Raw genomic sequence first — 56,527 nt, forward strand, 5'->3', positions numbered from 1 at the left:
TCGTGGGGGCGTTCTCGTTCTTGACGCTCAATCGGGGGGTGGTCCACACCCCGGGGTGGGGGTCAAACCCCCGCCGCTCAACACTTCCCCGGGCCGCCGTCCGAATCCGGACGGCGGCGCTTCATTGTCTGTGGTTCGGTTGCGGGTCAGCTCGCCGCGGAACTCGCCAGCTCGCGTTCGCGCTTGGCGGCCTCGCGGGCCAGCATGCGGTCGCGCTGCTCTTCGAACTTCACGACGTCCTTGCTGAGCTTGTCCAGGAAGTCGGCGAGGCGCTCGCGGGTCTGCTCACCGCGCGCGGTGAAGTCGGTGCGTTCGAAGATGTTCCACTTCTTCAGCACCGGCTGCACCACCTCTTCGAGGTGCTGGCGCAGGTCGTAGATGCCGTGCTTGGCCATCAGCACGCCGTTGCGGCGGAAATTGGGCATTCCGGCGCCGGGCATCTGGAAGTTCTCCAGAATCAGCGCGATGGCGTCGAGCGCCTGGTCGGGCGACAGATCGAGGGCCGCACCACACATGTTGCGGTAGAAGATCATGTGCAGGTTCTCGTCGGCGGCCACGCGTTGCAGCATGCGGTCGGCGATCGGGTCGTCGCAGACTTTGCCGGTATTGCGGTGCGAGACCCGGGTGGCGAGTTCCTGGAAGGTCACGTAGGCGACCGAGTGCAGGAAGCCTGCGTCGGCCTCCGCGGGGGAGGCGAATCCGTTGGTCATATGGACCATCCGCGCCTCTTCGAGCGCGACGGGGTCGACGCCGCGAGTGACGACGAGGTAGTCGCGCATGACGATGCCGTGCCGGTTTTCCTCGGCGGTCCAGCGACCGACCCAGGTGCCCCACGCCCCGTCCTGGGAGAAGTTCTCCGCGATCTCGCGGTGGTACGAGGGCAGGTTGTCCTCGGTAAGCAGGTTGGTGATCATCGCGGCCTTCGCGACCTCACTCAGTTTCGACTGCTCCGGATCCCAGTCGATCCCACCGAGTGCGGCGAAATTGCGGCCGTCGTCCCACGGGACATAGTCGTGCGGATGCCATTCCTTTGCCAGGGAAAGGTGCCGGTTGACGTTCTCTTCGGCAACCGGCTCCAACTCCGTCAGCAGCTCGAGTTGAGTCAGATCCCTTGCCATGTATCAAGCCCTTCATCTATGCGGTCTTGCGGGTCGCCCCCCTCAGGTTTGACCGTTGCCGATGCGGCCATACCTTACGGCACCGTAGGTGTGATGCGAAACGCATCCAGCCACGGATTTGTCGGGGTGGTGGACGTCATACGCCGTCATTGGCGCTCGGCAACTACCAGCGAGTGTATGGCGTCGATGTGTAGCCGGGTGTCTATCGCTTCGGGCCGGGTCGCCGTTAGCGAAACAGCTGATCTTGTGGGATGCCCCGCAGTGGGCAGTGCAATGATCTGCGCACGTATATCGTAAGTTTATGCGTACTAATATGAATCTGAACGGAACCGTCGGATGACCCGCAAGATCACGACCAGCCCCACCGCGTTCTCGGACGGCACGCTGCTGATGCCCTGGCAGGCGGGGCCGCGGCACGACCTCGCCGGCCCGGTGTTCGTGAGTGTGACCGATTTCCTGGCCGCTTCCGAGGGGGACGTGCAGCGCATCTACGAACTCGGGATCGATCTGGGCGGCGCCTGGCCGGTGATGCAAGGCGCAGTCGGCCTCTGGCTCTGGGGCCGCCCATCGCAGCTGCGCGGGGGCTCCATCTCGGTCTGGGAAAGCGAGCAGGACATGCGCCGGTTCGTGCGCTGGCCGAGGCACGTCGCCATCATGGGTGAGTGGCGTGGACGCGTCGGTGTCGCGGCCGACTCCTGGCATGCGCCGCAATTCGACGTCGACGATGTGCTGGCACGCGCAAGCCTCACCATTGATCGGCCCCACCCGAACTCGTGACCGCTTCGGCTCGCCCGGCCGCCGTCCTGTGACCGCGTTCCACCTCTGGAAACACCTCGGGCGCCCGGTGGTGACCGGACGCCCGCGCGGTGCCCCCACCAGGGCTCGAACCTGGGACCTGCGGATTAAAAGTCCGTAGCTCTACCAACTGAGCTATAGGGGCGCGGTTGGCAAGTGTAATGGCCTGGCGCGGTTTCTCGTAACCGGGGCGGGTGGTGAGTCGGAGTGGGGTGGCCGGGGCGGTCACGTGACGGTGCGGGGGCCGGGGCCGGTTGTGCGAGCTGTGGTGGGTGTGACGGATGTCGCGGGGGCGGGCTCGGGTGGCTTTGTCGACATTCGACTGGGCGCGATATCATCCAAATATGTTGCATACCAAGGAGTTCGGATATCCGCCTGCCGTCGGCGGCCGATGTCGGCGGTGGCGGGTGTAGCGATTCCTGGTACGGAACACGGTAACCGAATTCTCCAACGACACTGTGTCGCTTGCCGATTCGGTGTGCGCGAATCCATCCTAGCCGTTGCGCGGAGTTAGCTGCGGCCGCTCCAGGGCGGGCCGGCAACTTCACTCTTACGGTTTGCCGCGTGTCGGGTGACAATTCCGGGTACCGTGGCGAATCTGTGAATTCGGGGCTTCCCATGAGTTGACGCCGCAGGAGGCAAATCGGGGACGACGAAAAGCGCGACGACGATAAGGCCCGGATGCGCACCCCCTGCGGCGCACCCGGGCAGGAAAATTATACCAGTCGGTGTGTTTCGGGTTTCTCGCCTAGTTTTCGTACCAAAAGTTTGTATTCGGGGCGAAAACCCTGTTGTAAGTGTTGATAAAACTCATAACTTCGCGTCTATGGCCTGTTTCCATCCGGATTCGCCATGGCCGCGAAGGAGCCCGCCGGGGTGGAACCCCTTGGGCTCCATAAGGCTTCGGAGGCGTTTCGAAGATGGCACGGCAGCAAGAGCGGGCCCGCCGGACACGTGCGGCGATCATCAGGTCCGCCGCCGTTGAGTTCGGCAAGAGCGGCTACGCCGCCGCATCGCTCAACCGCATACTGGAAGGATCGCGAGCCACCAAGGGCGCCATGTACTTCCATTTCGATTCCAAGGAAGACCTGGCGCGCGCCGTCCTCGATACGGCGCTGGACCGATATCGGTTCTCGGCCGATCGCTGGCTGGCCCGCAGCGACCTCGGTCCGCTCGACGTCATGCACGGCATGCTCGACGAGATCGCGCTGCGGCTCGAGCACGACATCATCGTGCAGGCCGAGTTCCGGCTCATCATCGAGCCCGACTTCTACCGCGACGTCCCCAACGGTGGCGGGCGCATCATCGCCCGGGCCACTCGCGCGCTTGCCGTGCGTGCCATCGAGCAGGGGCAGCTGCGTGCCGATGCCGACCCCGACCGCTTCGCCCGCACCCTCGCGGCCGCATTGGCCGGCCAGCGCTACTTCATCGACCTGTTCGGCAACGGCGTCGATCTGCGCTCGCGGTTCCAGGAGGCGCTGGAGGTCGTGATCGAGTCCATGTCGACCCCGGAATGGGTGGAGCGATTCCGTCGTGACGGCTGGCGTGCGGATGCTCGCCTGGAAGAGCTCGGTTTAGCGCTCTGACCAGCCGGTTTGGGAAACCTCGCAACTCTGTCATAAGCTATGCGAGCTCCCAACGGACACCCGTTGTAAAGCCGGTCCGGAGAAATCCGGGACGAGCCCCCTTCGTCTAGCGGCCTAGGACGCCGCCCTTTCAAGGCGGTAGCGCGGGTTCGAATCCCGTAGGGGGTACGATCTTCGGATCGTAAGAAGTAGAGCAAGGCCCTGTGGCGCAGTTGGTTAGCGCGCCGCCCTGTCACGGCGGAGGTCGCGGGTTCGAGTCCCGTCAGGGTCGCAAGTAAACGCCGGAGAAATCCGGCGTTTCACGTATGGCATTCCGTTCGGGTGCCTGCGGCCAGGTAGCTCAGTTGGTACGAGCGTCCGCCTGAAAAGCGGAAGGTCGCCGGTTCGATCCCGGCCCTGGCCACTCCATCCCCCTGGCTGAGCACCTGGTCAGGGGGATTTTTTGTGTCTGCGCCCGGCGGATGGCCTTCACCAAGCTCACCAGCGACCCCACCTATTCCACGATCGACGAGGATTACGCGGTCCTGGTGACGGACCAGCGGCTCGGAGACCGGTTCGGCACATTGGGTGTGCGGACCTACAACAGCTCATGGGATGACGAAAACGTCTGGTGGAACATCGGGTACGCCGGTGACATACCGGCCGGGGCAACGGCCACGTTTCCCTACTTCCAACGGGACAAGAAGATGGATGAGGACGAGTGGGACTACGCAGCGGCCGGGCGATGACGACCGCCGCAAATTTCAGGCCACGGCAGTCCGGGAGCCCGATGTTCGGATTCTGGGCCGACGGGCCCTACGTCGTAGCCGTTGCGGCGGCTGTCGGCGAGATCGTCTTGTCGGGCGAGGAGAACTGGTGCTCGGGCGTCCACCCTCGTCCCCCGCGGTGAACCTTGGCCGCCATGCTCGCGGAATACGCTCGCATCGGAGCTCTCCCCAAGGGAGCTGCTGATTGTCGCGTAGATCTCTTCGTCCCGCGACGTGGGCAATCCTGGAGATTCCGCACGTTGGACCGTGTCTGCGGCCTCGGAAACCGGCCTGGATGATCGGACCATTTCCGATGTTGTGAGCTGGGCCGGGTGGGAAGCTGGGTATATGGCTGATTCCTGGTATTACTGCCTGAAGCACAAGCGGGCCGAGCAGGGGAAGCGGTGTTGGTTCGCGGATCGGCTCGGGCCGTTTCCGGACCAGGCGACGGCTGAGCGGGCGTTGGAGATCGTGCGCGAACGCAACGCCAGCGAGGACGCGCGGGACCGGCAGTGGCGTGACGGAGGTAACTGAGCGCGGCTGGTGCGCGCGGGGCGGTTGGGGTCGCCGGGGGCGGGCGGTGCGCTGGGCGGCAATCGAATTCAGGTGAACGGTGGTGTTCGTAAGATCACCGGATGTGCGTCCGGCGCCGTGAGATGGCAGAGTGTGGGCCTGGTGCGCTGAAATCGCGGGGAGGCGGATCAGCTACCGTTCACGAGAAATCAGACGATCGCTCGCGGCCTGCGCACGGGTCTCCGGGCGCGACCAGGTGAGCAGGGAGGGCGACCCTTGAGGGTTACCGTTGTTGTGCCGACCTACAACGAGCGCGAAAATCTGCCCGTTGCGGTGGAACGGCTGACCGCGCTACCGGTGGCCGACCTGCACGTGCTCGTCGTCGACGACAACTCGCCGGACGGCACCGGTGAAGTGGCCGACAAGCTCGCCGCCGAACTGCCCAATGTCGTGGGCGTGCTGCATCGCACCGAGAAGGACGGCCTCGGCCGCGCCTACATCGCGGGCATCACCCGTGCCCTCGACGAAGGCGCCGACGTGGTGATCCAGATGGACGCCGACCTGTCGCACCCCGCCGAAGTCATCCCGGCCATGCTGGAGAAGCTGACCGGCACCGACGCAGGCGTCGTCCTCGGCTCGCGCTACGTGCCCGGTGGCTCCACTGCCGCCGAATGGAAGTGGTACCGCAAGGCGCTGTCGGCCTGGGCGAACTTCTACGTGAACCTGATCCTGCGCCTCGGCGTCAAGGACGCCACCGCGGGCTTCAAGGCCTGGAAGGCCGACACCCTGCGCGCCATCGAGGTCGCCTCGATCCGCAGCAACGGATACTCCTTCCAGGTCGAGATGAACTACCGCACCGTCAAGAAGGGCATCTCCATCGCCGAGGTGCCCATCCGCTTCGAGGAGCGCACCCTCGGCGCTTCCAAGATGAGCCTCAAGGTGCAGCTGGAATCGGCGCTCATGCCGTGGAAGCTGCTGTTCGGGCGCGCGGTGTAGCCACCCCGATCACGCTGAACGGCCCGCGGCTACTCCGGCCAGTCCAGCAACGTATCGATGAACAGCTGACGCACCCGCTCGACGTCGTCGTGCATATCCACGGGGTCCCACCCACTCACATCGATGGGATCCAGAATCGCCACATCGACCACCCCCGGCCGGACCACCATCGAATCTCGCCAGGAGATCTCGCCCGCATTGCGGATCACCACCGGGATCACCGGCACACCGGCCTGGATCGCGATGTGGAAGGCGCCCTTCTTGAACGGGCCGACCTCCGGCGTATAGGAGCGGGTACCCTCCGGAGCCACGGCGATGGACAGCCCGTCGCGCAGGGTGTGCACCACCGGCTCCAGCGACGCCTTGGCGCGTGCGGTATCGGCGCGATCGATGAAGGTGACCCCGACGAAGCGCATCAGCGGCCCGAACACCGGGTTCTTGGTGAGCTCCTTCTTCCCGATCCCGGTGACTCCGCCGCCGAGAACCGCGGGGACGATGATGACGTCGTATTGACTCTGATGATTGAAGACGAAGACCGCCGGCCGCGGTGCACGCGCATTGTGGGCGCCGGTGACGCGCAGCCGCACTCTGGTGGTCCGCAGTGTTGCGCCGGTGCCGACCTTCATCAGCGCATCGGCCATCGGCCTGCGTTCCCGGGTGTAGGACTTGCTGAGCACGCCGCTGATCGCTCCGCCGATGAGTCCGGCGAACCCGGCGATGGTTCGTCCGACGTCGGCCGCGCGCGGCGGCTTGCGCGGGCGAAAGGACATGGCAGGCCAATCCTGTTCCGCACAGGTGACCGCCAGCCCGGAATCCGGGTTCACCGCGACCGGGAACCCGACCGACGACAGGGTCGTCAGGTCGGCGGCGCTCGCGATGTAGGCGAAGCTGTTGCGGAGTTCGATCCCGGACGCGGCGGCGAATTCGCGGATCGCGTCGGCCTTGCCCGAGCGCCACAGCGTCCGGCCCTCCGGATATCCGGTCAGCGCACCGTCGTCGGTTGCCATCCGGGTGTAGAGGGTGTGCTCGATGCCGAGCGCCGCCGCCACCGGCTCGAGCGCGAAACGGGTCGCCGAGGAGACCAGGACGACGGTGTGCCCGGCCGCCCGATGGGTCCGGATCAGTCGCCACGCCTCCGGGTGGATGCGCCCGTAGATGGTGCGCTTGAACAGCCGGGTGCCGATCTCGTCGAGTTCGGCTTCGGTCCGTCCGGCGAACACCTGGATCGCTGTCTGTAGCAACCGGCCATAGGAGCCGTCGGACGGATGATCCTGGATGCCGTCGAGCAACAGTGCGGCCGCTTGCTCGTCGCGGTTTCGGCGGCCGGACCGGCGTCGAGGCGCGGGTTCGGAACCGTCGACCACCACACCGCCCAGTTCGAACACCGCCGCGACGGCAGGCCCCTGCGGGCCACACCTGATCGCGGCCACGACCGAGTCGATATCGGAATGCGCGGAGTCCAGTTCCAGCGCACGCATCCGCTCCTCGCCGCCCACTATCGCTCCGCACCGGGGATGTTGGATGGATCGAGGGCGGCGGCACGTGAGATCCGCGCGCCGATGACCCGCAGCCGTTCGGCGAATTCGCCACGGCGCATGGCCAGCTCGGCGGTCTCGGCTTCGGCGGGATCGACCAGGTCGTAGTTGGCGGCCAGTTTGAGTGCGCTGGTGAACAATTCGGTCGACACCGATTCGGGGCTGTGCAGCCTTTGCTGCAGCAGCATCTGCTTGCCCACCGCGACGCATTCGTCGATGAATTGCTTACGGTCGGCGATCGTTTCGCCGCCACGGTCTGCCAGGCGTTCGGCCACCACGAGCTGGGCGTCGAAGAATGAGCGCAGCACGCGATGGGCCATCATGAAGCCGGAGGCGGTGAGCTGGGCCAGGATCTCCACGCTCAGGGTGTCTCTGGTCCGGTGGTTCCAACCGGGGTCGATCAACAGCATCTCGGCGGTCAGCTGTTCGGAGAATTCACTGCGTTCGGGGAAGAAGAACTCGAATTTGAGCAGGTCGCGCAGCCGGTGCGCTTCCTCCCAGCCGGTGCGCAGCGGATCGGTGTCGACGCCGTCGTCCAGGTCTTGGGTCGCCTTGTCCACCGCGGCCAGGATCGACAGCTCCACGATCGCCCGGTTGACGAACCAGTGCACGGCGCTGTTGCGATAGAACGCGGCCTCGAGATGCGCCCCCGACTCGATCGAGTAAACCGGTTCGAGTCCGCCGCGATAGACGGTGACGACCTTGGCCAGCGACAACTGTTCCAGCACCACCGCGAGGCTCTGCTCATCGCGCAGTGCCGCCACCTCACCGCGCGGCAGGTCGCGGCGTTCGATGTAGTCCAGGACCGGGGCCAGCAGATCACAGACCTCGCGCAGGGTGAGCGCGCGTTCGTGGACGCCGAGCAGGGCGAGGGTGGCCAGCGCGTTGACCGTGATCGGGGTGACCTCGTTGATCCCGACCGCCACTTCGAAGGCCAGCCGCTGCACCGCCTTGCGTTCGAGTTCGCCCACTTCGTCTCCGGTATCGACGACCGGTGCAGCGGTTCCGTCGGCGCGATGCAGCGGAATCGACAGCGGCGGCGCGGTCAGCGGATCGCCGTAGGCCGCCAGCCGTTCCCGTGCCGACAGTGGCGCCCCGAATCGTACGTAGACGTGACCGGCAGAATGCTGCTGGCTGCGCACATATCTGGCCATCCAGCCGAGGCCCTCGGGTTTCTTCTTGCCGCCGGACTGTTCGCTGGCGATCGCGCCGAGTTCGTTGAGCCGCTCGTAGGTGATCGATACCGGCACCAGCATCACATCGTCGATCCGGTTCCAGCGCACCGCGGCGGCCAGATAGTTGAGCAGGCCGTAGCGCGGCGGGCGAAGTTTGCCGGTGCGGGTGCGCCCGCCCTCGAAGTACCACTCCAGGTTGAAGCGTTTGGCCAGCAGATAGCCGAAGTACTCCTCGACCACGGCCTTGTAGACCTCGTCGTCGCCGAAGCTGCGCCGGATGAACACGGTGCCGGTGCGCCGGGCGATCGGACCCATCGGCCAGAACCGCAGGTTGGCGCCGCCGATGACGTGGTTGGGTGGGAAGTCGTTGCGGGCGAGTACGTCGCCGAGGACGAAGGCGTCGACGTAGGAGCGGTGCGAGGGCAGGAACACCAGCGGATACCGGCGGTTGAGGTCGCGCAGGGCGTGGAGCCCGGATTCCTCGATGTCGACGTTCCAGGTCGAGGCGTGCACCGGGCGCATGGCTTGGGTGAACAGATCCGAGACCAGCCTGCTCTGTGCGGCGACCAGTTCCTGTAGCGCTTTTTCGGCCCGCCGGTACACCTCGTGCCTGCTCGCGCCGATCCGGTCGGCGATGAGGTCGAGACGGCGCAGGAACTCGGGGGAGTCGAGGATTTCCTCGGCCACCAGACGGGGCACCTTGTAGCGATCGCCGATGACCGAACGTTCGGCGCGTTCGAGCGCGACCACGCCTGCCCGCAGGATCGCCCGCGCGAACGGCTCGGTGGTGCCCGCGATATGCAGTGCCGAGGCCTCCGGATTGTTGGCGCGCAGCTCGCTGAGCCGGGCCGGACGTCCGGTGAGCACGACATGGCGGTCCGGTTCACGCCGCACCAGTCTGCGTTGAGCGAATCGGTGCGGTTTGCGCGGATTGCTCATCATCACCAGATCGGCGAAGGTGGTGCGGCGCACGCCCTCGCGTTCGGGTGGTAGCCACAGCACGCGGACCGGAACCACCAGTGGATCATCGGTGCGCCCGGTCAGCCGGTCGGCGATGGCACCGGCGTCGAGGTCGATCTGGGTGGCGGGAGCGTCGGTGCCGAGCTCCGCGGCGAGACCGCCGTCGGCCAGCCAGGTGCCGATCAGTTCGCGTTCCACCCGCGAGGCCGCCTCTACCAGCGCGACCACCGAGCCGGTGGCCGGCTCACCGGAGCTGCGGGCAGGTGCGCCGCCGCGATCGATCATGAGTGGTCCCTCCGCAAAAACGACGATCCCTCTATTCAAGCCCGCGAAAGGGATCCGCGCAGGAACTCCGGACCGAGAGTCGCTCCCCGGCTGTGGGCTCGGCCACGCCATCGTGCGGCGGAGGTAATGCTAACCTTACCTGGTTTAGTTAGGTCAGCATTACTTGGAGGATCGTTGTCGACCACGGACGAACGCTCGCGCGTTGAGTATGTGACCGATCCGGCGGCAGCGATGTCCCGCCTGGCGGCGGATGAACGGTTCGGCGAGTACGTGATGTACGAACGCCCAGGTGCCTGGGTGTTCGCCGCCGATCCGATCGGTGGCATCGAACTCGACGTGGAGGAACTGCGCGTCACCTGGAACGGTGAGACCACCGCGCGCGCCTGGGAGGGCAGCCCGGCCACCATCGTCGATCGGGCACTCAGCACTCTGCCGCTGGAGGGACGCAACGCCTACGGCTGGATCGGATTCGAATTCTGCGCCTGGTCGCTCGGCGCCACCGATCACCTGTCGCCGCGAACCTCTCTCGTGCACCTGATGATTCCGCGCATCGAGGTCAGCGTCAGCGAGGCCGGTGTACGGATCAGCGGCGCCACCGACGCCGAGATCGACATCATCCACGAGCTGATCGCCGGGTCCCAGGGCCTGGAACTGCCGGTCCCGCATCCGGCCGATATTCGCATCGACCCGACCGGCTACCAGGGCCGGGTGGCCGAGGCGATCTCCGAGATCCGATCCGGGCAGTATCAGAAGGTCATCCTGTCGCGGAAGGTCGATCTGCCGTTCGCGGTCGACATTCCGGCCACCTACCGGCTCGGCCGGGCCAACAACACCCCGGCGCGCTCTTTCCTGCTGCGGCTCGGCGGGCTCGAGGCTGCGGGTTTCAGCCCAGAACTGGTCGCCTCCGTCGACGACGACCGGGTTGTCACCACCGAACCGCTGGCCGGAACCAGGGCGTTCGGCCTCGGTGACGAGATCGATCTGGCCGCACGAGCCGACCTGCTCGCCGACCCCAAGGAGATCGTCGAGCACGCGATCTCGGTGCAGACCTCCTTCGCCGAAATCGCCGCGGTCGCAGATCCGGGAACGTCCGTCGTCTCGGATTTCATGGCGGTGCGCGAACGTGGCAGTGTCCAGCATCTGGCCTCGACGGTGCGCGGCAAACTGGCCGCGGACCGCTCCAGCTGGGATGCGCTCGAGGTGCTGTTCCCGTCGGTGACCGCCTCCGGAATTCCCAAGCGGGCCGGTGTCGACTCGGTCTTCCGGCTCGATCACGATCCGCGCGGCCTGTATTCCGGCGCGGTGGTGACGGTCTCGCCCACCGGCGCGCTGGAAGCCACCCTGGTGTTGCGCGCGGTGTACCAGACCACCGCGGGTGCGTGGCTGCGCGCGGGAGCCGGGGTCGTCGGCCAGTCGCGGCCCGAGCGTGAGTTCGAGGAGACCTGCGAGAAGCTGGGCAGCATCGCGCCCTACGTCGTCAAGGCGTAGGGGCCAGAGTTCGTCGAAGGCCGTGCGGTCGTGCGTGACACGACAGCACGGCCTTCGCTGTTGATCGGTCCGCCCGGACGTGGTGGCAGCACCCGCCACCACCACCTCCGGGTGCTCAGCCCTCGGCGGCCTGCAACGCCTTCTTGTCGATCTTGCCGACGGCGGTGATCGGTAGGCTCTCGGCCTGCCGCAGCACATCGGGGAGCTTGTAGGTGGCAAGGCCGCGTTCGGTGAGGAAGGTCTTGATCTCCACCAGTGTGGGCATCTCGCCGCTGACGACGAGTACCGCGCACACCTTCTCGCCCAGGCTCGGATCGGACAGTCCGACGGCGGCCGCGTGCCGGACGGCGGGATGGGCGAGCAGATGCTCTTCGAGCTCGTCGCAGGAGATGTTCTCGCCGCCGCGATTGATCACGTCCTTGATCCGGCCGGACACCATCAGATGCCCGCTGGGCAGCCTGCGCACCAGGTCACCACTGCGGTAGAAGCCGTCGGGGGTGAAGGCGCGGGCATTGTGTTCGGGCGCGCGGTAGTAGCCGCGAATCGTGTACGGGCCCTTGGTGAGCAGTTCACCCTCGTCGCCCGGCTCGACCTCGTTGCCCTCGGCGTCGACGACCCGCACGATATCGGCGTCCGACAATGGACGGCCCTGGGTGGTGCAGATGAGTTCCTCGGAATCGTCGAGGCGGGTGAAATTCAGCAGCCCCTCGGCCATGCCGAACACCTGCTGCAACTTCACCCCCAGCGCGGGCTCCACCTCACGGGCGTTGACCTCGGCCAGCTTCGCGCCACCGACCTGCAGCAGGCGCAGCGAACTCAGGTCGGCCTCTTCCCATTCGACTGCCGCAGACCACAGCTGGGCCAGCGGGGGCACCACCGCGGTGACCGTCACCCGATGGTTCTCGATGACGGCGAAGGCGTTTTCCGGACTGGGATCGGCGACGAAAGCCACCGTGCCGCCGACGCCGACGGTGCCGAGGATGCCGGGGCAGGCCAGCGGGAAGTTGTGCGCGGCGGGCAATGTCGCCAGATAGACGTCATCGGCGGTGAGTTCGCAGACCTGTGCGCTCGCCGTGGCGTTGTAGACGTAGTCGTCGTGGGTGCGCGCGATCAGCTTGGGCAGACCGGTGGTCCCACCGGAGACCAGCATCAGCGCGATATCGGCCGGGTCGATCTCAGGTAGCGTGGCGCCACTCGCCGCGCGCGTATCGCCGTGCGCCGGAATCGAATCCAGTGCGGTGAACTCGCCGGGATCGCCGAGAACCAGCACGTGCCGCAGGCTCGGTACGTTCTCGCGGACGGTCGCGGCGAGGGTCCGATAGTCGAAATCGCCTGCCTGTGCGGCGATCACGTACGCGACCGCGCCGGACAGGGTGGCCAGATGCTCGATCTCGGCCCGGCGGTGCGCGGGCAGGGTGAGCACCGGAATGATCCCGGCACGCAGCACGCCGAACAGTACGGTGAGGAATTCGGCGACATTGGGTAGCTGGACCACCACCCGATCACCCGGTGTCAGGCCGAGCGCGAGCAGGCCGTGGGCCATTCGATCGGCCTCGGCGTCGAGTTCCGCGTAGGTGAGCGTCCGCTCGCCGATCAGTGCGGTCCTGCCCGGGTGCTGCCGGGCGGTATCGCGAAGCAGATCGTCGAGGGTGCGCCCGGACCAGTAGTCGGCGGCGCGGTACCGCTCAGCTTCGGCATCGGAAAAGGGCACGTAGCCGTCGCGGTGCGTACCGGCTGCGGTGGATGTGGAACTCACGTCTGCCTCACAAACGGAATCGGCGGTGATCAGGAGAAATGTGTGCGCGAATCTGGTTTCAGTTATGTAGGTAAGGCAACCCTATCCCAGTCTCGAGTGGCGGTGGCGGCGGACTCGTGACTTCGCTCGTGTCGACCCCTGCCTCGCGCTGCCGGTGGCAACTAGACTCGCCGCATGAGTGGCTGGAGCGTCTCCGACATTCCCGATCAGCACGGCCGGACCTTCATCGTCACCGGCGCCAACAGCGGACTCGGTGCGGTTGCCGCACGCGCGCTGGCCGGAGCCGGTGCGCAGGTGGTGCTGGCCTGCCGCAATGTCGCCAAGGGGCAGGCGGTCGCCGACGAGATCGGCTCGCTCGCCGAGGTACGCAGGCTCGATCTCGCCGATCTGTCCTCGGTGCGTGAATTCGCCGCCTCCATCGACCGCGCCGACGTGCTCATCAACAATGCGGGCGTGATGGGAGTGCCCTACGGCCGCACCGCTGATGGCTTCGAAATGCAGATCGGGACAAACCATCTCGGCCATTTCGCGCTCACCGGGCTCCTGCTCGGCCGCATCGCCGACCGGATCGTGACGGTGTCCAGCGGCGCGCACGCGATGGGCGCCATCGATCTCGACGACCTCAACTGGCAGCGGCGAAAGTATCAACGCTGGCCGGCCTACGGGCAGGCCAAACTCGCGAACCTGATGTTCGCCTACGAATTGCAGCGCAAGCTGACAGCGGCCGGATGGTCCAAGCTCTCGGTCGCCGCCCATCCCGGCTACGCGGCCACCGAACTCCAGTCGCATACCGAATCCATCCAGGACACCGTGATGGCGCTGGGTAATCGGATATTCGCGCAGAGCGCCGAGATGGGCGCGCTGCCGGAGCTCTACGCCGCCACCGCCGACGTCGAACCGGGCGCCTACTACGGCCCGACCGGCTGGCGTGGACTGCGCGGGTACCCGGGTCGTTCCGGGTCGAGTAAGCGGTCCAAGGATGAGGAAACCGCCCGCAGCCTGTGGGAACTGTCCGAAAAGCTGACCGGAGTCACTTTCGATTTCTCTGTGTGATCCAGCCCACTGACACCTGATGTCACACCTGCCCGTGCCGCGTCGTCGTCTCGATGAAGCCGTCGCACATACCGAAAGGGCAGGAATATGGAACCCCGTCTGAACCTCTACGCCAACTCGATCACCGCGAGCTTCGGCAAGCGTCTGGTGACTGCCAATCGGGTGGTCGAGGACTCCGGACTCGAGCCTGCCACGTTCGAGCTGGTCAAGATTCGCGTGAGCCAGATCAACGGCTGCGCCTTCTGCGTCGACATGCACACCAAAGACGCCGCACACGCAGGCGAGGACCAGGTGCGGATCAATCTGGTCGCCGCCTGGCGTGAGGCCACCGTCTTCACCGAGGAGGAGCGCGCCGCGCTCGCATTGGCCGAGGAGGCCACCCGCATCGCCGACGGCGGCGGCGTCAGCGAAGGAACCTGGGAGCAGGTGCGCAAGTACTACGACGACGATCAGATCGGCGGTCTCATCGCTGCCATCGCCGCCATCAACGCGTGGAACCGGATGAACGTCATCGCCCACACTCCCGCCGGTAGCTACGTCCCGGGTTCCCTCGGCTGACCAGGGGCGAAGCAGCGCTGTGCGCAATCTGACACGGGGCGAGCGGGCACCAGTTGTTCATCGGCTGGTACTGTCTGCTCCGTGCAGCGCGTGTATTTCTGGTTTAGCAAGCCGGCCCTGGGTGGGTCGGTCTGCGGCAACCGCGCGCGCTGACCAGATTCCCACCCCGAGCCGGATGACGACCGGCTCGACGGGGTTCATGTTCCGTGGGTCGGCCTGGAGAAAAGGAACGACACCCACGATGACAACCGCAGTAGACGTCGATTCACGGCATTCCGATCTCGACGATCAGCGCACCCTCAGTGTGAGCCCATTGCGCTCGCCCGCCGAAGTGCGCCTCGTACACGCCATCACCGACGAGCTAGCCGACACCGTGCGCGCAGGCCGCAAGGCCACCGTCGAGGTGCTCAACGGCACCGACGATCGCCTGATGGTGATCGTCGGGCCGTGCTCGGTGCACGACCCGGCCGCCGCCCTCGACTACGCGCGTCGCCTGGCCGCCAAGGCCGCCGAACTCGACGACCGGCTGCATGTGGTGATGCGGGTGTACTTCGAGAAGCCGCGCACCACCCTGGGGTGGAAGGGGCTGATCAACGATCCGCATCTGGACGGCAGCTTCGACGTCAACACCGGCCTCGGCATCGGCCGCAAACTGCTCACCGATATCACGGCGCTCGGTCTGCCGGTGGCGTGTGAGTTCCTCGATCCGATCACCCCGCAGTACATCGCGGACCTGGTCTCCTACGGCGCGATCGGCGCCCGCACCGCGGCCAGCCAGGTGCACCGCCAGCTCAGTAGCGCCCTGTCCATGCCGGTCGGGATCAAGAACGGCACCGACGGTGACGTCCAGGTCGCCGTCGATGGTGTCCGCGCCGCCGCGGCCAGCCATGTGTTCCCCGGCACCGACCTCGACGGTCGTTCGGCGCTGATCCGCACCACCGGCAACCCGGACTGCCACGTCATCCTGCGTGGTGGCAGCACCGGCCCGAACTACGACGCCGCCTCGGTGTCCGAGGCCTGCCTGCGGCTGGAGAAGGCGTCGCTGCCCAAGCGCATCGTCATCGACGCCAGCCACGGCAACAGCAACAAAGACCACAACAAGCAGGTCGACGTGGTCACCGATATCGCCGAACGGCTCGCCGCGGGTGAGCAGGGCGTCGTCGGAGTGATGCTGGAAAGCTTCATCGAAGCCGGTCGCCAGGATCTGACCCTCGGTCACGCCGAGGACCTGACCTACGGCCAGTCCATCACCGATGCTTGCATCGACTGGAACACCACTGCCGCCCAGCTGGATCGGCTGGCCGACGCGGTCGCCCGGCGCCGCGAGCGCTGAAGGTCCGGCGCCCGGCCCGCCGGTGATCGCGCGACGATCTACCGGGGCGTGGCGATGACGCCGAGCAGTTCGCCCGAGGTAACTGTCTCGATGTCGAAGCCCGCCCCGGCCAGGTGGTCGATGAGGTTGCGTGGGGTCGTCGCCGGCCCGATGGAAGTGTGTGTGCTGGGCTCCCCGTAGCCGTAGAACAGGTGCAGCGCGCCGCCAGGGGTGAGGCAGTCACGCAGCACCGAGAGCTCGATGGCGGGGTTGCGGGTCCAAAAGGCATTGACGTTGACGGCCAGAATCTTGTCGAACCCGTCGGGTGCGAGGTCGGTGGCCTGGTCGCGGGTCAGTTCCTCCAGCGCGAGCTTTCGCACCCGAACCTTGCCGGATTCGATCAGCGACGCATGCCGTTTCGCGGCTCGGTCCACGGCGGTCGCGGAGCGATCAATGCCGACGATGTAGCCGGTGTCGAGTGTTTCGGCCATGACCGCGAGCGAGTCGCTGGAACCAGGTCCGATCTCGAGCAGCCGATCTCCCGGCGCCGGGTCGACGATCTGGCGAAACCACTGGAACCGCGCATCGTGGGCCATACCTGGCGAAACTACGCCCTGCCACCGGACTCGTGGCCCTGTTCGACTGCTGGACTGTCGAGGTCAGGGCCTGCGAAGGTATGTGCGGGCCAGTCGGCCACCGGGCCGGGCGGATCAGTCACCAATCGCGCGCCCAGCCAGCTGTCGCGCCGGACCCCGCGCTGAAGGCCACCCAACCTGTCCATGCCCTCGTAGTGGAAACCGTTGCGGCGCACCACCGCGGCCGAGGCGTAATTGCCGACGAAGGCCCGCCAGCTGATCCGGACCAGGCCGAGCCCGTCGGGATCGAACCCGAAATCGCAGACCAATCGCACCGCACGCGACATCACGCCCTTGCCCCGGACATCCGACCCGAGCCAGAAGCCGATCTCGGCTGCGGTCTCGTCGTGCGACCCGAGCCCGATCATGCCGATAACGGGCCCGTCCTCGGCCGGACGGATCGCCCACGTCGGACTACGGTCGGTCCAGCCGGGATCGGAGATGTCGGTAAGGAAGGCTTCCGCGTCACTGCGGCCGTAGGGCAGCGGGATCGTGACCCATTCGCCGATGGACGGCTCCTGACAGCGCGCCACGATCGTGGCGATATCGGCGGGCCGTGGCCGCGACAACCAGAGGTTCCCGTCGGTGAGCATGCGGTCTTCCATCGCCTCATGGTGGCACGGACCCGCCGGTCGGTTCACCGGGTTTTCCTGCGGTGAGGGCGACGCGGGCGGGTCATCCGGGGTCCGTAGACTCCGACTGGTGGTAGCCGCATTGCTCGCTGACTTGTTCGAATCGCATCGGTCGCATCTGCTGTCGGTCGGCTACCGCCTGACCGGAAGCGTGGCCGACGCCGAGGACGCGGTGCAGGAGAGCTGGCTACGTCTGGCCGGGGCCAGGCAGTCCGAGATCGAGGATCTGCGGGCCTGGCTGACCACCGTGGTGAGCCGCATCTGCCTGGATCGCTTGCGCAGTGCGGCGGTGCGGCGGGAAAGCTATGTGGGGCAGTGGTTGCCGGAGCCGGTGGTGACCGGGCTCGGCTCGCCGAGTGCCCCCGATCCGCTGGACGCGGTGGTGCGCAGACAGGAATTCCGGTTCGCCGCCATGGTCGTGCTGGATTCGTTGACGCCGCCGCAGCGGGTGGCTTTCGTGCTGCACGACGGACTTTCGGTGCCGTTCGACGAGATCGCCGAGATTCTGGAGATCACGCCCGACGCGGCCCGTCAGCTCGCGGTCCGGGCACGTAAGGCGGTATCGCGGGCGCCGGAACCGGTTGCCGACGCCGATCACGTCGCGGCGGTGCAGCGACTGCTCGAGGCCTTGATGTCGGGGGACGTGCAGGCGGTGACAGCGGCGCTGCATCCGGACGCGGAGATGATCGGCGATGCCAATGGCACCACCTCCACTGCCGTCAATGTGCTGCACGGTGCGGATCGGATCGCGAGGTTCTTCGTCGGGCTGCTGCACAAGTACGGGATCGAGTCCGGTGAGGAACTGCTGCGCAGCGTGGAGATCGTGGCGGTCAACGGCCAGCTGGGTGCGCTGGTGCCGGAACGGGCGGCCGATGGCCGGGATCCCGGGACACCGCGCCGGGTCGTCGGGTTCGCGGTGCGCGACGGATTGGTGTGGGGCACTTACGATATCGCCAACCCGGGAAAGCTCACCGGCATCCGGACGAACTGAGCGAGCGCCCGCCGGGCCGGACCGCGCATCGCCGGCCCGACGGGGTCATGCGCTACGGCGTAGCCGAGCCGGTGAACCAGTCGCCGGTCGAGGAACCGGTGCCGTGGTTGCCGGTCGACGATCCGAGTCCCCAATCCGGGGTCGAGGAACCGAAGCCTGCGATCAGGTCGTTGGCTACGTCGCGAAGCTGACCCAACATGAATCCGGCGACCTCCGACGCGGCCGGATTCGATATCAGGTCGAGGTATGAGGCCATAGACGCCCCTTTCGAGATGCCCGCCGAGGCGGGCTGTGAAATAGAACACGGCGAGGCTAGCTGCCTATGGGACAACGCACAACCATGCAGGTAGAAGTCGGAAAATAAATGTGAAACATAGCCGTTCGCTATCTCGTGGCAATGATAGCGATTTATGGGCTAACTCTTGGTGGAATCTTCCGCGCTCTAGGCTCCGGGTATGCGCCAGCAGCCACAGACCGTCGCCCGACTGCGGCCCTTCGGCGCCACGATCTTCGCCGAGATGACCGAACTCGCGGTCCGGCACGACGCGGTCAACCTCGGGCAGGGCTTCCCCGACTCCGACGGCCCGGCGGGCATGCTCGACGTGGCCCGCCGCGCCATCGCCGACGGGCTCAACCAGTACCCGCCGGGTCGCGGCATGCCGGTGCTGCGTCACGCCATCGCCGCCGATAGGGCCCGTCGCTACGGCACCGAGTACGACCCGGACACCCAGGTCCTGGTGACCGTCGGCGCGACCGAGGCGATTAGCGCGGCGGTGCTCGGGCTCGTCGAGCCGGGGCAGGAAGTGGTGCTCATCGAGCCGTACTACGACTCCTATGCCGCCGCCGTTGCGCTGGCCGGCGCACAACGGCGTACCGCCCGGCTCGTCGCCGACGGTGACCGGTTCGTCCTGGATGTGGACAGCCTGCGCGCCGCGATCACGCCTACCACCCGGATGATCATGGTGAACTCGCCGCACAACCCCACCGGTACCGTGCTCGATCGCGCCGACCTCATGGCGATCGCCGAGATCGCCTGTGAGCACGACCTACTGGTACTGGCCGACGAGGTCTACGAGCACCTGGTCTTCGACGGTGGCGAGCACATCAGCCTGGCCACCCTGCCCGGTATGGCCGAACGGACGCTGGTGGTGTCGAGTGCGGCGAAGACATTCAGCGTCACCGGCTGGAAGACCGGATGGGTGTGCGCCGCACCGGAACTGATCGACGGGGTGCTCGCGGCCAAACAATTCATGACCTTCGTGGCCGGTGGTCCCTTCCAGCCTGCGGTCGCGCATGCGCTGACCGAGGAACTGGACTGGGTGGCCGCGCTGCGAGATTCGCTATCGGACCGGCGGCTGCGCCTGTCTGCCGCGTTGGCCGACACCGGCTTCCATGTCTATTCCAGCGCCGGTGGCTATTTCGTCTGTGCCGATATCCGTCCGTTCGGCGCGACCGACGGTCTGGCCTTCTGCCGCGAACTTCCTACCCGCCTAGGTGTGGCGGCGGTGCCGGTCAGTGTCTTCACCGATCATCCTGGCGAATGGAATCACTTGGTGCGCTTCACCTTCTGCAAGCGCGAGGAGACGCTGAACGAAGGGATCCGGCGGCTGCGCGTCGGGGCGCCGATCGGCTGACCGCCCCCTCGACGATCAGGCAGGCACAGGCCGCGCGCGGTCCGTGACGACAACGGCCGCGATCCCCGCCAAGGCGGTCCCCATGAAGTAGCGCTGCATCCGCAACCAGACCGGGCGAGCGGTGAAAAATGTGGCGACCTGCCCCGCGCCCAGCACGATGAGCGCGTTCACCGTCAACGCGACGACGATCTGGATCGCACCCAGACACAGACTCTGCAACCACACCGGCCCGGCGCCCGGATGCACGAACTGCGGGATCAGCGCCATGTACATGATGGCGATCTTCGGATTCAGCAGATTGGTGACCAGGCCCATCGCGAACAGCCGCCGGCTCGGATCGGCAGGCAGCTGAGTGGGAGTGAATACCGACACACCCCCCGGGCGCAGCGCCTGCCAGGCCAGCCACAGCAGATAGGCGGCGCCGGCCAGCTTCAATGCCGTGTACAAGCCGGGGACCACCGCGAACACCGCCGTGATCCCCGCGACCGCGGCCAGCAGATATACCCCGAATCCGGCCGCGACGCCGGTCAGCGACACCAGTCCCGCGCGGCGTCCCTGTGACACGGTCCGCGACACCAGGTACATCATGTTGGGGCCGGGCGTGAGCACCATGCCGAGCGCTGCCGCCGCCACGCCCGTCATCGCCGCTATCTCGATCATGCCGATGATCCTTTCGTGGCCCGGGGTCGTTCGTCTCGGTCCAGTTCGGCACCGGTGGACCCGTCACCGCCGGTGAGCAGGGGAGTACCGTCGTCGCGGGTGGGTGTCGGTGGGTTCGGGAACAATGGGTGGGAGCACTGCACAGGAGGCACCGGTGGCTGAAGGTCCACTAATCGTTCAGAGTGACAAGACGCTGCTGCTCGAGGTCGATCACGAATTGGCCGACGCGGCGCGTCAAGCCATCGCGCCGTTCGCCGAGCTCGAGCGGGCGCCGGAGCATGTGCACACCTACCGGGTCACACCGCTGGCCCTGTGGAACGCCCGCGCCGCAGGCCACGACGCCGAGCAGGTGGTGGACGCGCTGGTCAATTTCTCCCGCTACGCCGTGCCGCAGCCGCTGCTGGTCGATGTCGTCGACACGATGGCCCGCTACGGCCGGTTGCAGCTGGTGAAGCATCCGGCGCACGGGCTCACCCTGGTGAGCCTGGATCGGGCGGTGCTCGAGGAGGTGCTCCGGCACAAGAAGATCGCGCCGATGCTCGGTGAGCGCATCGACGACGACGTGGTGATCGTGCATCCGTCCGAACGCGGCCACATCAAGCAGATGTTGCTGAAGATCGGCTGGCCCGCCGAGGACCTGGCCGGTTACGTCGACGGTGAGGCGCATCCGATCGACCTCGACTACACCGACGGTGCCTGGCATCTGCGCGACTATCAGGAGATGGCCGCCGATTCGTTCTGGGCGGGCGGCTCCGGTGTGGTGGTGCTGCCGTGTGGCGCGGGCAAGACGATGGTCGGCGCGGCGGCTATGGCGCGGGCGAAGGCGACAACGCTGATCCTGGTCACCAATACCGTCGCCGGTCGGCAGTGGCGGCGCGAGTTGCTGGCGCGCACCTCGCTCACCGAGGACGAGATCGGCGAATACTCCGGTGAGCGCAAGGAGATCCGCCCGGTCACCATCGCCACCTATCAGGTCATCACCCGCCGCACCAAGGGCGAATACAAGCATCTCGAGCTGTTCGACAGCCGTGACTGGGGCCTGGTCATCTACGACGAGGTCCATCTGCTGCCCGCGCCGGTGTTCCGGATGACGGCCGATCTGCAATCCCGGCGTCGTCTCGGCCTCACCGCAACCCTGGTGCGGGAGGACGGCCGCGAGGGCGATGTGTTCTCGCTGATCGGGCCGAAACGCTATGACGCGCCCTGGAAAGACATCGAGGCCCAGGGCTGGATCGCGCCCGCCGACTGCGTCGAGGTCAGGGTGACGCTCACCGACGCCGAGCGGATGTCCTACGCCACCGCCGAGCCGGAGGAACGCTACAAACTCTGCTCCACCGCACACACCAAGATCGCCGTCGTCGAATCCATTCTGGCCAAGCACAAAGACGCCCCGACCCTGGTGATCGGCGCCTATCTGGACCAGCTGGAAGAGCTGGGTGCGGCCCTGGACGCGCCCATCATCCAGGGTTCGACGAAAACCAAAGAGCGCGAAGCGCTTTTCGACGCCTTCCGTCGCGGCGAGGTCCCGGTTCTGGTGGTGAGCAAGGTCGCGAACTTCTCCATCGACCTCCCTGAAGCCTCGGTCGCGGTGCAGGTTTCGGGTACGTTCGGGTCCAGGCAGGAGGAGGCGCAGCGGCTCGGCCGGCTGTTGCGTCCGAAGCAGGATGGGGGGCAGGCGCATTTCTATTCGGTGGTCGCGCGCGACACGCTCGACGCGGAGTATGCGGCCCATCGCCAGCGTTTCCTGGCCGAACAGGGGTATGCCTATCGCATCACAGATGCTGACGACTTGCTGGGACCGGCCATCGGATAAGTGGAGGCGCCACCTCCACAACGTGTGCTAGGAATGAGACGTGCGACGCTTCGAATTCGTGGTGGACCGCAGCCATGCCCATGCGGTCAACGAAGTTGTCGCCGATCTGCGCCGGTTGCGCATCAGTGCGGTGATCGCCGCGACGATCGCGGCGGCCGTGACGGCCTATCTGGTGTGGCTGAACCACCCCTGGTCCTATCTGCTGGCTGTGGCCTCGGCGCTCGGTGCGGTGACCGCACTCTGGGTGGCGCTGTGGGCGCCGCGCCGGTCCCGTATCGACCGGCTGTATGCCGAAGGTGAGCTGGTCCCCGCGGTCGTCTCGCATACCTATCCGAGCGGGATGGTGCTGCTCGCGCTGGTGAACATCGGCCGTCCGGAGACCACCGAAACCCGCTACGCCCTTGTGGTCCGCAAGGTGCGGGCGCTGCCGGGTCACGAGGCGAAAGCGGGGGAGCGGGTGCCGTCGGTCGCGGTGCGTGGTGATCATGCCTCGCGCGCGGTCGGTGAGCTGCGCCAGACGGTCAATGCCATGCCCATCGCCTGGGGTACCAGGGACGGCAACGTCATCGAACGGGCCCGCGCCGCCATCAGCGAGGTGGAGTGGCGGCTGCTGTCGGACAATCTCGCCCTCGCCGAGAAGGTGCGCCGCAGCTCCGCCAAACGGCTGCTGCTGGATCCGCAGCAGCTGCCCGGCGATCTCGGGTCGTGAACCCGCGCCGGCGGAAATGAGTGTTGCGGAGTTCGCAGGCCCCGGCGCGTCGGTGGCGTCCGGCGGCTTCATCGACTGAGGCGACTACCATCCATCGGGGGCCGGTACACAGGTGCCGGATGATGCGGTGTCGAACGAGGGGTGTGGGTTCGTATGAGGTTGTCCGGCGTTTCGACCGTCGCGGTTGCGGCCGCGCTGCTGCTCGGATTCGCAGGTCCGGCGAGTGCGCAGTCGGCGAACGACCCGCTGGCCGGCGCGCCGGGACTCGGCGACCCGTATTACCCGCTTGATGGCAACGGCGGATACGACGTGCGCCATTACGAGGTCGGCATCGGCTACGAGCCCGCGGCCAGGCAGCTGACCGGGTCCACCCGGATCGACGCCACCGCCACCCAGGCGCTCACGTCGTTCAATCTGGATTTCGCCGGGCCGCCGGTGCAGCGGGTCTCGGTGAACAATATGCCCGCGGGCTTCGATCGCAACGGTGAGCACGAACTGACCGTGCGGCCGATGCTGCCGCTGCTGCCGGGATTGCCCTTCACCGTGACGGTCGATTACGCGGGACCCGCGGCCGACGCCACGGGCGCGGGCTGGACCTTCGCGCCGAGCGGCGGCGCGTTCGTCGCCGGTGAACCGCATTCGGCCACCACCTGGTACCCGCTCAACGACACCCCGCGCGACAAAGCCACCTTCACCCTGCACGCGACCGTGCCCGCCGAATGGGAGGTCGTGTCCAACGGCGTGCGTACCCGTGACGAGGTGCGCGACGGTTCCCGCTCGGTGAGCTGGGAATCGCGCCAGCCCATCCTCGGCTACCTGACCACCATCGCCATCGACAAATTCACCTACCTCGAACAGCGCCGCGCCGACGGCACCCCGTTGCTCAGCGCCTTCGCTCCCGGCGCGGCGGACAATCTCGAGCATGAGCGGCGCCTTCCGGAGATTCTCGACTTCACCGAATCCCTGTACGGCCCATACCCGTTCGATACCTCCGGTGGCATCTACGTCGACGCCGACCTGTCATTCTCGCTGGAAACCCAGACCCGCCCGATCTACGCACCCTGGACCGATCTGCAGACGGTGGTGCACGAGATCGCACATCAGTGGTGGGGCGATTCGGTATCGGTGTACAGCTGGGCCGATATCTGCCTCAACGAATGCTTCGCCAGCTACACGGCCGACTATTTGTGGCCGGAGCGGATGGAGGGCACCGACGTCGACGCGATGTACCGCGAGACCGTGCAGCAGGCCTCGACCATCCCGCACTTCTGGGATATTGCGCTGCAAAACCCCGGCGCCGGAAACGAATTCACCTCCGTCTACTACCGGGGACCGCTGTTCCTGCATGCGCTGCGCAAGCAGCTCGGCGATGACGTCTTCTTCGCCGCGATCCGCGAGTTCGTCACCGCCAACGCCTACGGCAATGCCTCGATGCCGCAGTTCCGTGATTTCATCCAGTCCAAGTCCGCCACCGATCTGACCGGATTCTTCGCGGCGTGGCTCGATCAGGCCGCCCGGCCCGCGGATGAGTACCTGTTTCCTGGTGACCTCAGGGTGTGAACGTCGCATAGACGCCATATTGTGACCAGAGTCACTGCTGGACAGGAATATTGAGGTCAGGGGTGCTGACCGTAGCGGTCGCGGTAACAGTCGGCTGCGGCCATACTCATGGGGCGTAACAACGCGCCGTCCGGCACCGACAGAGTGTCCGGACTGGACGTACGTCCATTATGTGGGCGGAACTGTGGAAGGCACTATCGTGAACTATTTCGGTTTTCAGATGCTCGGTCGACTGCTCCCGAGCATTCTCGCGCTGTCCATGCTCGGCATGGCCAGCATCTACTGACCCGCGGGCTCCGCACACCGATCAGATGCGGCCGTCATGTTCGTGCGGGTATCCTCACCCGCGCGTTCATGATTCAGTGAACGCTTCGGTAAGAGAGGTTTTCACGTGAAGTTCCCAGGAACGCGGCTGCTGGCGCGCATCATGCTCGCCTTCGTCGCAGCGGTCGCGCTGGCGGTTGCGGTGACCGGATGTTCGATGTTCGAGGACGCGGGCAAATCCGACACGGCCAAGTCCGAGGTCGGCGAATGCATCAACGTCATCAGCAGCTCGGCGGTCGACTCCGAGACCGAGCCGGTCGACTGCTCGTCGGAGAAGGCCGTCTACAAGGTGGTTCAGACCCACGAGACCAAGACCGAATGCGCCGAGGACTACACCTCCTACGAGGAAACCCTCAACGGCGGGACCACCGCGTTCCTGTGCCTGGCGCCCAATTTCAAGCAGGACAGCTGCTACGCCGACAGCATGCTCTCCGGCTATAGCTTCGCCGACTGCGCCTCTGCCGACGCCAGCTTCCGAGTGATCCAGCGGATCGACGGTCAGGCCGACGAACTGTTGTGCGGTGCCGAGGCCAACAAGTTCATCACCGTGACCGATCCCAAGACGACCTTCTGCCTCGGCGATCCCAAGGCCTGATCAGCGCCTGTTCCAGCAGGGCTGTAGCTATTCCAGCAGGGCGACCGACGCGATCCGGTGCAGTGTGAAGTGCCGGACCGCGCCGGTCACCGGATCCACCGCGTCGAGCTGACCGTTGCCGATTCGCAGCGGTTCCACGACTCGCTGAATGGCCGTGCCCTGCGCGTCGACGTAACCGATGTTCACCGCCCGGCGCCCGCGCGCGGCCAATTGCAGCAGCGCGAGCGTCGCGGCGGTTCCGGTGCGGGTGCCGTCGGTGCGCACGGCCTGCGCCGACCTGGCGCTGGCTGCCCGCTCACCGGCCCGCAGTTCCCGCACCAGTAGTTCCAATTGCTCGGTGCTCGGCGGCACCGGCCGATAGGCATGCCTGGCATTCGGGCGCACCGCGATTCGGGCGCCGCGCCGCCGCAGATCCACGATCACGCCCGCCGAATCCTCCCCGGCCGGAGCGAAACCCGCCGCACGCAGCCGGTCGAGCAGCTCGCCGAGCGGTGCCTGCGAGATCGCCACCGTCGGCGCGATCGCGCGCAAGGCGAGTTCGGTGGCCACCGGAGCGGTGAGGACCTGGGTCAGCAGCGCCGGATCGTCACTGCGCACGAACGACTGCGCCATTCCGGCCCGCAGTTGGCCGTGGCGCCGTGCCACATCATCGATCAGATAGGTCAGCGCCTGCGGTATCGGCGTGCGCGAATGCCGGGCGAAGAGTGCGTGCAATTCGGCGGCGGTGAGCCCGGCGTCGAGAGCGCGCCGCACCGAGGTGTCGCCGATCCGGTAGACGGTTGCCGCGCCCGCCGATTCGACATCGGCGACGAGCGCGATCCGGCTCTGCAACTCCGCGGTGAGCGGACCGGGTGCGATGACCGTCAGATCCGCCTGCACCAGCACATGATCCACCGGATCCGGCAGCGCCTGCTCCATGGCCGCTTCGGCCTCGCTGACGCTGTTCGGTTCCTCGGCAAGCAGCGCACGCCCTGGCGCACTCAGCGCACCGCGGCCGATGACGCCGAGCGCGGCAGCCTCCGCGTAGGTGCGTTCTACAGCTTCGACCCGGAAATGCCTGCGCCAGCGTGGCGCCCGCCAGGCCAGCATGCGCGCGGCGTCGGCAGGTTCGAGCCCGGTGCCCGCCTGCTGTTCGGCCAGTGCCCGCAACATCGCCCGCCGGTCGCGTACGGCGTGCGGAGTGCGCAGCTCATGGGCGAGGGCCGCGAGGGGTTTGTCGTTGGCGTCGCGCATGCCGATCATCCACGGCACCCGATCCGATTCCAGCCAGGCCTGCGCCAATGTCGCCCAGCGCCGGGCGGGCGGTGCTTCCAACCAGGAGTCGGCGGCGGGGGTGGGTGCCCAGAAGTCGTCGGTGCTGTCGACATCCGGTGGCGGGTCGGGCAGGCCACGATCGATCAGCTTGGCCCCGGCCAGCAGCTCGATCAGCAGACCGGTGCGCTGTTCGTCGGTGCCCGCGTGTTTGGCGATCCGGCGCGTCTCCCGCACGCCGAGCCCACCCGCGCGCAAGGCGGGAGCGGGTGCCTGACCCAGGACTTCCAGCACACTCGCGCCATGGCGCAGCAGTTCCCCGACCTCGCCCGCGGCCACCGCGTTCACCTCGGCCGGGGAATGCTCGGACGTGGCCGGACGCGGAGGTGTGAGCGCGTGCGGATCGGTGACCGGTTCACCTCGCAGCACCTGGGCGACGGTGAGGGGCAGCTCGACGGTCTCGTCATCCAGTGGACGCAGCAGGCGCCGACTCAGCAGTTGCTGCACCGGACGATCGGCGGGGGTGCCGGGGGCGGCGTCCTTGGTGCGCCCGCGCGGGCCGGTCGCGGCCAGTTTGTCCAGCAAAGCCCGTTCGGTGGGGGAGATTTCGGCCAGTGCGGCCGTCACCTCCGGTTCGGTGAGCGCGTCCGGTAGTTCGGTGGTGCTGCCCATCGGCCACGGAAGTGCCTCCGCGGCGGCAGGAACCAGCCGCAGTGCGTCACCGTCGAGCCAGACCAGCGCGCGGTCGGTCAATCGCTTCACCGCGGCGTCGACCGGGGCTGCCTTGACTCGATCGCGCAGCATCTTCTTCAGCTCGCGGCGTGTCAACGGCTCGTGCGCCGACGCCGCCCGCACCGCGAGGGTTTCCACAATGGCGAATTCGAGCGTGTCGAGTTCGTCGGCGGCGCGCAGCACCGAGGCGCGCTGTTCGGCGCGGGCGGCGAGCACCGTCATCGAGGACGGCAGTGGCACCGCCAGATCGGGTCGCAGCTCGAGCAGCGCGACCAGCTCGGCATCGCCGCGGGCGCCGAGCCAGTCGGCCAAAGAGTCGGTACCGGTCATCGGATTCAGCCTACGATGTGCGGCCGCATGCCGCCGGAGCAGGAGCCGCGCGCGCCCGCACCGCGGATTCGCGCCGACCATGTGCCGGTTCGCGCCGGCCACATGCCAGAATGGGCGCGTGGTGAACAAATCGAAGAAGCCCTATGTCGACAACGGCTGGCCGCAGGTGGCCGACGGTGAGCATGCGGTGACCGAACTGTCGTCCTCGCGCTCGGGCAACCTGTCGCCGTTCGGTGAGGACACAGAGTTCCCGGTGGCCGCCGATCAGCTGCCCTACGTCCACCCGAACACCGTTATCAACCGCTGAGCCGTCCGCCCCGGCCGCCGACCGTCGTCGCGGACCGCGGGCGTCACAGAGGTCTCGGCCTCCGGTAGTTCATCGCATTCGGCGATGCTCTCGACTCTCCGTCCGCGTTGACGTATGTCCGTGGACGGCTTCGGCGTGCCTGGAGCTGATTCGGTGCGGGTGGGCAGGTTCTCATCGGCCGGTGCCGAAGAGCAGAGGAACCCGCCACATCACACGCGAAAACGACTGTGGCCCCGCATCCGATCGGATGCGGGGCCACAGTCGTACGAGACTCGGGTCAGGAGGGGAGCAGACCCTTGTTCGCCTCGAAGAAGTTCACGACGGCCGGGTCGAGCTTGGTGCCGTTGGCCTTGGCGGCGTTGAACATGTCCAGCGCCTGCTGCGGAACCTGAACGCCCTGCGCCTGCACAACCGCGATCGCGCGGTCGACGGTGTCGAACACCTGCTGGCTGCTGTCGGCGGCCTGCTGCTGCGGCGCGGCCGGCTGCCAGCGCGGGCTCTCGGCCTCGGCGGGAGCCGAACGGGGGGTAGCTGCACTGCTCAGGCCGAGCGATGCGGAGCAGGACGGCCACGCGCCCCAGCCCTGGGAGGCGAGCACCTTCTCGGCGACCGCGATCTGCTGTTCCCGGCTGGCCTGGTTCGCGGTCGCGGCGTACTCGCCACCACCGTGGGCGTTCCAGGTGCTCGGGGAGAACTGAAGTCCGCCCTGGTAACCGTTGCCGGTGTTGATCCCCCAGTTACCTCCGGCCTCACACTGCGCGAGTCGATCCCAGTCGGAGTCGGGTGCCGCGCTGGCGTTTCCGGCGAGGGCCACACCTGCGGTGCCCATGATGGCGCCGGTGACGGCGACCTTGGCTACGGTGCGCCCGGTGGAGGATGGCTTGCGATGGCGTCCACTCATATCGGGTTCGTCTTCCTCTCGTACGCACCTGCGAGGCTCTCGCTCGGGCCCGGACTGAGAGGTCGTCCGTCCCGCCCTCACCCCTCAATTGCGTCGGGGTTCCGGTACCCGCGGGGTGAGGTTCGGTGCGGCGGGCCGGTGGTTTGGTTGCCGGGTGTCCCGGCTGGGTAAGACGGTACGACGATCCTCGCGAAAAATCACCATTTGGTAACCGGCGTGTACGCGGGGGTCTCGGAGCGGTCTCGAGTGGGCATAGACGCCTCTGTGCAGCTAGGGGCTGTGCGGGATGGTCGGCACGGCTGCAAGAACGTTCTGTTATCTGCTCGTTATGTGACGAGGATCACAGGCCCGGTTCGGTAACAGTTGCCCGGGGTAATCAGTTGACGTCACTTGGCTCGTCGCCCGGAGCGCAGTGTGAACACCAGCGCCAAGACGAAGCCGACCGGCGTGAGCATCGCCAGCAGATACAGCACAAGTCCCGGCTTCCCGTCGGTGAGGATCGGCGTCAGGAAAATGGCGACAATCGCCAGCAGTCCGACCGCGAAGGCACCGAGCGCGAGCTGCAGCAACCAGTCTCCGGAACGGCGCGGCGATCCGCCCGAGGGCGGTTGCGGGGGAGTGTTCGTCACAGCTGCACCGTAAAACTGATGTGCTCGAGAGGTGGGCACCGGGGTAGACTCGACGGCAATGCGCGTCCTGCATACCTGTGGGGCGCGTTCTTTCGCACAAAGGGCAAGGCCTGATCGCGGCGCCGCCGCGCAGGTGCTTCGCATACGGATCCGCCCGGGCCGCAAGGGTCCGGGTTTCGAATGATGAACGGGTGAGCGCAGTGCCGACCGGCAGGGTGAAGTGGTACGACGTCGAAAAGGGCTTCGGCTTTCTTTCCCAGGACGAGGGTGAGGACGTCTATGTGCGCTCGTCCGCGCTGCCCCAGGGCATCGAATCCCTCAAGCCGGGGCAGCGCGTGGAGTTCGGGATGGCCGCAGGCCGCCGCGGCCCGCAGGCGTTGAGCCTGAAGCTGCTGGAGGCGCCGCCGTCGGTCCGTCAGGGCCAGGAGCGTTCGGGCCGCAAGGAGCCGGTCGCCCGCAGGCATTCGCCCGACGAGCTGCACGGCATGGTCGAAGACATGATCACCTTGCTCGAGGCCACGGTGCAGCCGGATCTGCGCAAGGGCCGGTACCCGGATCGCAAGACCGCGCAGCGCATCTCCGAGGTCGTGCGGGCTGTTGCCCGCGAACTCGATCACTGAGCGCAGCGCGGTACCGTCGAAAAGCGCAACGGTCGTAGGCATCACGCAATGCCTACGACCGTTTTGCTGTCGTCACTACTCTGCGGTGCTGATCGACCAGGCCGCGTGCGGGACGTAGAACTCCGCGCCGGTCTCGTCACGCGCCAGAATCGGCAGCTGCATCTCCACGCCCACCAGTCGCAGATCCGGGTCGGGCTGTGACTCGATGGTGATGGCGCGCACTCCCTCCGGGAAATCGGTATGCCTGCTCACCTTCGCGATCTCCTCGCCGGAGGGCAGCGCGTACACCTGCTGGATCAGCCATGGGGCGTCGGAGATCTCGTTGGGCAGCGACAGCTGCAACGGGTAGCCCGGCGGCACCTCGAGGCTGACGGTCCGGCCGTAGCGGCAGTTCTCCATCCGCACCGTGCAGTACATGAACGGCGCGACGGTGACCGTGCGCCCGTGTGCGTAGGCGGTGATCTCCGGGTCGTGCTCGTCGGCGTTCTGGACGAGCACCGTCAGCACACCGACGAAGGCGGTCGACAGCAGCAGCACGCCTGCGGTGAACAGCGCGACGATGGTGCGGGCGTTGAGTGTGCTCACCAGATGGGATCCCCTCGTTTGATATCGGCGGTCTCGCCGTGGCGCCGGGCGGTGCCGGATTTATGGGCTGTGGTGTCCGATGACGGTGCGGGCACCACCTGTTCGGCGTGCTGCGGCCGATTGCCGCCCAGCCCGGGCAGCAGTGAATGGCCGCGATAACTCACCACAGTCTGGACCAGGCCTGCCACCAAGATCACCGACACCACCGCGAAACCCTTCCAGTAGTCGGTCGGCAGCAGCACACCGGCCGCGCCGCCCGCCACCCAGCTCAGCTGGAGCACGGTCTCCGAACGCCCGAATCCGGACGCGATCGACTCCGGCGGCAGATCGTCCTGGATCGCGGCATCCAGCGACACCTTGGCCAGCGCGCTGCCACACGCGGCGACCAATGCCGCCACCGCAGCACCGAGCAGGTTGTCGGCGAAGATCGCGAACAGCGCGACCAGCGCGCACGCGGCGGTGCAGTTGACCACGATCAGCGACGGCCTGCCCAGTTTGATCCGCGCGCCGCTGGCATTACCGGCGAAGTTGCCGATCGCGGCGGCGGCACCGACCACCCCGAGCATGGCTGCCTGCTGCACCGGCCGATGCTCGGTGGCCTTCGCCACGAACGCCACATAGAAGGTGAGGAATCCGGTCAGTACCCGGATGGTGCTGTTGCCCCACAGGCCGGTCACCACCGAGCGGCCCAGCGGCTGACGGCGTTTGCGGGCGGGGACGGCAGATTTCTTACCCGAGGGGATGACCTCGGTGTCGGGGTCGTCGCTGTGATAGCTGAGGGTGGCAGGCACCTCGCCCTCGGTGATCTCGACCCAACGCGGAATGTGCAGGCTCAGATAGGTACCTGCGCACGCGATGACGACCGCGAGCACCAGCGCACCCGTCGAGCCGAAGGCGGCAGCCGCGATCGCGGCGATCGCGCCGGCTCCGATCGTCCCGCCGACCAGGCCGAACACTGTCAATCGCGAATTGGTTCGGACCAGGTCTATCCCCGGTGGCAGTACGCGTGGTGTCACCGCGCTCTTGAGTACGGCGAACGATTTGCTCAGCACCATCATGCACAGCGCCAGCGGATACAACGCCCAGGTGTCGAAGTCGACGATGAGCACCACCGCCAGTACCGCGCGCACCGCGAATGAGGACGCCAGCGCGAGCCTGCGCCCGCGCTGCAACCGGTCGAGCATGGGCCCGATCAGCGGCGCGATCACCGCGAACGGCGCGATGGTGATCAGCAGATACAACGCCACCTTGGTTTTGCTCTCGGCGGTCGCACTGGCGAAGAACAGCGTGTTGGCCAGCGCGACGGCGATCGCGGCGTCAAGGGCGAAGTTCGTCATGGTCGCGTAGGTCAACGCGGTCAGGCCGGATTTGTCGGCGCCGTCGGCCTTGGCCGCGCGCTGGAAGGTGGCGAACCCCTTCTCGGTGAGCTCCTTGCCGCGCAGGGCGGCGACCCTGGTGACGGTGAGCTTGCGCGGGACGCGACGGTCGTCGACTCGTCCGGGGTCGTCTGTCTGCTCCTCGCGGCGGTCGTCGACCCGGGGTGGTTGCTCCGGCGCGCCCTTGCGCATCGACCGCGTGAACTTCTTGCCCGATCCGCGGCCGGTGTCACGCTCGGCGTTGCGGCCCACTTCGGTCAGCGGACGGGTCGGTGGTGGTGGGACGGTGCCGGGATGGTCCGGCGGTAGCGGCGGCAGCGGGCGACGTCGTCGCGGTGCGTTGGGCGGTGGGTACCGGTCGAAGCCGGGATGCTGCTCGTTCGGTGGGTACTCTTCGCCGTCCCACCGACCGCGATCGGGACCGGGGGGATCGCTGGGAGTCGTCACAACCTCAATTCTGGCCCACAACCGCGTGTGGGGTTCACGCACTCTCCGTCGATTTCGCCGAAAGTGATGTGGTTCGCGTATCAGGAGGGCACGAAACGCACCTCGAACATGGTGGGCCAGTACTTGCCGGTGAGCAGGAAGCGGTCGGTGCCGGGGACCTGGGTGATGCCATTGAGGACATCGGCGCCTGCGCGCTCGCGTGGGGGGAGCAGGCCAGAGGCATCGATCACAGCGAGGACCTCCCCGGTATCGGGGTCGATGCGCAAAATCTCGTCGGAGGGCCAGTTGTTGGCGTAGACCGATCCGTCGGCCGCGCAGTCCAGCTCGTTCAGGCGCGCTGAACTGCGGCCTTGCAGTTCGACAGAGCCGGTGGGGGCGAAGGTGACCGGATCGCGGAAGGTCAGGGTGGCCGAACCGTCGCTCATCACCAGGCGTCCGTCGCCGGCGCACAGACCCCAGCCCTCGCCCTCGTAGGAGACCCGTCCGCGCTCGGCCAGGGTCACCGGGTCGCGGGCGAAGGCGATGCCGTCCTTCCAGGTGAGCTGCCAGAGTGTGTCGCCCGCTGTGGCGATGCCCTCACCGAACAGTGGAGACGGCAGCTGCACCCCGGCGAGTTCGGCACCGGTCGCACGGTCGGTGGCGCGCACGCCCGACTCGCCCGGCATGCCGGTGCTCTCATAAAGCACTCCGTCGTTGATCTGCAGGCCTTGGGTGAAGGCCTGCGTGTCGTGCGGCGAGGTACCGACGACCTCCACGACCAGGTGTGGCGCGTTATCTGCCGGGTCGTCGGCGCCCGCACAACCCGTCGCGGTGACCAGGCAGAGCAGTGCAGCGACGGCCAGCGAACGCCGATCGGTCTCCATACGGCAAAATGTAGGCCGTGAGCGCAGTTTCTGTTTCGGACTCCGGCGTGCGGCCGATCCTGGCCGACGCCGTCGAGCTTGCCCGTCGTGCGCTCCTCGAGCTGGAGCCATCCGGGGTCGGTACGCATCTTGGTGTGTCCGCCGAGGACGACGACAATGCCGCGACGCACCGCTTCGAGGCCACGCTGCCCGGCTATCGCGGCTGGCAGTGGGCGGTCGTGGTGGCGGCGCCGCCGGGCGCGGACCATCCGACCGTCAGCGAGTCGGCGCTGCTGCCCGGGCCGGACGCGTTGATCGCGCCCGATTTCGTGCCGTGGGACCAGCGCGTCCGTCCCGGCGATCTGGCCCCAGGCGATCTGCTGGCCCCGCTGCCCGGCGACCCGCGGCTGGCGCCCGGCTACACCGCCACCGGCGATCCCGAGGTCGACGACGTCGCCTACCAGGTGGGTCTGGGTCGCACCCAGGTACTCAGCCTCGAAGGTCGCGAAGAGGCCGCCCAGCGCTGGTACACCGAGTTCGGCCCCGACACCGAGATGGCCAAGGCCGCTCCGTCCACCTGTGGCCGCTGCGGTTTCTATCTCCCGCTGTCCGGTGCCCTGCGTGCCGCGTTCGGTGTCTGCGGTAACGCGATGGGTGCCGATGGCCACGTAGTGCACACCGAGTACGGATGCGGCGCCCACTCCGACGTCACCGTTCCTGCAGGGGCAGGCTCGCCGTTGTATGAGGCCTACGACGACGCCGCGTTCGATGTCGTTCAGGTGGATTCGCAGCGTGGATCGAAGGCCGGTAGCTCCGAGGGCACGGCTGTCGTGACGGACGCCGCTGTCGCGGAGGTCGGCGCGCAGGCGTCGGAGCAGCAACCTGCCACCTCGGCTTCGGAATCCGAGTCGGGCGGAACTGCTTCCGAATCCGACGTGACTACCGCGACTGTCGAGCAGATCACCGACACCGATACCGCGACGGAGGCCGACGCCCAGTCGGAGCCCGGGTCATCGACGCAGAACTGAGCGCGCCGGGGGGCGATCCGTTCGAGACGGCGGCCCTACGTTCGGGTGTGCTGGCCGCATGGCGGGATTCGCCGACCCGGTTGCGGGAGGACGCGGCCACCGAGGCTGATCTGGTGCGTGCCGGGTATCGGGACCGGCTGCTGACCGAGCTGGCGCAGAACGCCGCCGATGCTGCCGCGAAGGCCGGTACACCGGGACGGATCGCGGTGTGGCTGGATGGCCGCACCCTGCATGTATCGAATACCGGTGCACCGCTGGATCTTTCCGGCGTGCATGCCCTGACGGCCCTGCGAGCTTCGGGTAAGTCCGACCGCGCGACCACCGTCGGCCGCTTCGGTGTCGGCTTCACCGCGGTGCTGACGGTCAGCGATGAGATCGAACTCCGCTCGACCACGGGATCGTTGCAGTTCTCGCGAACAAGAACCCGAGAGGCGCTGCATCAGAGCCATATTCATGTGCCCGGTAGCCCTCCGGCCGAGGCGGATTCGGGAACAGTCGGCGACGATGTTCGAGTGTCATCGGGTGAGCCCCGATCCGAAGCCTCGCGACCAGAGACCGGTGCGCAGTCGGCACTGCGCCGCACGGTTGCCGGGGACCGGATCGAGCCGCCCGCACTTCGATTGGTGTGGCCGAGTACTGCGGCACCGGCTACCGGGGCCGATACCGAAATCGTGCTTCAGTTGCGCGACGGCATCGACCCCGAGGCACTACTCACGACGATGCGTGACGAGGTCGTCGACCTTTTGCTCGAACTGCCCGCACTGCACGTCATCCGGGTCGGCGATGATGAATTCGCCAGTGCGGCATGCGCCTCGGACGAGGCCGGTTCGGACGAGGCTGGTCTGGACGAACTACGGATCACGGGCCCCGGTGTGGATCAGCGCTGGTGGCAGTTCCGCGCGCCCCGCGCCAGGTGGCTGCTGCCGATCCGCGACGGCAAGCCGGTACGCGCCGCGGCGGATGTGCTGCGTGCGCCGACCCGCTCCGACGAGGAACTGTCGCTGCCCGCTCTACTCATCGCAGACGTCCCGATGCAACCCGATCGCCGACGCCTGCTGCCCGGCGCGCACGTGGCCGAATTGGTCGCCGGATACGCCGATTTCGCGCGTGCCCTACCCCCACGCGACCGCCTGACTCTGGTGCCGGTGCCGGGTTTCGCCCGCAGTGAGGCCGACGGTCTGCTTCGCGAAGCCATCATTCGCGAATTGCAGGCCCACCCCTGGCTGCCGGTCGTACAGGACTCCGACGTCGCCGAGGGAAATCGGGTGGCGCACGCACTACCGACCCGGGCGAGCGTTTTCCCGGGTCTCAGCCCTGAACTGGCGGATCTGCTGGCCGAGGTACTCGGCCCGCTGGTGATTCCGGAACTGTCTGGTGGCCCGTACGCCGAAGCGCTGTCGGTCCTGGACGTACACCGAATCGGCTTGGCGCGCCTGGCCGAACTGTCGGCCGGGCTCGAACGTTCACCGCAGTGGTGGCGCGAGCTGTACGCGGCGCTCGAACCCTATGTCGCCGACCCGCTCGCGGTCGAGGAGCTGGGCGCACTCGCGGTGCCGTTGGCCGACGGGCGCCTGGGCACCGGCCCCCGCACCGCCGTCCTCGATGACGAACTGCAAGTGCCGATTCCGGTGCACTGGGCGCGGCTGATCCACCCGGACGCGACGCATCCGCTGCTGTCACGGCTCGGGGCGCGACAGGCGAGCGCACTGGATCTGCTGTCGGATCCAGGACTGCGCGCAGAACTCGAGGACAATCCCGGTGACCCCGACACCACCGATGCGGTGCTGCGGCTGGCCGCTCATACCGATCCAGCGGCCTTGCCGTCCTGGCTCGGTCTGCTCGAATTGACCGATGACGCGGGTGAATCGCTGCCGGCCGATGAGCTGCTGTTGCCCGGTGCGCCGCTGCGCGAAGTCTTGGTGGCGGATTCTCCGTTCGGCACCGTCGACCAGGAACTGGTCGATCGCTACGGCCCCGACGCATTGCGTGCGGTGGGCGTCGGCTGGGATTTCGCCATCGTCACCGAAACCGATCCGACCGGACCCGATCACGACCTGCCGGATGAAGAGGCCTGGTGGGCGGGGCTGTCCGAGGACCCGCCCGAGCTGATCGCCGTCCGCGACCTCGATCTGGTCGAGGACACCGCATGGCCCCGAGCCCTGCGTCAGCTGGCTGCCGGCGAGCGGACCCGGCCGCTGCTGGCGGACCCGAACGGTTACACCACCTGGTGGCTGCGCAGGTTCGCTCGTCTCGATGGCACGCCGCTGGGTGTGCTGCGGCATCCGGACGGACCGGAGTTCGCCGGTCTGCTCGCCGAATTCGCCGCCCCGGGTTTCTCGCGGACCGAAATCGATGCACTGCGTCCCGTCCTCGCCGATCCCGCTGCGGTCACACCGGACCTCGCCGCGGCCCTGCTGGCAGCGCTCGCGGACCCGGCGAAGACACCGACACCGGAGGTCGCGGTCCGCACCCACGCACTGCTCGCGGCAGCCGAGGAGCATCTCGATCTCACCGAGCTCGCCCTGCCCGACCTGGTGCGGGCCCTGTCCGGCGCGACCATCGATCCGGCCGACGCAATGGTGCTGGACCAGCCGTGGTTCGGTCTGGCGATTCCCGCGCAGCGGCTGGTGGCGGGCGCGGTCGAGTCGGCTCCGGCGCTGGCGACGCTGCTGGATCTTCCACTCGTCTCCGAAGTCGTGACGGCCGAGGTGATCAGCACCGGGCGCGCGAGCACCTGGGCGACCGAACCGATGGGTGTGGTCCTGCGCCAACTGTTCCGGCTACCCGACGACGGTGATCTGGTTCTGCACGATGAGCTGCGCATCCGGTTGTCGGGCGCGGTGGAGGCCACGGTGTCGGTGCCGTGGTGGCGCGAGGGCGACACGACGCATATCCGAAACCCGCAGGCCGGCGGCTGATCCGCCGTCGAGGCCCTACTTCGCGTAGGTGCTGACCATCTCGCTGAGCACATCCAGCTGGGTGCGTACGCTTTCGCTGTCGTTGTCGACCAGCCAGCGCAGCACGATCCCATCGATCACGCTGAGGGTGAATCGCGAAAGGGTCTGTACCGGCACCGACCATTCCGTCGACGTGGCGTCGCGGGCATGGTCGAGGATGTCGGCGACCGTCGAATCGTTGAACGCGTACTGTTCCCGCGCGATCGCCAATTTCGCCGGCGTCTGTTCCCCCTCGCGCAGTGCGTAGGTGGTGGTTTCGTAGGTGAGCAGCTGACGTTCCGGCGTGGCTTCGATGTTGAGCCACATGAGTTCCAAGCCTGCGCGCACCAAAGATTGCAGCGCCGTTTTTCCGGTCCCGGCGTCCTGCCATACCGTTTCATTGGCGTCGACGGAATCGCGCAATTCCATCGAGAGCGCTTTGACCAGCTCGGTCATCAGCGCGTCCTTGTTTTCGAAACAGTAATGCACCACACCTAGCGACACGCCTGCCGCTTGCGCGACATCGCGCGTGGTCACGCCCGCTACACCCTTTTTCTCGGCAAGGCCGATCGCCGCCTCGATAAGGTGGGCCCGTCGTTCTTCGACGCTCAATCGGGAGGACACCTGAGCGAGTTAAGCGCTCGCGGCCCGATCAGTCAATTCGCCGACCCGGAAAATTGGTACTGGACGCATGTCCAGATGTGTGGTTCGCTGCCATCGGATCGAAGGGAGTCTGTGATGTCGGTAACGCGCAGGACCATGCTCGCCAGGACGGCCGTGGGTTCGGCCGCCCTTGCGGCGGTGCCCGGGCTGTCGGGTGTGTTCGCGGCATCCGCGCAGGCGGCACCCGGCGAGTACGAGATCGGCGCGGGTCTATCCGATATCACCGGCCCGGCCGCGGAGTGCGGCATGATGGGCTACTCCCAGCAGGAGCAGACCACCGCGGGCATTCATCTGCGACCGCGCGCCAGGGCGTTCATCATCGGCGCCGGTGGTCGCCGGATCGTCTACGTCGTCGCCGACAACGGCATGATCTTCCAATCCGTGCACCGCGGCGTCATGCTCGAACTCGCCAATCGGTTCGGTGATCTGTACACCGAGCAGAACGTGCTGCTGACCTCGACGCATTCGCACGCCACCTGCGGCGGTTCCGCCCACGACTACGCCTACAACCTGTCCATTCTCGGATTCCAGCAGCAGGTCTACGACGCCGAGGTGCAGGGCATCGTCGAGGCCATCGCCGCCGCGCACGCCGATCTGGGCCCCGGCTCACTCTCCCTCGGCCGCGCGCAGCTGCACGATGCCAGCGTCAACCGGTCCCGAATCGCCTTCGACCGCAATCCCGAAGCCGATAAGCAGCACTTCCCGAACGCCATCGACCCGGCGGTCACGGTGCTGTCGTTGCGTAAAGGCGGGCGCGAGGTCGGCGCCATCACCTGGTTCGCCACCCACAACACCTCGATGACCAACGAGAACCGCTTGATCAGTTCGGATAACAAGGGTTACGCCTCGTTCAGCTTCGAACACACCGAACACGGCGTGCGATATCTGGACGGCCGGGCCGACTTCATCGCGGCCTTCGCGCAGACCAATTCCGGTGATATGTCACCGAATCTGAATCTGCGGCCGGGTTCCGGACCGACCGACAACGAATTCGACAACACGCGCATCCTCGGTGATCGACAGTATCGCGCCGCGAAGTCCGCGCTGTCATCGGCGGATTCGATCAGCGGCCCGGTGGACGCGATGCTGTGCTACATCGATCTGGCCGATATCGCAGTCGACGGCCGCTTCACGCCCGACGGCCGACCACGTCGTACCTCGCCGGCCGCCGCGGGTGTTTCGCTCATCGCGGGCAGTGTGGAGGACGGCCCCGGCTTGCCGGGTGGACCGGTTCCGGAGGGCGTCACCAACCCGTTGCTGTCCGCGCTCGGTGATCCGAACGCTCCCGCGCCTGCCTGGCTCGCCGACGCGCAGGCACCCAAGGCGATCGCCGCGCCGCTGGGTCTGTTGCCGCCGGTGCCGTGGGTGCCGAATGTGCTGCCGATCCAACTGGTCCGGATCGGTGAGCTGTATCTGGCGGCGGCGGGTGGTGAGTTCACCGTCGTCTCCGGTCTGCGGGTGCGTCAGGCGGTTGCGGCGGCGCTCGGTGTGGACATCGAGCAGGTGCTGATGCAGGGGTACGCCAATGCCTATCACGAGTATGTGACCACGCCGCAGGAGTACGACGCCCAGCAGTACGAGGGTGCATCGACGCTGTACGGCCGCTACACCCTGTGCGCCTACCAGCAGGAATTCACCCGGCTGGCAACGGCCTTCGCGGCTCGTCAGCAGATCGCGCGCGGCCCGGCGCCACGGGATGTATCCGCGCTACAGCCGAATTTCGTGCCGGCGCCCGGCCCCGATGCCACGCCGCTGGGCCGTAATTTCGGCGATGTGCAGGTGCAACCGGCGCCCACGTGTGCACCCGGAACCCGCGCCGAAGTCGAGTTCGTCTCGGCGCATCCGAAACACAACCCGCGCCGAGGCGGCACCTTCCTCGAGGTGCAGCGGCGCACGGGTTCCGGTCGCTGGGAGCGGGTGGCCAATGAAGGTGAATGGGCGGTGCGGTTCCATTGGAGCTCACCTGGACCCGGCATCTCGGTGGCCCGATTCACCTGGGATATTCCGAGCGATGTGGGGCGCGGCCGCTACCGCTTCCAGCATTTCGCCGATCGGCTGGGTACGGACGGATCGCTGACGCCGATCGTCGGGACGAGCGACGAGTTCGATATCGCCTGACGGGGGGCGACGATCGTGGCGTTCTAGAGCCCGGTCTGTGCACCCTTGTCGCCACGGCGCGCACCGCGACGCTGGATGAAGAAGATCGTGTACCCGAGCAACCCGACCGCGAGCCCCATCAGACAGACCGGGCGCGCAGCCTCCCATCGGTCTCCGCTCAGGAACACCACCACAGTGGCCAACGCCCACAGCGCACTGCCGACCGCAAGGACAGGCCGGGGATCGGTGAGGCGCGGCGGGATTTGCGGAACCTTCTGGGTCACGCTGCCAGGTTAGTGGACGGTGTCGGCGATATCGGATGTCAGCGTGCGCATGGCCGCATCGAACGCGGGGTTGCGCACGAGTGGCTCTGCCGGGTCAGCCCGTCGAAAAAGCCTGCGCATGGCCGAAGCGAATGCGGAGGTATGCGGAGCGGGCGAACATGCGTGAACTCGGGGCACTGTCCCGTATCGTGCACAACTGTGACAACGCCATCGGATGTTCGGGAGCTCGCGGGTGAGCTGTCGCTGGCGGTCGTGCGTTTGACGCGGCATCTGCGCGGGCGACGGACCGATTCGCAGATCTCGCTGACCCAGCTATCGGTGCTGGCCACCCTGCACCGTGATGGTGCCATGACCCCGGGTGCTCTCGCGGCCAGGGAGCGGGTGCAGCCGCCGTCGATGACCAGGGTCATCGCCTCGCTCACCGATCTCGGTTTGGTGGCGCGCAAACCGCACCCGACCGACGGACGGCAGATCATCGTGTCGCTGTCGTCGACCGGCCGCGCGCTGATCGCCGACGAGGCCAGCGCGCGCGAGGCGTGGATGACCGATCAGCTGTCCAGCCTGACGCCGGACCAGATCGATGTGCTCTCGCGGGCGGTCACAATCATGAAACAGATCGTCGCCGAATCCGAGTGACAGTTCCGGGCTAGCGTGCGCCGAATGGCTGATCCGAGTCCACGATGTCCTTGCCCAGCGGGAACAGCGCCAGCGGGATCAGCTTCAGGTTTGCCCAGCCGAACGGAATCCCGATGATCGAGATGAACAGCGGGATGCTGGTGAGCAGATGGCCGAGCGCCAGCCACCAGCCCGCGACCACGAACCAGATGATGTTGCCGATCAGCGAGCCCGCACCGGCGCCCGGCTTGTCCACGGTGGTGCGGCCGAACGGCCACAGTACGTAGGCGGCATTGCGCAGCGAGGCGACGCCGAACGGGATGGTGATGATGAGGATGAAGCAGATCACGGCCGCGATCAGGTAGCCGATCGCCATCCAGAATCCGGCGAAGATCAGCCAGAGGATATTGAGGATGAGCCGGATCACCTGCATGACTCGAGCATGCCAGGACCGACCGGGTTTCGCACCCCCTCTGAGGCCCTGGTGTGCACTTGCTCAGAAGAACCAGCCGAGTTCGGCATCGCGTTCGGCGGCGAATGCCTGGTCCACGGCACGCACCACTCCGGAATCCTTGGCACGCAGTCGGTTCGCGGCGGCGAACACCCGCGCCGGATGCGCTCCCAGATACAGGCTGCCCAGCACATCGATCCCGAGTTCCAGCTCGGCCTCGCGGTCGGTCGGTGCGCATTCGGCGACGCCGTCGCGGACCCGCAGCGCGAAGGTGCCGCCTGCCTCGCGGAAGGGGTCGTGCACCGCGAGCACGACGTCAAGATCGGATTGATAGGCACGCGCTGACAGGGCGGCGGAAACGTCCATGAGTCGCAACCACAATCCGTCGTAGCGGCCGGTGGTGCGGACCAGTCGAGGATCGGTGAGCAGATATTCGAGCGGATCGCCGTCGGTGACCACAGCCTCGATCCGATCCACCAGGTCCAGGCCGAGCAGGGCGCGCCACAGCGCGGCGTGCGCGTCGGTGGTCACTGTCCGCAGCTCTACGACCTCGACCACCGAACCGTCGGCGCCGTGGCGGTAGCGGTACAGCGCGTAACCGTCGGGATGCAGCAGCACGAACAGGTCGGTCCCGCCGCCGCGGAAACGTTCGGGGTCACCGAAGCGGATCGCCCAGGCGGCCTCGGGACGCACCTGCGCACCAGGGACGATGCGACGCCAGCGGTCGTAGACGGCCAGGATCGCTGCTTTCGCGGCGGGCAGCGACACCAGCTCGACCCCACCCGGATCCGGTGCCGACGACAGGAATACCGCCGCACGCCGATCCACCCGGATACTCTTCTCGACCACGGCCGGCCCGTAGCCGAAGCGCCCGTAGATCCCGCCCTCACTGGCGGTGAATATGGTCAGCGGCAGACCGGCGGCCTCGGTCCGGCGATGCTGTTCGGTGTACATGGCGCGCAGGATGCCGCGGCGCCGATGGGTGGGCGCGACGACGACGCCCGAGATCCCGGCGGCGGCGACTTCGTGGCCACCGGGGACGGTGAGCGTCATCGTGGCGGACTGGGTGTGCCCGACGACCCGGCCACCGGTCTCGGCGACCAGCGCCTGATCCAGCGGGAACAGTTGCGGACTGTGTTCGTCTTCCTCCGGCGAGGTGCGCGTCGCGAAACTCACCTCGAGCAGGAGCTTGATGGCGTCGGAGTCGGCTGGTGTCGCCGCGCGGATCACGACGGCGTCCTGGATGGCCATGTACCGACGATGCCATCTCGACGGTCGGACGCGCACTCGATTTCTTTGCGATCATGCCGGTGAGAGTCCCGGCGAGGATGCTCATGGTTTCACGCGTCGCCGACCTGATAGCTGGGAACCGACGGCCTGCGACGCGTTCGGAAGCTCGCTGTTGCGGTGTCGCGTGCTCCGGAATATAGTCCGCCGCATCGAGAATTTGGTCATTGGTCCAACATTGTCGGAGGGGCTGTCATGTGGCACTGCCGGAGCCTGTCTCGGTGGCACGTGGATCGGTCCGGAAGACGGCGGTAGTTCATGAACAGCCTGCTGCACAAGAGATTCCCGCATCTGTCGCTGCCCTATGACCGGCTCGGCGACGGTCCGACGCCCGTGCGTGAACTCGACTGGCGAGGATTGCGCTCGCAGGTCTGGGTGAAGGACGAGAGCGGGTACGGCAGTGGCGGGTGGGGTGGCAACAAGGTGCGGAAGCTGGAATGGCTGTTGCCCGACGCGCATCGGCGCGGCACCCATACGATCCTGACCGTCGGCGGCCTCGGCACCAACTGGGGCCTGGCCACAGCACTGTACGCCCGTGCGTACGGCATCCACACCGCGCTGGGGTTGATCGACCAGCCCGTCGACGACCACATCCGTCGTCAACTGCAGCGGCTGCGTGAGTCTGGCGCGTCACTGCACTTCGCGCACTCCAAGGCCCGCCTGATCGCCATCGCGCCGTGGCTGTTCGTGCGGCATTCACACCGGTGCCGGCCGCCGCACTACCTGCCTGCCGGTGGCTCGTCGGCGCTGGGCGTGCTCGGTCATGTGGAGACGGCACTGGAGCTGGCCGATCAGGTCGCCTCCGGCGCCGTGCCCGAGCCCGGATACATCGTGACGGCGGTCGGCTCCGGCGGCACTGCGGCGGGCCTCTCGCTCGGCCTGCGGCTGGCCGGGCTGCGCACCCGGGTACTCGGCGTGGTCGTCAACGACACGCTGCAGCTCGACAGCGTTACCCTCACCCGCTTGGCCGGCAAGACGGCCCGTCTACTGAACTCCCATGGTGCACCCGTAGACGACGCCGCGGCGGACATCGATACCGAGTACGGCTGGCTCGGGCCGGGGTACGGGCACGTGACGACCGCCGCGGCGGAGGCGGCCCAGGTGGCAGCCGCCGCCGGTCTTGCACTCGAGATGACATACACGGCGAAGGCGTTCGCAGCGTTGATCGACCTCGACAGGGCCGGCCGTTTCGCCACCGAGCCGGTGGTCTTCCTCAACACACACGGACCCCGATGAATCCACACTGATTCTGGTGGGGCCGCACGTTTCGGGGTGGGTCGGGCCGGACGCCGCGCGATTGGCAGGATATCGGCTGTGGCGGTGGTTGTGGATATCGACGAGGTGAGCGATCCCCGGGTCGACGACTTCCGGGATCTGAAGTCGGTCGATCGCAGGCCCGACCGTCCCGGCGGCAAGGGGCTGGTGATCGCCGAGGGCGTGGTGGTCGTGCGGCGGATGCTGGAGTCTTCGTTCCGTCCGCACGCACTGCTCGGGACGGCGAAGCGACGCGAGGAGCTGGCGGCCGACCTCGAGGACAGCGATGCGCCCTACTACCAGGCCTCGGCCGAGGTCATGGCCGAGGTGGTGGGCTTCCACCTCAACCGCGGGGTGCTCGCCGTCGCGCACCGGCCACCCGAACGCACTCTCGACGAGGTCATCGCAGGCGCGCGCACAGTCGCCGTCCTCGAGGGGGTGAACGACCACGAGAATCTCGGCTCGATGTTCCGCAATGCGGCCGGGCTCGGCGCCGACGCCATCCTGTTCGGCGAACGCTGCGCCGACCCGCTGTATCGACGGGCGGTCCGGGTGTCGATGGGGCATGTGCTGCGGGTGCCGTTCGCGCGCGTCCCGGACTGGCCCGACGGCCTGGACATCCTGCGCCGTGAGGGGTTTCAGATCATCGCGCTGACCCCGAATCCGGCGGCGGTGAATCTCGCGACGGCCATGACCGGCGATCGGGTAGCGCTGCTGCTCGGCGCCGAAGGCCCAGGCCTGACGGAGGCGGCCATGGCGGCCACCGATGTCCGCGCGCGTATCCCGATGAGCCCCGGCACCGATTCGCTGAATGTGGCGACCGCGGCCGCGATGGCGTTCTATGAGCGTGTGAGGACGACATGAGCGATCTGTCGAACAGCCCCTACGACCCGTACCACGACTGCCAGGACCCGACCCCGTGGTCGGCGGGTATCACCGTGACGGTGCTGGTCGCGGCCCTGACGACGGTCGCGGTCTACGCCTTCGGCGCCGCCCTGGCCGAGGTCCATCCGCTGCTGTCGGTGGCGGTCAATCTGGTCGCGGTCGGCGGGGTGGCACCCACCGCATGGCGCTGGCGGTCTGCACCGGTCACCCGCTGGGTGCTCGCGGGCGGCGCGATCGGGGTCCTGCTGGCGTGGCTCGGGCTGCTGCTCGGCGGCTAGTCAGGCCGGTTGCGGGGACACCTCGTCGTCCATGATGTGCATATCGCCGCCGACCCCGATGAACGCGGTCGGGGTGAGCCCGAACATCGCCCGGAACGTATCGCTGAAATGCGAGGGTGAGGCGAAACCGGCGTCGACCGCGGCGCGGGTCAGATCATGCCCGGCCGCATAGGATCTCGCCACCTGCAACATGCGGGCCCATTGGACGTAGCGCCGGAAACTGGTGCCGGTCTGCTCGGTGAAGGTGCGCAGGAAATGCGAGGTGGAAAGCCCGGCGAGCCCGGCGCTTTCCGGCGCGCGCTGTGGCCGGGCCGGATCGGCGCGGATGGCGGCGGCGACCGCGGCGATCCGTGGGTCACGCACCGCGGGCACGGGGATACTGGCCAGCTCCAGCAGCTGTCCGATATCGGGTTCCGGGTCCCGGCACAGTGCGACGATGTCGGCCTCGTTGGCGTGGTCGACCGAATACCCGCCGATCGACCGGCTCATCCCGCCCAGGCATCGGGCCACCCGCGCGGAGGTCGGATCGAAGAAGCAGAACAACATCCGGCCGTCGCTGTCGACCAGATGATGGGTCACCCTGGCGCGGAACAGGAAGCTACGCGCGGTGATATCCGGCCCGTCACCGACCCGTACCCGAAACGGCGCGTCGATGCCGACGCCGAGTGAAGCGATCGCGGTGGAATGCGCGGCCAGCCCGAGGCTCGGCCCCAGATAGACCGCATGGCCCGGCCGCAGCCACAGCTTCGCCACGGACGATTCGGCGCACGTTTCCGGAAGTGCCGACCGTGTCATGGGCGCGACGATACTCGGGCGGCGTCACGCACGGGCGCCCGTCAGCAGGAACCACTCGTCGCCGCTACCGCCGCGACCAGGGACAACGAGCAGGAGGCGTCGATGACCACCGACCGAACCGAACCCGTGACGAGCCCATCTCCGATCGCCCTGCGCGAAGCCACCGTCGACGGCGCCAGGCTCCGCTACGCCGAAGCCGGGACCGGTGATCCGCTGGTGCTGTTGCACGGCTGGCCGGAAAGCCATCTGGCCTGGGAGCATCAGATCGAGTCGCTGTCGCAGCTGCGCCGGGTGATCGCCCCGGACTGGTTCGGCTGGGGCGAATCCACCCGCGACACCGCGTTGAGCTGTGACTACGACAGCGAAGTCGACCGCATCGCCCGGATGTTCGACGCGCTCGGGCTCGATCGGGTCGATCTGGCCTGTCACGATTACGGCGGCTTTCTCGGGCTCGGGTTCGTACAGCGGTATCCCGAGCGGGTCCGTCGCTTCGCGCTTCTCAATTCGCGCGCCCACCGCACCTTCAACCCGCCGTTCTACCTGCTGTTCGGGATGTTCACCGTGGCCGCGCGGCACCGATTCAGCCGGCCGCTGCTCACCGCCGCTCCGATCTACTGGGTGCACCGCTGGGGGATGGCCGGCTATCTGCGCAACGGCACCTTCGATCTCGCTCGGCTCGACCGCTATCTGCAGGTGCTCCGCACACCGGAGGGGCGCCGCTGGTACGCCCATTTCTGGGCGGGCTATCAAGTGCGTGAGCGGCCGGAACTGGCGGTGCGGCTGGCCGAGATCACCTGCCCGACCACCATCATCTGGGGCACCCGCGAGCCCGCCATCCCGATCACCACCGCCGAGCAGCTCGTCCGCGATATCGACAGCGCCGAGCTCGTGCGCATCGACGCCGACCATTTCCTGATGGAACAGCGCCCCGACGAGGTCTCCGAAGCACTACGCCGCTGGCTGCTACGGCCGGCCCGATGAACCTCATCCCACCGGATCCCCACGGCGCAACCACGACAGCAGCCCGCGACGGGTTTTACCGTTTGCGATATGCGGCCGGCTCTCGGCGGTGAGCGCCGCGGGATCGGGTGCGTGGCCCTTCGGGTACAGCGTGAAGCCGCATACCGAGAGATCGCCGGGTAGCAGTGCGCCGTCGGCGGCCGGTGCGCGGTAATGGAAACCGAGCCATTCGTTATTGGCCGCGTCGGCGAAATCGGGGGGATCGAACGGCAGAATCTGCGGGTCGGGCATATCGCCGACCTGCAATCGGACCGGATGCTCACCGGCCCAATAGGAACGCTCCCACACCAGCGGCAGGCCCTCGTCTTCGAGGATGTTCACCCGGTTGGCGCTGAACGCGCGCCGGAATTCACCACGCTCCCAATGCGCGAACGAACCCCAGCGGTGCGCGGTGTCGAAGGCGATCAGATAGGTGTGCTCGGAGGCCAGCGGCCGGATCAGCGGCGCGGGTAGCGCGGTCGGCCGCACCCGCGCCATCTGCGGCGAACACACCACGGTCACACCGGGATAGCAGCCGATGTACACCTCGTCGGCGTCGGGTCCGGCGCAGCCGCCGAGGGTGCCGACCATGATCGGCACCACGTCGCTGTCGGGGTGTAGTTGTTCGGCCAGTGCTCGCGCGGCATCAGGATCGGAGGCATGGTCCTCGCGCAGCACCGCCGCCGGATCGGGTGCGTCGACGTACCAGAGTGACGAAGCCTTGGACAGCATTTTTCGGCACCTCCCGAGTTGCACGAAAGAGCTCCGCGAACTTCGGGCAATGCACGGTGCGCCGAACGCGTTCCGTGCATCGCCCTCGCCGACCGCAGCCGACAACACACCGAAAAATCTACCCGCCCCCGCCGCACGATGCTGCGGCTTTGCCCGTTACGACATCGGCGTGCCTGCGCCGACGCGGGCTCAGTGACCGGAGCTGCGAACTCCGAGCAACACGTCTTCCCATGACGGCATGGGCGCCTTGCCGCGCTTGGTGCGAGCGGGCTTGGCGGCCTTGCCGCTACCCGTCTTGGCGTCGTCTGCGGCGTTCTTGGCCTCGGGCTCGACCGATTCCGTTGCCGCGGCGGGGGCCTCGGGTGCCTCGGCCGGGGTGCGCTCGACGGTGGTCTCGGTGCGTCCGTTGGATTCGGCACTGGTCTCGACGTCGGTGCGCGCGGCGGGCTCGGCCTCGACGCGTCCACCCGCGGTCGGCGCCTTGGGGGCGGCCGCTGTGGCACCGGCGGCCGAACCACCTGCCGCCGGAATCGGACCCGTCGTCCCCGCGGCAGGCAGTGCCGTGGCACCGCCCGCGGCGACCGCGCGCTGCTCGTAGAACTCTTCGAGCGCAGGCTGATTCTGCGGGAGGGCGGCGGTTTCGCGCGGCTGCCTCGGCTCGGCCTGCGGTTCGACCGGCGCAGGTGCCTCCGGCTCCTCCGGCAGGATGGTGGCCAGACCGCGCAGCGCGCGCCCGAAATCGGGATCGATCAGATCTGCGGCGGGATCATCGAGCGGGGACACCGTGCCGCCGTGTGCGTCCGGCTGGTACCGCCAATGCGCGGCGATCTCCGAACGCCCGTTCTGCCACTGCAGCTGGGCGACCCAGAAACCCTTCTCGTCTTTCCAGGCATCCCATTCGGCGTTTTCCAAAGTGTGCCCGCGGGCGGTGAACGCGGCGGTGACGACATCGATGAGAATTTCCACCGCGGGGCCGTCGGGCCGCACCGGATGGGCCTTCTGTGCCAGTTCGGCGGCGCGGGCCCGTTCCAGCAGAACCGGGTAGGCGAAGCGTTCGACCCGGCTGGCGGGCATGCCGGATTCGTCGGTGACCTGGGCTACGGAGGCACCGGCGCGGATACGGGCCTGGATATCGCGTGGTCGCATAGTCGCTTCCATTTCGATCTCGATCTGGCCGAATCGGGCAAGGTCTCCGCGGGCGGCGGCACGCAGTTTGTCATCGGCGGGAAGCCGGAATTTCTGGCCGCTTTCGGTGTCCACACAGACGATATGGGCGGAATCGGGCGTCACGCCGATCACTCGAAGTTCACGCACCGTTACCTCCTTATCGCGTCGGCTCGCGACACCGCCCACGTTCTGGAACAGTAGTGCACTTCTGTAAATCACGCCGCAAGACACGCGGCATCGAAATCTACCCCTATCGCGCCCCGCACGGCTAATCTGCTCTATTCCGTTGCGAACCAAGAAGTTTCCCCCGCTTGACAAAAAGAGAACCCGCCACGCGGTCGGCGCGGCGGGTTCTCCCTGGTTTCGACAGGCTCAGGCGAGCTTTTCCACGACCCAGTCGACGGCCTTGGTCAGCTGGGTGACGTCCTCGGGATCGATGGCCGGGAACATGCCGATACGCAGCTGGTTACGGCCCAGCTTGCGGTACGGCTCGGTGTCGACGATGCCGTTGGCGCGCAGCACCTTGGCCACCGCGGCGGCATCGACCGAATCGGCGAAGTCGATGGTGCCGACGACCTGCGAGCGGTGCGCCGGATCGGTGACGTACGGGGTGGCGTACTCACTCGACTCGGCCCACGAGTACAGCCGCGAGGACGAATCCAGGGTCCGCTTGACCGCCCAGTCGAGGCCGCCGTTGCCGTTGAGCCATTCGATCTGGTCGGCGAACAGCAGCAGGGTGGCCAGCGCCGGGGTGTTGTAGGTCTGGTCCTTGGTGCTGTTGTCGATCGCGATCGGCAGCGACAGGAAATCGGGAGTCCAGCGACCCGAGGACTTGATCTCCTCGACGCGAGCCAACGCGGCCGGGCTCATCAGCGCGACCCACAGGCCACCGTCGGCGGCGAAGCACTTCTGCGGCGCGAAGTAGTAGACGTCGGCGTCGGTGATGTTCACCGGAAGGCCGCCCGCGCCGGAGGTGGCATCGATGGCGATGAGTGCGTTCTCCGAACCGGCCGGACGCTGCACCGGGATGGACACACCGGTGGAGGTCTCGTTGTGGGCCCAGCCGATGAGGTCGACCGAAGGATCGGAGACCGGCTCAGGCGCGCTGCCCGGATCGGCCGAGACGACGATCGGGTCGCCGATGAACGGGTTGTTCTTGGCCACCGAGGCGAACTTCGAGCTGAACTCACCGTTGGTCAGGTGCAGCGAACGCTCCCGGATCAGGCCGAACGCCGCGGCGTCCCAGAACGCGGTGGTGCCACCGTTGCCGAGCACGACCTCGTAGCCGTCGGGCAGCGAGAACAGTTCGCGCAGACCCGAGCGCACCCGCGCGACGACATCCTTGACCGGCTTCTGCCGATGGCTGGTTCCGAACACCGAGGCGCCCACCTCGACCAGGGACCGCAACTGCTCCGGTCGCACCTTGGAGGGTCCGCAGCCGAAACGTCCGTCGGCGGGCTTGAGGTCGTCGGGAATGGTCGGGAACGCACTGGTCATGGCGAACAGCGTAGTCGCGGTATCGCTGTGGTGTGTACCACCCTCCGGCTAACCTGAACCCTCATGAGCATGCTGTCGGCAAACTCCGGGCGGCGATCACACAGAAGACTCGGGCTGCGGTCCTCGCGTGCCGCGCGGCGGGGTCGACGGAGCAGGTCGCGGGCAACGGCGTCGGGGGCGCGGCGTTCGGGGATCGGCTTGTGGTTGCTCGGCGTCGGGTTGGCGCTGTCGAGTCTGCGTCCGCGGCTACCGTGGCGCATCGGCTCGCAGGCCGGCGCCCTGTCGGGGTCGGCGCGGCGCGAGCTGTTGTTGCGCGGTACGCACGGCACGGCCACCGTGCTCGGTGTTCGCCCGCGTCGCAGGGAGGCCGGGCACGTGTTCTGGGTGCGGGTGCAGCTCGACGGCGAGCTGCCCTACGAGACCAGGGTGCGCCAGCGCGTGCGGGAGGCGGATCTGGACCGGATGCGGCCGGGCGACGTCATCTTCTGCCGGGTCGACCCGGGTGACCGTGAGCGCGTGGTGCTGCATGTCTCCAACGATGCCGACCCCGGGCGGGTAGGGATCGCCAAGATCCTGTCCGACGGCCGCCGCGCGGAGGCGACGGTACTGGCCGCCACACCCATGGCCGCCGACTATTCCGGCCGCGATGATCCGGTGCTGCGGCTGGACCTCGAACTGCACGCGTGGGACGAGCCGTCGCCGTGGCGGGTGCGATTGGTGCAGCCGGTGCCGTTGGCCGCGATCGGTCTCGTCGACCTCGGCAAGCGGCTCGAAGTGGCGTTCTTCACCGTCGATCGCGGTGAATCGGTCGCCGTCGATTGGGCGGCTTCGCTGGGGGAGCGGTAGCCCGGTGAGATCAGCTGTGCGAGATGGCCGACCAGCCCGCGACCTCGTCGGGCTTGCGTGGGCTCGGGCCGGTGTAGATGGCGGCCGGACGCACCAGCTTGCCGAGCTGCTTCTGTTCCAGGATGTGCGCGCACCAGCCAGCGGTCCGGCCACAGGTGAACATGGCGGGCATCATGTGCGCGGGCACCTCGGCGAAGTCGAGGATGACCGCGGCCCAGAACTCGACATTGGTCTCGATGGCGCGGTCCGGGCGACGCTCACGCAGTTCGGCCAGCGCGGCCTGCTCCAGCGCGGCGGCCACTTCGAAGCGCGGCGCGGCCAGGCGCTTGGCGGTACTGCGCAGCACCCGGGCGCGCGGGTCCTCGGCCCGGTAGACCCGGTGCCCGAAGCCCATCAGCTTTTCCTTACGGTCCAGGATGCCCTTGACCAGCGCGCGGGCATCGCCGGTGCGCTCGACCTCTTCGATCATCGGCAGCACGCGCGCCGGGGCCCCACCGTGCAGCGGGCCCGACATCGCGCCGATCGCGCCCGACAGCGACGCGGCCACATCCGCGCCGGTGGAGGCGATCACGCGGGCGGTGAAGGTGGAGGCGTTCATGCCGTGTTCGGCGGCCGAAACCCAGTAGGCGTCGATGGCCTCGGTGTGCCGGGGATCCGGGTCACCCTTCCAGCGGGTCATGAACCGCTCGGTGACGGTGGTGCACTCGTCGATCTTCTGCTGCGGCACGGCGGGCTGGTAGATGCCGCGCGCGGACTGCGCGACGTAGGACAGCGCCATCACCGACGCGCGCGCCAGGTTCTCCCGCGCGGTCTCGTCATCGATGTCGAGCAGCGGCTCGTAGCCCCAGATCGGGGCGAGCATGGCGAGGCCGGCCTGCACGTCGACCCGGACGTCACCGGTGTGGACCGGAAGCGGGAACGGTTCGGCGGGCGGGAGGCCGTGGCCGAATTCACCGTCGACCAGCAGCGCCCAGGCATCACCGAAGGTCACCCGGTTGGCGACCAGATCTTCGATATCCACCCCGCGGTATCGCAGTGCGCCGCCGTCCTTGTCGGGTTCGGCGATATCGGTGGTGAACGCGACGACGCCCTCGAGACCGCTGACGAAATCCGGGGGAACCGCGGGGCTGGTAGTCATGTGGTGACTCTCCTTGCACGTCGGGTCGCATGGCTCGCGGTGCACGGTGGTCGCGGCACATGCCGATCAACAAAACCTTAGACCCTTGCTACTGCGGAGTAACGTCTGCCCCATGCGTGACCTGGACAATTCCTACCCGGATCTCGCCGCCATGCGCGTCGAGTACGGCGCCGGTCCCTTCGACAGCGAAGGCGCGCCCGGTACCGGCGCGCGCGATGCGGATCTGGACGAGAACTGGCTGGCAGGCGGCTGGGAACCGTTGCTACGGCACTGGATCGAACAGGCCACCGCCGTCGGGATCGCCGAACCGAACGCCATGGTGCTCGCCACCGTGGCGTTGTCCGCCGACGGCACACCGCGCCCGGTCGCGCGGACCGTGCTGTGCAAAGGGCTCTCACCCGAAGGTGTGACGTTCTACACGAACTACGACTCGGCCAAGGGCACCCAGCTCGCCGCCGTGCCGTTCGCGGCGGCCACCTTCGTCTGGCCCGCACTGGGCAGGCAGGTGCATCTGCGCGGACCGGCGCAGCGGGTCTCGGATGAGACCACCGCCGTCTACTGGCGGTCCCGGCCGCGCGATTCCCAGCTGAGTGCGTGGGCATCGCATCAGTCCAGGCCGATCGCCTCACGCGCCGAACTGGATCGCACGCTGGCCGAGGCCACGGAGCGGTTCGCCGGCGTCGATCACATTCCGGTGCCGCCGCACTGGGGTGGTTATCTGCTACGCCCGGACGAGGTCGAGTTCTGGCAGGGACGGCAGGGGCGATTGCACAACCGCATCCGGGTGGACGTCGATGGCGACACCATGACCGTCCAGCGCCTGCAACCGTGAACTCGCCGCCGTAATGCATCCAATGATGTGATGAATAAGGTCTGGATCAATCAGGCTCCGGTCGAATAATCTGCGGCTGGTGAGACTGCTCGCCGACACCAGGCCGCTGCGCGATCCGAACTATCGCAGGCTGTGGACCTCCGGCGTCGTCACCACCATCGGCGCGCAACTGTCGGTGGTCGCCGTGCCGACCCAGATCTTCCAGCTCACCGGCAGCTCCGGCTATGTGGGTCTGGCCGGTCTGTTCGGGTTGGTGCCGCTCATCGTGTTCGGCCTGTGGGGCGGTGCGCTCGCCGATGTGATGGACCGGCGCACCCTGATGTTGATCACCAATGCCGGCACCGGCCTGACCGCACTCGCGTTCTGGTTCCAGGCAGCGTTCGGGGGCGGCAATGTCTGGATGGTGCTCGGCCTGTTCGCCGTGCAACAGGCCTTCTTCGCCGTCAACCAGCCCACGCGAAGCGCGACCATTCCCAGACTCCTGCCGGAAAGCCAGCTCGCGGCGGCCAATTCACTCTCGATGACGGTCACCCAGTTCGGCGCCATCGCCGGGCCGGTGCTCGCGGGCGCGCTCATCCCGTTGATCGGCCTGTCCACGCTGTATCTGATCGACGCCGTCGCCTTGCTGGTCACGCTGTGGGCGGTGTGGCGGCTGCCGTCGCTGCCACCGACCGGTTCGGTGCGCCGCGCGGGTCTGCGCACCGTGTTCGACGGCTTCGCCTATCTGGCCACTCAGCGGATCCTGCTCGCATCCTTCGCCGTCGACATCATCGCCATGGTGTTCGGCATGCCGCGAGCGCTGTTCCCGCAGATCGCGCACGAGACCTTCGGTGATCCGGCCACCGGCGGCGTCGCGCTGGGGCTGCTGTTCGCGTCCATGTCCGTCGGTGCGGTGCTCGGCGGGGTGTTCTCCGGCTGGATTCCGCGGGTGCGGCGGCAGGGGCTGGCGGTGGTCGTATGCATCGCCCTATGGGGGCTGGCCATGGTCGGATTCGGGATCGCGGTCGGATTCACCGGGCACGGTCTCGGTGTCGCCGCCGGCCTGTGGATCGCGCTGGCCTGCTCGGCCTTCGGCGGGGCCGTCGACATGGTCTCGGCCGCGCTGCGGATGACGATGTTGCAGACCGTGGCGACCGACGAAATGCGTGGCAGGCTGCAGGGAGTGTTCATCGTCGTCGTCGCAGGTGGGCCCAGGATCGGTGATGTTGCGCACGGTTTTGCGGCCGCGAGCCTGGGTACCGCCGTAGCCTCGGCGGGCGGTGGTGTGCTGGTCGTGGTCGGTGTGGTGGTCGCGGCACTGGCCTTCCCCGCCTTCGTCCGATACCGCGTGGGCCGGTCAGAGCCGAAACCGGTGCTCGCGTGAGTGCCCAGGCCTCACTGTCGTTGCGTACGTTTGTGAGATCGTGCGCTGGGCACCCTCCTGCCCGAGCCCGGCGACGCAGCGACTAGCGTCATGGTCAAGCGCACCCCGTGCCGACCGCACCCGGTGCCGACGGTCATAGCCTGAGAGGGATCCTTCCGTGCCCGAGAATCACATCAACGACGCCAAGCCGGTGCTGACGTACCCCGGCGGCGAATACCCGATGACGATCGCCGACGCCTCCGAGGGCAACGACGGTATCGATCTGGGCAAGCTGCTGGCGAGCACGGGATACACCACCTACGATCCCGGCTTCGTCAACACCGCGTCCACCAAGTCGGCCATCACCTACATCGACGGTGAGGCGGGCATCCTGCGCTACCGCGGGTACCCGATCGACCAGCTGGCCGAGCGCTCGACCTTCATCGAGGTCAGCTACCTACTCATCTACGGTGAGCTACCGACGCAGGCCCAGCTCGAGTCGTTCACCGACAAGATCCGCCGCCACACCCTGCTGCACGAGGACCTCAAGCGGTTCTTCGACGGCTTCCCCCGCAACGCGCACCCGATGCCGGTGCTGTCGTCCGCGGTGAACGCCCTGTCGGCGTACTACCAGGACTCGCTGGACCCGCGCGACCCCGAGCAGGTCGAGCTGTCCACCATCCGCCTGCTGGCCAAGCTGCCGACCATCGCCGCGTACTCGTACAAGAAGTCGGTCGGCCAGCCGTTCCTCTACCCGGACAACTCGCTGAGCCTGGTGGAGAACTTCCTGCGGATGACCTTCGGTTTCCCGGCCGAGCCCTACGAGGTCGACCCGGAGATCGCCGCAGCGCTGGACATGCTGCTGATCCTGCACGCCGATCACGAGCAGAACTGCTCCACCTCGACCGTGCGCCTGGTCGGCTCTTCCGACGCCAACCTGTTCACCTCCGTCTCCGGTGGTATCAACGCGCTGTGGGGCCCGCTGCACGGCGGCGCCAACCAGGCCGTGCTCGAGATGCTCGACGACATCAAGGCACAGGGCGGCGACGTCAAGGAGTTCATCCGCAAGGTCAAGGCCAAGGAAGACGGTGTGAAGCTCATGGGCTTCGGGCACCGCGTCTACCGCAACTACGACCCGCGTGCCGCCATCGCCAAGAAGCACGCCGACGCCATCCTGGCCAAGCTCGGCGGTGACGACGAGCTGTTCGACATCGCGAAGGCCCTCGAAGAGGCCGCCCTCACCGACGACTACTTCGTCGAGCGTCGCCTGTACCCGAACGTCGACTTCTACACCGGCGTCATCTACAAGGCGATGGGCTTCCCGACCCGCATGTTCACCGTGCTCTTCGCCATGGGCCGGCTGCCCGGCTGGATCGCGCACTGGCGGGAAATGCACAGCGAGCCGCTCAAGATCGGCCGCCCGCGCCAGGTCTACACCGGTTACGGTGCACGCGACTACCACGAGATCAACAACCGCTAGATCCGACGAAGAACACACATATCGAAGGGGATATGCGAATGAGCAAGCCGGAGATCGAATTCCAGGCGGGCCCCGCGCCCACCGAGCTGGCCATCAAAGACATCACCGTCGGTGACGGCGCGGAAGCGGTGCCCGGCGGCACCGTCGAGGTGCACTACGTTGGCGTCGAATTCGAGACCGGCGAGGAGTTCGACTCGTCGTGGAACCGCGGCGAGTCCCTCATCTTCCCGCTGCGCGGCCTGATCCAGGGCTGGCAGGACGGCATCCCCGGGATGAAGGTCGGCGGCCGCCGCCAGCTCACCATCCCGCCGGAGCAGGCCTACGGTCCCGTCGGCTCGGGCCACAAGCTTTCGGGTAAGACCCTGGTCTTCGTCATCGACCTGCTGGACGTCAAGTAGGTCTCGGCCTCCTCTGTTCACGCCGACTGCGGCCCGCGCTCATCGAGTGCGGGCCGCAGTGCTGTTTCCGGGGT

Annotated in this window: 53 protein-coding genes and 4 tRNA genes; 33 read left to right on the forward strand and 24 right to left on the reverse strand. The window is 67.4% G+C overall.

Features of this window, described 5'->3' with window-relative positions:
- Window positions 1-146: 146 nt before the first annotated feature.
- Window positions 147-1,118: an acyl-ACP desaturase gene (locus tag ACFXNW_RS04815; protein ID WP_379415897.1), complete on the reverse strand. Its 972-nt coding sequence runs from the start codon at window positions 1,116-1,118 to the stop codon at window positions 147-149.
- Window positions 1,119-1,454: 336 nt separating this feature from the next.
- On the opposite strand from ACFXNW_RS04815, the gene ACFXNW_RS04820 reads away from it, so the two are divergent.
- Window positions 1,455-1,895, forward strand: coding sequence for a hypothetical protein (locus ACFXNW_RS04820; RefSeq protein WP_379415898.1), 441 nt, complete (start codon window positions 1,455-1,457; stop codon window positions 1,893-1,895).
- A 90-nt stretch (window positions 1,896-1,985) separates the two neighbouring features.
- Here ACFXNW_RS04820 and ACFXNW_RS04825 read toward each other — a convergent pair.
- Window positions 1,986-2,058: transfer RNA gene (locus tag ACFXNW_RS04825), tRNA-Lys, on the reverse strand.
- 775 nt (window positions 2,059-2,833) lie between these two features.
- Between ACFXNW_RS04825 and ACFXNW_RS04830 the strand changes: the two genes are divergently transcribed.
- From ACFXNW_RS04830 to ACFXNW_RS04860, 7 genes are all read left to right on the forward strand, one after another.
- Window positions 2,834-3,499 carry a TetR family transcriptional regulator gene (locus ACFXNW_RS04830; protein ID WP_379415900.1) on the forward strand — a complete coding sequence of 222 codons (666 nt, stop codon included), beginning with the start codon at window positions 2,834-2,836 and terminating at the stop codon, window positions 3,497-3,499.
- 95 nt (window positions 3,500-3,594) lie between these two features.
- Window positions 3,595-3,667, forward strand: a tRNA-Glu gene (locus ACFXNW_RS04835).
- Between the two features lie 29 nt (window positions 3,668-3,696).
- Window positions 3,697-3,770: transfer RNA gene (locus tag ACFXNW_RS04840), tRNA-Asp, on the forward strand.
- A 58-nt stretch (window positions 3,771-3,828) separates the two neighbouring features.
- Window positions 3,829-3,902: transfer RNA gene (locus ACFXNW_RS04845), tRNA-Phe, on the forward strand.
- A gap of 58 nt (window positions 3,903-3,960) precedes the next feature.
- The gene (locus ACFXNW_RS04850) at window positions 3,961-4,227 is read left to right on the forward strand and encodes a hypothetical protein (protein WP_379415902.1); all 267 of its coding nucleotides are present in this window, start codon (window positions 3,961-3,963) and stop codon (window positions 4,225-4,227) included.
- A gap of 366 nt (window positions 4,228-4,593) precedes the next feature.
- Window positions 4,594-4,779 (forward strand): hypothetical protein, encoded by a 186-nt coding sequence (locus tag ACFXNW_RS04855; RefSeq protein WP_379415904.1) that lies wholly within the window; start codon window positions 4,594-4,596, stop codon window positions 4,777-4,779.
- A gap of 255 nt (window positions 4,780-5,034) precedes the next feature.
- Window positions 5,035-5,754, forward strand: coding sequence for a polyprenol monophosphomannose synthase (locus ACFXNW_RS04860; RefSeq protein WP_379415905.1), 720 nt, complete (start codon window positions 5,035-5,037; stop codon window positions 5,752-5,754).
- A gap of 29 nt (window positions 5,755-5,783) precedes the next feature.
- Here ACFXNW_RS04860 and ACFXNW_RS04865 read toward each other — a convergent pair whose 3' ends face one another.
- Together ACFXNW_RS04865 and ACFXNW_RS04870 are read right to left on the reverse strand one after the other, a co-directional pair.
- Window positions 5,784-7,232 (reverse strand): 1-acylglycerol-3-phosphate O-acyltransferase, encoded by a 1,449-nt coding sequence (locus ACFXNW_RS04865; RefSeq protein WP_379415907.1) that lies wholly within the window; start codon window positions 7,230-7,232, stop codon window positions 5,784-5,786.
- A gap of 17 nt (window positions 7,233-7,249) precedes the next feature.
- Window positions 7,250-9,709 carry a glycerol-3-phosphate 1-O-acyltransferase gene (locus ACFXNW_RS04870; protein WP_379415908.1) on the reverse strand — a complete coding sequence of 820 codons (2,460 nt, stop codon included), beginning with the start codon at window positions 9,707-9,709 and terminating at the stop codon, window positions 7,250-7,252.
- A gap of 174 nt (window positions 9,710-9,883) precedes the next feature.
- Here ACFXNW_RS04870 and ACFXNW_RS04875 point away from each other — a divergent pair, with 174 nt between their 5' ends.
- Window positions 9,884-11,197, forward strand: coding sequence for a salicylate synthase (locus tag ACFXNW_RS04875; RefSeq protein WP_379415910.1), 1,314 nt, complete (start codon window positions 9,884-9,886; stop codon window positions 11,195-11,197).
- Between the two features lie 115 nt (window positions 11,198-11,312).
- Here the strand turns inward: ACFXNW_RS04875 and ACFXNW_RS04880 are convergent, their stop codons facing one another.
- Complete coding sequence (locus ACFXNW_RS04880) at window positions 11,313-12,953, reverse strand: (2,3-dihydroxybenzoyl)adenylate synthase (RefSeq protein WP_379415912.1); 1,641 nt, start codon at window positions 12,951-12,953, stop codon at window positions 11,313-11,315.
- 174 nt (window positions 12,954-13,127) lie between these two features.
- On the opposite strand from ACFXNW_RS04880, the gene ACFXNW_RS04885 reads away from it, so the two are divergent.
- The 3 genes from ACFXNW_RS04885 (at window position 13,128) to ACFXNW_RS04895 (ending at window position 15,897) form a co-directional block, all read left to right on the forward strand.
- Entirely contained in the window at window positions 13,128-14,006 is an 879-nt protein-coding gene (locus ACFXNW_RS04885; protein WP_379415913.1) for an oxidoreductase, read from the forward strand.
- A gap of 87 nt (window positions 14,007-14,093) precedes the next feature.
- Entirely contained in the window at window positions 14,094-14,564 is a 471-nt protein-coding gene (locus tag ACFXNW_RS04890; protein WP_379415915.1) for a carboxymuconolactone decarboxylase family protein, read from the forward strand.
- Between the two features lie 241 nt (window positions 14,565-14,805).
- Window positions 14,806-15,897, forward strand: coding sequence for a 3-deoxy-7-phosphoheptulonate synthase (locus tag ACFXNW_RS04895; RefSeq protein ID WP_379415916.1), 1,092 nt, complete (start codon window positions 14,806-14,808; stop codon window positions 15,895-15,897).
- A gap of 38 nt (window positions 15,898-15,935) precedes the next feature.
- Here the strand turns inward: ACFXNW_RS04895 and ACFXNW_RS04900 are convergent, their stop codons facing one another.
- Both ACFXNW_RS04900 and ACFXNW_RS04905 read right to left on the reverse strand, forming a co-directional pair.
- On the reverse strand, window positions 15,936-16,472 hold the full coding sequence (locus tag ACFXNW_RS04900; protein ID WP_379415917.1) for a class I SAM-dependent methyltransferase: 537 nt from the start codon (window positions 16,470-16,472) through the stop codon (window positions 15,936-15,938).
- Window positions 16,473-16,483: 11 nt separating this feature from the next.
- Entirely contained in the window at window positions 16,484-17,116 is a 633-nt protein-coding gene (locus ACFXNW_RS04905) for a GNAT family N-acetyltransferase (protein ID WP_379416303.1), read from the reverse strand.
- Between the two features lie 97 nt (window positions 17,117-17,213).
- On the opposite strand from ACFXNW_RS04905, the gene ACFXNW_RS04910 reads away from it, so the two are divergent.
- Entirely contained in the window at window positions 17,214-18,134 is a 921-nt protein-coding gene (locus tag ACFXNW_RS04910; protein WP_379415919.1) for a sigma-70 family RNA polymerase sigma factor, read from the forward strand.
- A 52-nt stretch (window positions 18,135-18,186) separates the two neighbouring features.
- Here the strand turns inward: ACFXNW_RS04910 and ACFXNW_RS04915 are convergent, their stop codons facing one another.
- Entirely contained in the window at window positions 18,187-18,390 is a 204-nt protein-coding gene (locus ACFXNW_RS04915; RefSeq protein WP_379415920.1) for a hypothetical protein, read from the reverse strand.
- 199 nt (window positions 18,391-18,589) lie between these two features.
- On the opposite strand from ACFXNW_RS04915, the gene ACFXNW_RS04920 reads away from it, so the two are divergent.
- On the forward strand, window positions 18,590-19,768 hold the full coding sequence (locus ACFXNW_RS04920) for a pyridoxal phosphate-dependent aminotransferase (protein ID WP_379415922.1): 1,179 nt from the start codon (window positions 18,590-18,592) through the stop codon (window positions 19,766-19,768).
- Window positions 19,769-19,783: 15 nt separating this feature from the next.
- On the opposite strand, the gene ACFXNW_RS04925 is transcribed toward ACFXNW_RS04920, so the two are convergent.
- The gene (locus tag ACFXNW_RS04925) at window positions 19,784-20,428 is read right to left on the reverse strand and encodes a LysE family translocator (protein ID WP_379415923.1); all 645 of its coding nucleotides are present in this window, start codon (window positions 20,426-20,428) and stop codon (window positions 19,784-19,786) included.
- A 154-nt stretch (window positions 20,429-20,582) separates the two neighbouring features.
- Between ACFXNW_RS04925 and ACFXNW_RS04930 the strand changes: the two genes are divergently transcribed.
- From ACFXNW_RS04930 to ACFXNW_RS04945, 4 genes are all read left to right on the forward strand, one after another.
- Entirely contained in the window at window positions 20,583-22,241 is a 1,659-nt protein-coding gene (locus tag ACFXNW_RS04930; protein ID WP_379415924.1) for a DNA repair helicase XPB, read from the forward strand.
- Between the two features lie 40 nt (window positions 22,242-22,281).
- The gene (locus ACFXNW_RS04935) at window positions 22,282-22,950 is read left to right on the forward strand and encodes a DUF3239 domain-containing protein (protein WP_379415925.1); all 669 of its coding nucleotides are present in this window, start codon (window positions 22,282-22,284) and stop codon (window positions 22,948-22,950) included.
- A 153-nt stretch (window positions 22,951-23,103) separates the two neighbouring features.
- A complete protein-coding gene (locus tag ACFXNW_RS04940; RefSeq protein ID WP_379415927.1) occupies window positions 23,104-24,510 on the forward strand; it encodes a M1 family metallopeptidase in 1,407 nt (468 codons plus the stop codon).
- Window positions 24,511-24,901: 391 nt separating this feature from the next.
- Window positions 24,902-25,429: a hypothetical protein gene (locus ACFXNW_RS04945; protein WP_379415928.1), complete on the forward strand. Its 528-nt coding sequence runs from the start codon at window positions 24,902-24,904 to the stop codon at window positions 25,427-25,429.
- A 27-nt stretch (window positions 25,430-25,456) separates the two neighbouring features.
- Here ACFXNW_RS04945 and ACFXNW_RS04950 read toward each other — a convergent pair whose 3' ends face one another.
- Entirely contained in the window at window positions 25,457-27,742 is a 2,286-nt protein-coding gene (locus tag ACFXNW_RS04950) for a helicase-associated domain-containing protein (protein WP_379415929.1), read from the reverse strand.
- 118 nt (window positions 27,743-27,860) lie between these two features.
- Between ACFXNW_RS04950 and ACFXNW_RS04955 the strand changes: the two genes are divergently transcribed.
- Window positions 27,861-28,049 (forward strand): hypothetical protein, encoded by a 189-nt coding sequence (locus ACFXNW_RS04955; RefSeq protein WP_163823773.1) that lies wholly within the window; start codon window positions 27,861-27,863, stop codon window positions 28,047-28,049.
- Between the two features lie 277 nt (window positions 28,050-28,326).
- Here the strand turns inward: ACFXNW_RS04955 and ACFXNW_RS04960 are convergent, their stop codons facing one another.
- Window positions 28,327-28,950, reverse strand: coding sequence for a transglycosylase family protein (locus ACFXNW_RS04960; RefSeq protein WP_379415931.1), 624 nt, complete (start codon window positions 28,948-28,950; stop codon window positions 28,327-28,329).
- 386 nt (window positions 28,951-29,336) lie between these two features.
- A complete protein-coding gene (locus tag ACFXNW_RS04965; RefSeq protein ID WP_379415933.1) occupies window positions 29,337-29,579 on the reverse strand; it encodes a hypothetical protein in 243 nt (80 codons plus the stop codon).
- A gap of 200 nt (window positions 29,580-29,779) precedes the next feature.
- Here ACFXNW_RS04965 and ACFXNW_RS04970 point away from each other — a divergent pair, with 200 nt between their 5' ends.
- A complete protein-coding gene (locus ACFXNW_RS04970; RefSeq protein WP_379416305.1) occupies window positions 29,780-30,199 on the forward strand; it encodes a cold-shock protein in 420 nt (139 codons plus the stop codon).
- A 75-nt stretch (window positions 30,200-30,274) separates the two neighbouring features.
- Here the strand turns inward: ACFXNW_RS04970 and ACFXNW_RS04975 are convergent, their stop codons facing one another.
- From ACFXNW_RS04975 to ACFXNW_RS04985, 3 genes are all read right to left on the reverse strand, one after another.
- On the reverse strand, window positions 30,275-30,784 hold the full coding sequence (locus tag ACFXNW_RS04975; RefSeq protein WP_379415934.1) for a DUF2771 domain-containing protein: 510 nt from the start codon (window positions 30,782-30,784) through the stop codon (window positions 30,275-30,277).
- A complete protein-coding gene (locus ACFXNW_RS04980; protein ID WP_379415935.1) occupies window positions 30,781-32,607 on the reverse strand; it encodes an MFS transporter in 1,827 nt (608 codons plus the stop codon). The genes ACFXNW_RS04975 and ACFXNW_RS04980 overlap by 4 nt, the downstream gene beginning before the upstream one ends.
- Before the next feature lie 80 nt (window positions 32,608-32,687).
- On the reverse strand, window positions 32,688-33,470 hold the full coding sequence (locus ACFXNW_RS04985) for a glutaminyl-peptide cyclotransferase (protein WP_379415936.1): 783 nt from the start codon (window positions 33,468-33,470) through the stop codon (window positions 32,688-32,690).
- Window positions 33,471-33,487: 17 nt separating this feature from the next.
- Between ACFXNW_RS04985 and ACFXNW_RS04990 the strand changes: the two genes are divergently transcribed.
- Together ACFXNW_RS04990 and ACFXNW_RS04995 are read left to right on the forward strand one after the other, a co-directional pair.
- Window positions 33,488-34,477: a DUF3027 domain-containing protein gene (locus ACFXNW_RS04990; protein ID WP_379415937.1), complete on the forward strand. Its 990-nt coding sequence runs from the start codon at window positions 33,488-33,490 to the stop codon at window positions 34,475-34,477.
- 47 nt (window positions 34,478-34,524) lie between these two features.
- Window positions 34,525-37,395, forward strand: a complete 2,871-nt coding sequence (locus ACFXNW_RS04995; RefSeq protein ID WP_379415938.1) for a sacsin N-terminal ATP-binding-like domain-containing protein — start codon at window positions 34,525-34,527, stop codon at window positions 37,393-37,395.
- A gap of 15 nt (window positions 37,396-37,410) precedes the next feature.
- Here the strand turns inward: ACFXNW_RS04995 and ACFXNW_RS05000 are convergent, their stop codons facing one another.
- Window positions 37,411-38,037 (reverse strand): TetR/AcrR family transcriptional regulator, encoded by a 627-nt coding sequence (locus ACFXNW_RS05000; protein ID WP_379415939.1) that lies wholly within the window; start codon window positions 38,035-38,037, stop codon window positions 37,411-37,413.
- A gap of 114 nt (window positions 38,038-38,151) precedes the next feature.
- On the opposite strand from ACFXNW_RS05000, the gene ACFXNW_RS05005 reads away from it, so the two are divergent.
- The gene (locus ACFXNW_RS05005) at window positions 38,152-40,194 is read left to right on the forward strand and encodes a neutral/alkaline ceramidase (protein WP_379415940.1); all 2,043 of its coding nucleotides are present in this window, start codon (window positions 38,152-38,154) and stop codon (window positions 40,192-40,194) included.
- Between the two features lie 23 nt (window positions 40,195-40,217).
- Here the strand turns inward: ACFXNW_RS05005 and ACFXNW_RS05010 are convergent, their stop codons facing one another.
- On the reverse strand, window positions 40,218-40,457 hold the full coding sequence (locus ACFXNW_RS05010) for a DUF2530 domain-containing protein (protein ID WP_379415941.1): 240 nt from the start codon (window positions 40,455-40,457) through the stop codon (window positions 40,218-40,220).
- A gap of 198 nt (window positions 40,458-40,655) precedes the next feature.
- Between ACFXNW_RS05010 and ACFXNW_RS05015 the strand changes: the two genes are divergently transcribed.
- Window positions 40,656-41,093: a MarR family winged helix-turn-helix transcriptional regulator gene (locus tag ACFXNW_RS05015; RefSeq protein WP_379415943.1), complete on the forward strand. Its 438-nt coding sequence runs from the start codon at window positions 40,656-40,658 to the stop codon at window positions 41,091-41,093.
- Between the two features lie 10 nt (window positions 41,094-41,103).
- Here ACFXNW_RS05015 and ACFXNW_RS05020 read toward each other — a convergent pair whose 3' ends face one another.
- Window positions 41,104-41,505 (reverse strand): YccF domain-containing protein, encoded by a 402-nt coding sequence (locus tag ACFXNW_RS05020; protein ID WP_379415944.1) that lies wholly within the window; start codon window positions 41,503-41,505, stop codon window positions 41,104-41,106.
- Between the two features lie 63 nt (window positions 41,506-41,568).
- Window positions 41,569-42,774, reverse strand: coding sequence for a GNAT family N-acetyltransferase (locus ACFXNW_RS05025; RefSeq protein ID WP_379415945.1), 1,206 nt, complete (start codon window positions 42,772-42,774; stop codon window positions 41,569-41,571).
- 294 nt (window positions 42,775-43,068) lie between these two features.
- Between ACFXNW_RS05025 and ACFXNW_RS05030 the strand changes: the two genes are divergently transcribed.
- From ACFXNW_RS05030 to ACFXNW_RS05040, 3 genes are all read left to right on the forward strand, one after another.
- A complete protein-coding gene (locus ACFXNW_RS05030; protein ID WP_379415947.1) occupies window positions 43,069-44,046 on the forward strand; it encodes a 1-aminocyclopropane-1-carboxylate deaminase/D-cysteine desulfhydrase in 978 nt (325 codons plus the stop codon).
- Between the two features lie 78 nt (window positions 44,047-44,124).
- Window positions 44,125-44,928, forward strand: coding sequence for a TrmH family RNA methyltransferase (locus ACFXNW_RS05035; protein ID WP_379415948.1), 804 nt, complete (start codon window positions 44,125-44,127; stop codon window positions 44,926-44,928).
- A complete protein-coding gene (locus tag ACFXNW_RS05040) occupies window positions 44,925-45,227 on the forward strand; it encodes a DUF2537 domain-containing protein (protein WP_379415950.1) in 303 nt (100 codons plus the stop codon). The genes ACFXNW_RS05035 and ACFXNW_RS05040 overlap by 4 nt, the downstream gene beginning before the upstream one ends.
- Here ACFXNW_RS05040 and ACFXNW_RS05045 read toward each other — a convergent pair whose 3' ends face one another.
- Entirely contained in the window at window positions 45,228-46,022 is a 795-nt protein-coding gene (locus ACFXNW_RS05045; RefSeq protein WP_379415951.1) for a helix-turn-helix domain-containing protein, read from the reverse strand.
- Between the two features lie 102 nt (window positions 46,023-46,124).
- Here ACFXNW_RS05045 and ACFXNW_RS05050 point away from each other — a divergent pair, with 102 nt between their 5' ends.
- The gene (locus ACFXNW_RS05050; RefSeq protein WP_379415952.1) at window positions 46,125-47,003 is read left to right on the forward strand and encodes an alpha/beta fold hydrolase; all 879 of its coding nucleotides are present in this window, start codon (window positions 46,125-46,127) and stop codon (window positions 47,001-47,003) included.
- Between the two features lie 3 nt (window positions 47,004-47,006).
- Here ACFXNW_RS05050 and ACFXNW_RS05055 read toward each other — a convergent pair whose 3' ends face one another.
- The 3 genes from ACFXNW_RS05055 to serC form a co-directional block, all read right to left on the reverse strand.
- Window positions 47,007-47,753 carry a DUF6928 family protein gene (locus tag ACFXNW_RS05055; protein WP_379415953.1) on the reverse strand — a complete coding sequence of 249 codons (747 nt, stop codon included), beginning with the start codon at window positions 47,751-47,753 and terminating at the stop codon, window positions 47,007-47,009.
- Window positions 47,754-47,942: 189 nt separating this feature from the next.
- On the reverse strand, window positions 47,943-49,067 hold the full coding sequence (gene sepH, locus ACFXNW_RS05060) for a septation protein SepH (RefSeq protein WP_379415954.1): 1,125 nt from the start codon (window positions 49,065-49,067) through the stop codon (window positions 47,943-47,945).
- Window positions 49,068-49,292: 225 nt separating this feature from the next.
- On the reverse strand, window positions 49,293-50,417 hold the full coding sequence (serC, locus tag ACFXNW_RS05065) for a phosphoserine transaminase (protein ID WP_379415955.1): 1,125 nt from the start codon (window positions 50,415-50,417) through the stop codon (window positions 49,293-49,295).
- A gap of 198 nt (window positions 50,418-50,615) precedes the next feature.
- On the opposite strand from serC, the gene ACFXNW_RS05070 reads away from it, so the two are divergent.
- Window positions 50,616-51,263, forward strand: coding sequence for a hypothetical protein (locus tag ACFXNW_RS05070; protein WP_379415956.1), 648 nt, complete (start codon window positions 50,616-50,618; stop codon window positions 51,261-51,263).
- Window positions 51,264-51,273: 10 nt separating this feature from the next.
- Here the strand turns inward: ACFXNW_RS05070 and ACFXNW_RS05075 are convergent, their stop codons facing one another.
- Window positions 51,274-52,401, reverse strand: coding sequence for a citrate synthase 2 (locus ACFXNW_RS05075; RefSeq protein WP_379415958.1), 1,128 nt, complete (start codon window positions 52,399-52,401; stop codon window positions 51,274-51,276).
- Window positions 52,402-52,513: 112 nt separating this feature from the next.
- Here ACFXNW_RS05075 and pdxH point away from each other — a divergent pair, with 112 nt between their 5' ends.
- From pdxH to ACFXNW_RS05095, 4 genes are all read left to right on the forward strand, one after another.
- Entirely contained in the window at window positions 52,514-53,233 is a 720-nt protein-coding gene (pdxH, locus tag ACFXNW_RS05080) for a pyridoxamine 5'-phosphate oxidase (RefSeq protein WP_379415959.1), read from the forward strand.
- A 79-nt stretch (window positions 53,234-53,312) separates the two neighbouring features.
- On the forward strand, window positions 53,313-54,596 hold the full coding sequence (locus ACFXNW_RS05085; RefSeq protein WP_379415961.1) for an MFS transporter: 1,284 nt from the start codon (window positions 53,313-53,315) through the stop codon (window positions 54,594-54,596).
- A gap of 157 nt (window positions 54,597-54,753) precedes the next feature.
- Window positions 54,754-56,055 carry a citrate synthase gene (locus tag ACFXNW_RS05090; RefSeq protein ID WP_379415962.1) on the forward strand — a complete coding sequence of 434 codons (1,302 nt, stop codon included), beginning with the start codon at window positions 54,754-54,756 and terminating at the stop codon, window positions 56,053-56,055.
- A gap of 38 nt (window positions 56,056-56,093) precedes the next feature.
- Window positions 56,094-56,453 (forward strand): FKBP-type peptidyl-prolyl cis-trans isomerase, encoded by a 360-nt coding sequence (locus tag ACFXNW_RS05095; protein WP_163823749.1) that lies wholly within the window; start codon window positions 56,094-56,096, stop codon window positions 56,451-56,453.
- Window positions 56,454-56,527: the final 74 nt, after the last annotated feature.

Source organism: Nocardia sp. NPDC059180, assembly GCF_042754945.1.
Taxonomy (GTDB): Bacteria; Actinomycetota; Actinomycetes; order Mycobacteriales; family Mycobacteriaceae; genus Nocardia.

Bases quoted from the DNA above. Each gene is read 5' to 3' on its own strand.
- ACFXNW_RS04815 (WP_379415897.1), bottom strand. From the start codon at position 1,118: ATGGCAAGGGATCTGACTCAACTCGAGCTGCTGACGGAGTTGGAGCCG.
- ACFXNW_RS04820 (WP_379415898.1), top strand. From the start codon at position 1,455: ATGACCCGCAAGATCACGACCAGCCCCACCGCGTTCTCGGACGGCACG.
- ACFXNW_RS04830 (WP_379415900.1), top strand. From the start codon at position 2,834: ATGGCACGGCAGCAAGAGCGGGCCCGCCGGACACGTGCGGCGATCATC.
- ACFXNW_RS04850 (WP_379415902.1), top strand. From the start codon at position 3,961: ATGGCCTTCACCAAGCTCACCAGCGACCCCACCTATTCCACGATCGAC.
- ACFXNW_RS04855 (WP_379415904.1), top strand. From the start codon at position 4,594: ATGGCTGATTCCTGGTATTACTGCCTGAAGCACAAGCGGGCCGAGCAG.
- ACFXNW_RS04865 (WP_379415907.1), bottom strand. From the start codon at position 7,232: ATGCGTGCGCTGGAACTGGACTCCGCGCATTCCGATATCGACTCGGTC.
- ACFXNW_RS04870 (WP_379415908.1), bottom strand. From the start codon at position 9,709: ATGATCGATCGCGGCGGCGCACCTGCCCGCAGCTCCGGTGAGCCGGCC.
- ACFXNW_RS04885 (WP_379415913.1), top strand. From the start codon at position 13,128: ATGAGTGGCTGGAGCGTCTCCGACATTCCCGATCAGCACGGCCGGACC.
- ACFXNW_RS04890 (WP_379415915.1), top strand. From the start codon at position 14,094: ATGGAACCCCGTCTGAACCTCTACGCCAACTCGATCACCGCGAGCTTC.
- ACFXNW_RS04895 (WP_379415916.1), top strand. From the start codon at position 14,806: ATGACAACCGCAGTAGACGTCGATTCACGGCATTCCGATCTCGACGAT.
- ACFXNW_RS04900 (WP_379415917.1), bottom strand. From the start codon at position 16,472: ATGGCCCACGATGCGCGGTTCCAGTGGTTTCGCCAGATCGTCGACCCG.
- ACFXNW_RS04905 (WP_379416303.1), bottom strand. From the start codon at position 17,116: ATGGAAGACCGCATGCTCACCGACGGGAACCTCTGGTTGTCGCGGCCA.
- ACFXNW_RS04915 (WP_379415920.1), bottom strand. From the start codon at position 18,390: ATGGCCTCATACCTCGACCTGATATCGAATCCGGCCGCGTCGGAGGTC.
- ACFXNW_RS04920 (WP_379415922.1), top strand. From the start codon at position 18,590: ATGCGCCAGCAGCCACAGACCGTCGCCCGACTGCGGCCCTTCGGCGCC.
- ACFXNW_RS04925 (WP_379415923.1), bottom strand. From the start codon at position 20,428: ATGATCGAGATAGCGGCGATGACGGGCGTGGCGGCGGCAGCGCTCGGC.
- ACFXNW_RS04940 (WP_379415927.1), top strand. From the start codon at position 23,104: ATGAGGTTGTCCGGCGTTTCGACCGTCGCGGTTGCGGCCGCGCTGCTG.
- ACFXNW_RS04950 (WP_379415929.1), bottom strand. From the start codon at position 27,742: ATGACCGGTACCGACTCTTTGGCCGACTGGCTCGGCGCCCGCGGCGAT.
- ACFXNW_RS04960 (WP_379415931.1), bottom strand. From the start codon at position 28,950: ATGAGTGGACGCCATCGCAAGCCATCCTCCACCGGGCGCACCGTAGCC.
- ACFXNW_RS04985 (WP_379415936.1), bottom strand. From the start codon at position 33,470: ATGGAGACCGATCGGCGTTCGCTGGCCGTCGCTGCACTGCTCTGCCTG.
- ACFXNW_RS05005 (WP_379415940.1), top strand. From the start codon at position 38,152: ATGTCGGTAACGCGCAGGACCATGCTCGCCAGGACGGCCGTGGGTTCG.
- ACFXNW_RS05020 (WP_379415944.1), bottom strand. From the start codon at position 41,505: ATGCAGGTGATCCGGCTCATCCTCAATATCCTCTGGCTGATCTTCGCC.
- ACFXNW_RS05025 (WP_379415945.1), bottom strand. From the start codon at position 42,774: ATGGCCATCCAGGACGCCGTCGTGATCCGCGCGGCGACACCAGCCGAC.
- ACFXNW_RS05030 (WP_379415947.1), top strand. From the start codon at position 43,069: ATGAACAGCCTGCTGCACAAGAGATTCCCGCATCTGTCGCTGCCCTAT.
- ACFXNW_RS05040 (WP_379415950.1), top strand. From the start codon at position 44,925: ATGAGCGATCTGTCGAACAGCCCCTACGACCCGTACCACGACTGCCAG.
- ACFXNW_RS05045 (WP_379415951.1), bottom strand. From the start codon at position 46,022: ATGACACGGTCGGCACTTCCGGAAACGTGCGCCGAATCGTCCGTGGCG.
- ACFXNW_RS05050 (WP_379415952.1), top strand. From the start codon at position 46,125: ATGACCACCGACCGAACCGAACCCGTGACGAGCCCATCTCCGATCGCC.
- ACFXNW_RS05055 (WP_379415953.1), bottom strand. From the start codon at position 47,753: ATGCTGTCCAAGGCTTCGTCACTCTGGTACGTCGACGCACCCGATCCG.
- serC (WP_379415955.1), bottom strand. From the start codon at position 50,417: ATGACCAGTGCGTTCCCGACCATTCCCGACGACCTCAAGCCCGCCGAC.
- ACFXNW_RS05075 (WP_379415958.1), bottom strand. From the start codon at position 52,401: ATGACTACCAGCCCCGCGGTTCCCCCGGATTTCGTCAGCGGTCTCGAG.
- pdxH (WP_379415959.1), top strand. From the start codon at position 52,514: ATGCGTGACCTGGACAATTCCTACCCGGATCTCGCCGCCATGCGCGTC.
- ACFXNW_RS05095 (WP_163823749.1), top strand. From the start codon at position 56,094: ATGAGCAAGCCGGAGATCGAATTCCAGGCGGGCCCCGCGCCCACCGAG.